General features: G+C 74.0%; 54 protein-coding genes (1 of these 54 cut by a window edge). 21 read left to right on the top strand and 33 right to left on the bottom strand.

The features are described from left to right. Nucleotides 1-1558, top strand: partial view of a hypothetical protein gene (locus GA0070213_RS32750; protein ID WP_425412816.1) — the 3' portion only. Its footprint begins 179 nt before the window's first position; 1558 of the gene's 1737 nt are visible here — the last part of the coding sequence; the start codon falls outside the window, past its left edge; its stop codon occupies nucleotides 1556-1558. Between the two features lie 67 nt (nucleotides 1559-1625). On the opposite strand, the gene GA0070213_RS12020 is transcribed toward GA0070213_RS32750, so the two are convergent. Both GA0070213_RS12020 and GA0070213_RS12015 read right to left on the bottom strand, forming a co-directional pair. Beyond that, a complete protein-coding gene (locus GA0070213_RS12020; protein WP_091062000.1) occupies nucleotides 1626-3104 on the bottom strand; it encodes a glutamate-cysteine ligase family protein in 1479 nt (492 codons plus the stop codon). A gap of 254 nt (nucleotides 3105-3358) precedes the next feature. After that, nucleotides 3359-3940 carry a YceI family protein gene (locus tag GA0070213_RS12015; RefSeq protein WP_091061999.1) on the bottom strand — a complete coding sequence of 194 codons (582 nt, stop codon included), beginning with the start codon at nucleotides 3938-3940 and terminating at the stop codon, nucleotides 3359-3361. A 101-nt stretch (nucleotides 3941-4041) separates the two neighbouring features. On the opposite strand from GA0070213_RS12015, the gene GA0070213_RS12010 reads away from it, so the two are divergent. Then, nucleotides 4042-4536, top strand: a complete 495-nt coding sequence (locus tag GA0070213_RS12010; protein ID WP_091061997.1) for a MarR family winged helix-turn-helix transcriptional regulator — start codon at nucleotides 4042-4044, stop codon at nucleotides 4534-4536. Between the two features lie 220 nt (nucleotides 4537-4756). Here the strand turns inward: GA0070213_RS12010 and GA0070213_RS12005 are convergent, their stop codons facing one another. From GA0070213_RS12005 to GA0070213_RS11990, 4 genes are all read right to left on the bottom strand, one after another. Then, nucleotides 4757-7306 carry an ATP-binding protein gene (locus GA0070213_RS12005; RefSeq protein ID WP_091062403.1) on the bottom strand — a complete coding sequence of 850 codons (2550 nt, stop codon included), beginning with the start codon at nucleotides 7304-7306 and terminating at the stop codon, nucleotides 4757-4759. Nucleotides 7307-7407: 101 nt separating this feature from the next. After that, nucleotides 7408-8562 carry an acyl-CoA dehydrogenase family protein gene (locus GA0070213_RS12000; protein ID WP_091061995.1) on the bottom strand — a complete coding sequence of 385 codons (1155 nt, stop codon included), beginning with the start codon at nucleotides 8560-8562 and terminating at the stop codon, nucleotides 7408-7410. A 115-nt stretch (nucleotides 8563-8677) separates the two neighbouring features. Continuing rightward, entirely contained in the window at nucleotides 8678-10210 is a 1533-nt protein-coding gene (locus tag GA0070213_RS11995; RefSeq protein WP_091061993.1) for an acyl-CoA carboxylase subunit beta, read from the bottom strand. A gap of 94 nt (nucleotides 10211-10304) precedes the next feature. Beyond that, nucleotides 10305-11216 (bottom strand): hydroxymethylglutaryl-CoA lyase, encoded by a 912-nt coding sequence (locus tag GA0070213_RS11990; protein ID WP_425412820.1) that lies wholly within the window; start codon nucleotides 11214-11216, stop codon nucleotides 10305-10307. Nucleotides 11217-11398: 182 nt separating this feature from the next. On the opposite strand from GA0070213_RS11990, the gene GA0070213_RS11985 reads away from it, so the two are divergent. Continuing rightward, nucleotides 11399-11770 carry a YciI family protein gene (locus GA0070213_RS11985; RefSeq protein ID WP_091062401.1) on the top strand — a complete coding sequence of 124 codons (372 nt, stop codon included), beginning with the start codon at nucleotides 11399-11401 and terminating at the stop codon, nucleotides 11768-11770. After that, the gene (locus tag GA0070213_RS11980; RefSeq protein ID WP_425412819.1) at nucleotides 11767-13032 is read left to right on the top strand and encodes an RNA polymerase sigma factor; all 1266 of its coding nucleotides are present in this window, start codon (nucleotides 11767-11769) and stop codon (nucleotides 13030-13032) included. Before GA0070213_RS11985 ends, GA0070213_RS11980 begins: the two co-directional genes overlap by 4 nt. Before the next feature lie 25 nt (nucleotides 13033-13057). On the opposite strand, the gene GA0070213_RS11975 is transcribed toward GA0070213_RS11980, so the two are convergent. The 3 genes from GA0070213_RS11975 to GA0070213_RS11965 form a co-directional block, all read right to left on the bottom strand. Next, complete coding sequence (locus tag GA0070213_RS11975; protein WP_091061987.1) at nucleotides 13058-14395, bottom strand: acetyl-CoA carboxylase biotin carboxylase subunit; 1338 nt, start codon at nucleotides 14393-14395, stop codon at nucleotides 13058-13060. A 64-nt stretch (nucleotides 14396-14459) separates the two neighbouring features. Next, nucleotides 14460-15092 (bottom strand): TetR/AcrR family transcriptional regulator, encoded by a 633-nt coding sequence (locus GA0070213_RS11970; protein WP_091061985.1) that lies wholly within the window; start codon nucleotides 15090-15092, stop codon nucleotides 14460-14462. A gap of 42 nt (nucleotides 15093-15134) precedes the next feature. After that, nucleotides 15135-16409, bottom strand: coding sequence for an FAD-dependent monooxygenase (locus GA0070213_RS11965; protein WP_091061983.1), 1275 nt, complete (start codon nucleotides 16407-16409; stop codon nucleotides 15135-15137). Nucleotides 16410-16503: 94 nt separating this feature from the next. Between GA0070213_RS11965 and GA0070213_RS11960 the strand changes: the two genes are divergently transcribed. The 3 genes from GA0070213_RS11960 to GA0070213_RS11950 are packed head-to-tail and all read left to right on the top strand — an operon-like array spanning nucleotide 16504 to nucleotide 18813. Then, nucleotides 16504-17097, top strand: a complete 594-nt coding sequence (locus GA0070213_RS11960) for a TetR/AcrR family transcriptional regulator (RefSeq protein ID WP_175441304.1) — start codon at nucleotides 16504-16506, stop codon at nucleotides 17095-17097. A gap of 16 nt (nucleotides 17098-17113) precedes the next feature. Next, nucleotides 17114-17644 carry a SigE family RNA polymerase sigma factor gene (locus GA0070213_RS11955; RefSeq protein WP_091061979.1) on the top strand — a complete coding sequence of 177 codons (531 nt, stop codon included), beginning with the start codon at nucleotides 17114-17116 and terminating at the stop codon, nucleotides 17642-17644. Further along, the gene (locus GA0070213_RS11950; RefSeq protein WP_091061977.1) at nucleotides 17641-18813 is read left to right on the top strand and encodes a hypothetical protein; all 1173 of its coding nucleotides are present in this window, start codon (nucleotides 17641-17643) and stop codon (nucleotides 18811-18813) included. The genes GA0070213_RS11955 and GA0070213_RS11950 overlap by 4 nt, the downstream gene beginning before the upstream one ends. 41 nt (nucleotides 18814-18854) lie before the next feature. Here GA0070213_RS11950 and GA0070213_RS11945 read toward each other — a convergent pair whose 3' ends face one another. Further along, nucleotides 18855-19757 (bottom strand): sulfurtransferase, encoded by a 903-nt coding sequence (locus GA0070213_RS11945; RefSeq protein ID WP_091061975.1) that lies wholly within the window; start codon nucleotides 19755-19757, stop codon nucleotides 18855-18857. A 94-nt stretch (nucleotides 19758-19851) separates the two neighbouring features. Continuing rightward, the gene (locus GA0070213_RS11940; RefSeq protein ID WP_091061974.1) at nucleotides 19852-22800 is read right to left on the bottom strand and encodes a hypothetical protein; all 2949 of its coding nucleotides are present in this window, start codon (nucleotides 22798-22800) and stop codon (nucleotides 19852-19854) included. Between the two features lie 231 nt (nucleotides 22801-23031). Here GA0070213_RS11940 and GA0070213_RS11935 point away from each other — a divergent pair, with 231 nt between their 5' ends. Both GA0070213_RS11935 and GA0070213_RS11930 read left to right on the top strand, forming a co-directional pair. Beyond that, the gene (locus tag GA0070213_RS11935) at nucleotides 23032-23562 is read left to right on the top strand and encodes an RNA polymerase sigma factor (RefSeq protein WP_091061972.1); all 531 of its coding nucleotides are present in this window, start codon (nucleotides 23032-23034) and stop codon (nucleotides 23560-23562) included. Beyond that, nucleotides 23555-24763: a cell wall synthesis protein CwsA gene (locus GA0070213_RS11930; RefSeq protein ID WP_091061970.1), complete on the top strand. Its 1209-nt coding sequence runs from the start codon at nucleotides 23555-23557 to the stop codon at nucleotides 24761-24763. The genes GA0070213_RS11935 and GA0070213_RS11930 overlap by 8 nt, the downstream gene beginning before the upstream one ends. A 10-nt stretch (nucleotides 24764-24773) precedes the next feature. On the opposite strand, the gene GA0070213_RS11925 is transcribed toward GA0070213_RS11930, so the two are convergent. Continuing rightward, nucleotides 24774-25220, bottom strand: coding sequence for an imidazolonepropionase-like domain-containing protein (locus GA0070213_RS11925; RefSeq protein WP_091061968.1), 447 nt, complete (start codon nucleotides 25218-25220; stop codon nucleotides 24774-24776). Nucleotides 25221-25223: 3 nt separating this feature from the next. After that, nucleotides 25224-25991, bottom strand: coding sequence for an SGNH/GDSL hydrolase family protein (locus GA0070213_RS11920; RefSeq protein WP_091061966.1), 768 nt, complete (start codon nucleotides 25989-25991; stop codon nucleotides 25224-25226). Nucleotides 25992-26245: 254 nt separating this feature from the next. Between GA0070213_RS11920 and GA0070213_RS11915 the strand changes: the two genes are divergently transcribed. Both GA0070213_RS11915 and GA0070213_RS11910 read left to right on the top strand, forming a co-directional pair. Then, nucleotides 26246-27730 carry a gluzincin family metallopeptidase gene (locus GA0070213_RS11915; protein WP_091061964.1) on the top strand — a complete coding sequence of 495 codons (1485 nt, stop codon included), beginning with the start codon at nucleotides 26246-26248 and terminating at the stop codon, nucleotides 27728-27730. 17 nt (nucleotides 27731-27747) lie between these two features. Beyond that, nucleotides 27748-29127: a PQQ-binding-like beta-propeller repeat protein gene (locus GA0070213_RS11910; protein ID WP_091061961.1), complete on the top strand. Its 1380-nt coding sequence runs from the start codon at nucleotides 27748-27750 to the stop codon at nucleotides 29125-29127. Nucleotides 29128-29172: 45 nt separating this feature from the next. Here GA0070213_RS11910 and GA0070213_RS11905 read toward each other — a convergent pair whose 3' ends face one another. The 5 genes from GA0070213_RS11905 to GA0070213_RS11885 form a co-directional block, all read right to left on the bottom strand. Further along, nucleotides 29173-30360: a hypothetical protein gene (locus tag GA0070213_RS11905; protein WP_091061959.1), complete on the bottom strand. Its 1188-nt coding sequence runs from the start codon at nucleotides 30358-30360 to the stop codon at nucleotides 29173-29175. Continuing rightward, complete coding sequence (locus GA0070213_RS11900; protein WP_091061957.1) at nucleotides 30357-30887, bottom strand: SigE family RNA polymerase sigma factor; 531 nt, start codon at nucleotides 30885-30887, stop codon at nucleotides 30357-30359. Before GA0070213_RS11900 ends, GA0070213_RS11905 begins: the two co-directional genes overlap by 4 nt. A 100-nt stretch (nucleotides 30888-30987) precedes the next feature. Further along, the gene (locus GA0070213_RS11895) at nucleotides 30988-31503 is read right to left on the bottom strand and encodes a putative immunity protein (RefSeq protein ID WP_091061955.1); all 516 of its coding nucleotides are present in this window, start codon (nucleotides 31501-31503) and stop codon (nucleotides 30988-30990) included. Next, nucleotides 31500-32081 (bottom strand): putative immunity protein, encoded by a 582-nt coding sequence (locus tag GA0070213_RS11890; RefSeq protein WP_217628611.1) that lies wholly within the window; start codon nucleotides 32079-32081, stop codon nucleotides 31500-31502. The genes GA0070213_RS11895 and GA0070213_RS11890 overlap by 4 nt, the downstream gene beginning before the upstream one ends. Before the next feature lie 32 nt (nucleotides 32082-32113). Next, nucleotides 32114-32440, bottom strand: coding sequence for a hypothetical protein (locus GA0070213_RS11885; protein ID WP_091061953.1), 327 nt, complete (start codon nucleotides 32438-32440; stop codon nucleotides 32114-32116). 95 nt (nucleotides 32441-32535) lie between these two features. Between GA0070213_RS11885 and GA0070213_RS11880 the strand changes: the two genes are divergently transcribed. After that, complete coding sequence (locus tag GA0070213_RS11880) at nucleotides 32536-33339, top strand: helix-turn-helix domain-containing protein (RefSeq protein ID WP_091061951.1); 804 nt, start codon at nucleotides 32536-32538, stop codon at nucleotides 33337-33339. After that, on the top strand, nucleotides 33330-33524 hold the full coding sequence (locus GA0070213_RS11875; RefSeq protein ID WP_091061949.1) for a DUF397 domain-containing protein: 195 nt from the start codon (nucleotides 33330-33332) through the stop codon (nucleotides 33522-33524). Before GA0070213_RS11880 ends, GA0070213_RS11875 begins: the two co-directional genes overlap by 10 nt. On the opposite strand, the gene GA0070213_RS11870 is transcribed toward GA0070213_RS11875, so the two are convergent. Continuing rightward, on the bottom strand, nucleotides 33499-34272 hold the full coding sequence (locus GA0070213_RS11870; protein ID WP_091061946.1) for a class I SAM-dependent methyltransferase: 774 nt from the start codon (nucleotides 34270-34272) through the stop codon (nucleotides 33499-33501). The two genes, GA0070213_RS11875 and GA0070213_RS11870, sit on opposite strands and share 26 nt — an antisense overlap. A gap of 55 nt (nucleotides 34273-34327) precedes the next feature. On the opposite strand from GA0070213_RS11870, the gene GA0070213_RS11865 reads away from it, so the two are divergent. After that, on the top strand, nucleotides 34328-34603 hold the full coding sequence (locus GA0070213_RS11865) for a FitA-like ribbon-helix-helix domain-containing protein (RefSeq protein WP_091061944.1): 276 nt from the start codon (nucleotides 34328-34330) through the stop codon (nucleotides 34601-34603). After that, entirely contained in the window at nucleotides 34600-35001 is a 402-nt protein-coding gene (locus tag GA0070213_RS11860) for a type II toxin-antitoxin system VapC family toxin (RefSeq protein WP_091061941.1), read from the top strand. Before GA0070213_RS11865 ends, GA0070213_RS11860 begins: the two co-directional genes overlap by 4 nt. Here GA0070213_RS11860 and GA0070213_RS11855 read toward each other — a convergent pair. Further along, nucleotides 34992-35366 (bottom strand): VOC family protein, encoded by a 375-nt coding sequence (locus GA0070213_RS11855; RefSeq protein ID WP_091061939.1) that lies wholly within the window; start codon nucleotides 35364-35366, stop codon nucleotides 34992-34994. The two genes, GA0070213_RS11860 and GA0070213_RS11855, sit on opposite strands and share 10 nt — an antisense overlap. A 69-nt stretch (nucleotides 35367-35435) precedes the next feature. Here GA0070213_RS11855 and GA0070213_RS11850 point away from each other — a divergent pair, with 69 nt between their 5' ends. The 4 genes from GA0070213_RS11850 to GA0070213_RS11835 all read left to right on the top strand — a co-directional run bounded on the left by GA0070213_RS11850 (nucleotide 35436) and on the right by GA0070213_RS11835 (nucleotide 38853). After that, nucleotides 35436-37205 carry a proline--tRNA ligase gene (locus GA0070213_RS11850; RefSeq protein ID WP_091061936.1) on the top strand — a complete coding sequence of 590 codons (1770 nt, stop codon included), beginning with the start codon at nucleotides 35436-35438 and terminating at the stop codon, nucleotides 37203-37205. Between the two features lie 55 nt (nucleotides 37206-37260). Then, on the top strand, nucleotides 37261-37680 hold the full coding sequence (locus tag GA0070213_RS11845) for a CBS domain-containing protein (protein ID WP_091061934.1): 420 nt from the start codon (nucleotides 37261-37263) through the stop codon (nucleotides 37678-37680). Between the two features lie 94 nt (nucleotides 37681-37774). Further along, nucleotides 37775-38200 (top strand): SufE family protein, encoded by a 426-nt coding sequence (locus GA0070213_RS11840; RefSeq protein WP_091061932.1) that lies wholly within the window; start codon nucleotides 37775-37777, stop codon nucleotides 38198-38200. Between the two features lie 20 nt (nucleotides 38201-38220). Continuing rightward, nucleotides 38221-38853: a DsbA family oxidoreductase gene (locus tag GA0070213_RS11835; protein WP_091061930.1), complete on the top strand. Its 633-nt coding sequence runs from the start codon at nucleotides 38221-38223 to the stop codon at nucleotides 38851-38853. A gap of 36 nt (nucleotides 38854-38889) precedes the next feature. Here GA0070213_RS11835 and GA0070213_RS11830 read toward each other — a convergent pair whose 3' ends face one another. The 5 genes from GA0070213_RS11830 to GA0070213_RS11815 all read right to left on the bottom strand — a co-directional run bounded on the left by GA0070213_RS11830 (nucleotide 38890) and on the right by GA0070213_RS11815 (nucleotide 42541). Continuing rightward, the gene (locus tag GA0070213_RS11830) at nucleotides 38890-39441 is read right to left on the bottom strand and encodes a YbaK/EbsC family protein (RefSeq protein ID WP_091061927.1); all 552 of its coding nucleotides are present in this window, start codon (nucleotides 39439-39441) and stop codon (nucleotides 38890-38892) included. A gap of 96 nt (nucleotides 39442-39537) precedes the next feature. Beyond that, complete coding sequence (locus GA0070213_RS31495; protein ID WP_175441303.1) at nucleotides 39538-39687, bottom strand: hypothetical protein; 150 nt, start codon at nucleotides 39685-39687, stop codon at nucleotides 39538-39540. Between the two features lie 37 nt (nucleotides 39688-39724). Next, nucleotides 39725-40516, bottom strand: a complete 792-nt coding sequence (locus tag GA0070213_RS11825; RefSeq protein ID WP_091062397.1) for an SDR family oxidoreductase — start codon at nucleotides 40514-40516, stop codon at nucleotides 39725-39727. A 332-nt stretch (nucleotides 40517-40848) separates the two neighbouring features. Continuing rightward, entirely contained in the window at nucleotides 40849-42225 is a 1377-nt protein-coding gene (locus GA0070213_RS11820) for an MFS transporter (protein WP_091061925.1), read from the bottom strand. Between the two features lie 55 nt (nucleotides 42226-42280). Next, nucleotides 42281-42541 carry a hypothetical protein gene (locus GA0070213_RS11815; RefSeq protein WP_091061923.1) on the bottom strand — a complete coding sequence of 87 codons (261 nt, stop codon included), beginning with the start codon at nucleotides 42539-42541 and terminating at the stop codon, nucleotides 42281-42283. A 211-nt stretch (nucleotides 42542-42752) separates the two neighbouring features. Here GA0070213_RS11815 and GA0070213_RS11810 point away from each other — a divergent pair, with 211 nt between their 5' ends. Further along, nucleotides 42753-47180 (top strand): cation-translocating P-type ATPase, encoded by a 4428-nt coding sequence (locus GA0070213_RS11810; RefSeq protein WP_175441324.1) that lies wholly within the window; start codon nucleotides 42753-42755, stop codon nucleotides 47178-47180. Nucleotides 47181-47189: 9 nt separating this feature from the next. On the opposite strand, the gene GA0070213_RS11805 is transcribed toward GA0070213_RS11810, so the two are convergent. Continuing rightward, entirely contained in the window at nucleotides 47190-48137 is a 948-nt protein-coding gene (locus GA0070213_RS11805) for an L-threonylcarbamoyladenylate synthase (RefSeq protein WP_091062395.1), read from the bottom strand. Nucleotides 48138-48170: 33 nt separating this feature from the next. After that, nucleotides 48171-48800, bottom strand: coding sequence for a winged helix-turn-helix domain-containing protein (locus tag GA0070213_RS11800; RefSeq protein ID WP_091061918.1), 630 nt, complete (start codon nucleotides 48798-48800; stop codon nucleotides 48171-48173). A gap of 64 nt (nucleotides 48801-48864) precedes the next feature. On the opposite strand from GA0070213_RS11800, the gene GA0070213_RS11795 reads away from it, so the two are divergent. Next, nucleotides 48865-49455 carry a dienelactone hydrolase family protein gene (locus GA0070213_RS11795; RefSeq protein ID WP_091061916.1) on the top strand — a complete coding sequence of 197 codons (591 nt, stop codon included), beginning with the start codon at nucleotides 48865-48867 and terminating at the stop codon, nucleotides 49453-49455. 5 nt (nucleotides 49456-49460) lie between these two features. Here GA0070213_RS11795 and GA0070213_RS11790 read toward each other — a convergent pair whose 3' ends face one another. Genes GA0070213_RS11790 through GA0070213_RS11765 form a run of 6 tightly spaced genes read right to left on the bottom strand, consistent with a single transcriptional unit; the run spans nucleotide 49461 to nucleotide 54691 of the window. After that, a complete protein-coding gene (locus GA0070213_RS11790; protein WP_091061914.1) occupies nucleotides 49461-49847 on the bottom strand; it encodes a VOC family protein in 387 nt (128 codons plus the stop codon). Beyond that, nucleotides 49844-50146, bottom strand: coding sequence for an ArsR/SmtB family transcription factor (locus tag GA0070213_RS11785; RefSeq protein WP_175441323.1), 303 nt, complete (start codon nucleotides 50144-50146; stop codon nucleotides 49844-49846). Before GA0070213_RS11785 ends, GA0070213_RS11790 begins: the two co-directional genes overlap by 4 nt. A gap of 44 nt (nucleotides 50147-50190) precedes the next feature. Further along, nucleotides 50191-51621 carry a class I adenylate-forming enzyme family protein gene (locus GA0070213_RS11780; RefSeq protein ID WP_091061912.1) on the bottom strand — a complete coding sequence of 477 codons (1431 nt, stop codon included), beginning with the start codon at nucleotides 51619-51621 and terminating at the stop codon, nucleotides 50191-50193. Then, nucleotides 51618-52418 (bottom strand): TauD/TfdA family dioxygenase, encoded by an 801-nt coding sequence (locus tag GA0070213_RS11775; protein WP_091061910.1) that lies wholly within the window; start codon nucleotides 52416-52418, stop codon nucleotides 51618-51620. Before GA0070213_RS11775 ends, GA0070213_RS11780 begins: the two co-directional genes overlap by 4 nt. Before the next feature lie 49 nt (nucleotides 52419-52467). Continuing rightward, complete coding sequence (locus GA0070213_RS11770) at nucleotides 52468-53892, bottom strand: asparagine synthase C-terminal domain-containing protein (RefSeq protein WP_091061908.1); 1425 nt, start codon at nucleotides 53890-53892, stop codon at nucleotides 52468-52470. A 22-nt stretch (nucleotides 53893-53914) separates the two neighbouring features. Next, nucleotides 53915-54691 (bottom strand): enoyl-CoA hydratase/isomerase family protein, encoded by a 777-nt coding sequence (locus GA0070213_RS11765; protein ID WP_091061906.1) that lies wholly within the window; start codon nucleotides 54689-54691, stop codon nucleotides 53915-53917. Nucleotides 54692-54966: the final 275 nt, after the last annotated feature.

Here is a 54966-nt window from a genome sequence, read left to right as displayed (position 1 = left end):
TACCTCGGTCGTCGTCGGCGCGGTCTGCGCCCAGCGCCTGCGCGGCGGTGACGAGCCGGCGGGCGCGCTGCCCCGGCTCGGGCTCGCGCTCGCCGCCGGTGTCGGCGCACTGGTCACCGTGCTGCTGGTGGCGGTGCCGGCCCGTGCGGCCCGGGTGCCGGACACCACAATGCCGCAGAGCGTCGCCGCCGTCTATGCGACCGCCGGGCTGGTGCTCGGCGTACTGCTGGCCGTCTGGGCGCTGCACACCCGTGCCGCCGCCACCAATCTGCTCGCCACCACCGGCTGGCTCTGGTTGCTCGCCGTGGTGTCGGTGGTGGACGGGGTGCTCTCCGGCCGCGGTCTGACCACCGCCCAGCTCGGCATCTGGCAGATCAGCGCGGACCGCGCCGGATTCTGGATCCGTGACTACTTCTACTGGCCGGGGGCGCTGCTCTCACTGGGCTCCGCCCTGCTGATCGGAGTGCTGGCCGCCCGACGCGCGGTCCGGTCGCCTCAGGCGCGCGTCGGCGCCACCGCCTCCGGTGCGGCCGGTCCGCTGCTTGTCGCGTCGGCCTACCTGCTGGCCGTGCCGCGACTGGCCGGAATCGCCGCCGAGCAGCTGTCGGCCCACCTGATCGCCCCGTACGCGGTGATCGCCGGCGTGGGCGGCTCGGTCCTGGTGGCCGCGCTGGCCCAGCGGTCCGACCGGCGCGCCGCGGACCGCACGTCGGCGGCGGTGCCGGAGCGACTCGGCGGTGAGGCGGACCTGGTCGGCGGTGAGCCGGAGCGACTCGGCGGTAAGCCTGAAGGACTCGGCGGTGAGGCGGACCTGGTCGGCGGTGAGCTGCTGCGGGAGGCCGACGGGCAGTCCCGAGCGGGGACCGGTGGACAGTCCCGGCCGACGGCCGACGGGCAGCCGGTCGAGGCCACCCCGAAGCCGGCGTGGCGGTTCTTCGGCCGCCGGACCGGTCGCACCGCGCCGGACGCTGGCGCCGAGGCCGCCGGGTCGCCGACGCAGGCATGGGCCGGCGGATCGGCGCGTGCGACCGACCGCGACCCGGCGGTGACGCCGGACGTCGACCCCGACGCGACGTCACGGTCCGGCCACCGCCCGACGCCCGGCTCCGATCGCGCCTCCACACCCGGCTCCGATCGCGGTGCCACGGCCGACTCAGGCCGCGACGCCACGTCCGGCTCGGGCCGGGAGTCGACCGCGGGCTCGGGCCGCGACGCCGTGGCCGGACCGGGCCGGGAGTCGACCTCGGGCTCGGGCCGCGACGCCGTGGCCGGACCGGGCCGGGACGCCCTCGCCGACCCAGGTCGTGACGCGGCGGCGACGGACGAGCAGGTGGAGCCGGCGGGCCGTACCGGTCGGGCGGCGGGTCGGCAGTCCGCGTCGGGTGGCGCCGCGCGGACGAGCGCCGGTCGTCGCAGTCGGGCGGTGCCACAGCAGCGGGAGCCCGAGGACACTTCTCCGGTCGACCCCGGCGACCGGCGGGGTGTCGAGGAGCCGGAGTCCGGCGACCCCGCGACCACGTCACCGGCCGAGCCGAAGGCCCGTCGCCGCAGCCGCTGATCCCGTAGGTGTTAAGAAGGGGCCCCGCCTCTACCGGAGGCGTTAACAGGGGGCCCCGCCTTACACCTCAGTCGACGGGCCAGGTGTGGACGGGCTCGTTGGTGCGCTGGAGTTCGGCGTAGCGCTGGACCATGTGGTGCAGGGCGGCCTTCCGGTCCATGCCACGGTGCCGCTCGGCCGCCCACACCGTCTCGGTCTGCCAGACCGCGCCGTTGCGGCCGGTACGACAGCGTCCCTCGATCACGCCGAGGAGGCGGTCGCGCTCGGCCGGGGCGACGCCGAATCCGTCCAGCCCCTGCGCGGCCACCGGCAGCAGCGTGTCGAGGACGAGCGTGGTGACCGGCACGTCACCGAGCCGGGGCCAGTGCAGCACCGCGTCGATGCCGCGCCGCGCGGCGGCGTGGAAGTTCTCCTCGGCCGAGCTGAACGTGAGCTGGCTCCAGATGGGACGTTCCGCCTCGGCGAGGCCACGGGCGAGGCCGAAGTAGAGCGCGGCGTTGGCGAGCATGTCCACCACGGTCGGACCGGCGGGCAGCACCCGGTTCTCCACCCGGAGGTGGGGGCGGTCGTTCATGATGTCGTAGACCGGGCGGTTCCAGCGGTAGACGGTGCCGTTGTGCAGCCGCAGCTCACCGAGCTGGGGCACCCCGCCGGCGTGCAGCACCTCGACCGGGTCCTCCTCCTCGCAGATCGGCAGCAGCGGCGGGAAGTAGCGGACGTTCTCCTCGAACAGGTCGAAGATCGAGGTGATCCAGCGCTCGCCGAACCAGACCCGCGGGCGTACGCCCTGGGCCTTCAACTCATCCGGCCGGGTGTCGGTGGCCTGTTCGAACAGGGCGATCCGGGTCTCCGCCCAGAGCTGCCGGCCGTAGAGGAATGGCGAGTTGGCACCGATGGCGACCTGGACGCCGGCGATCGCCTGGGAGGCGTTCCAGTGGTCGGCGAAGCTGTCCGGCGCGACCTGGAGGTGGAACTGGAGGCTGGTGCAGGCGGCCTCCGGCGCGATCGAGTCGGTGTGCGTACGGAGCCGCTCGACACCGTTGATGTCCAGCTCGATGTCCTCGCCCCGGGCGCCGACGATCTGGTCGTTGAGCACCCGGTAGCGCTCGTCCGTGGAGAGGTTGTCGGCGACCAGGTGACGCTCGGTGAGGGTGGGCAGGATCCCGACCATCACGATGGTGGCGTCGGACTTGGCGGCCCGCTCGTCGGCGCGGCTGAGGCTGCTGCGCAGATCCTGTTCGTAGTCGGTGAACCCGCTGCCCTCGATCAGCCGGGGCGAGGCGTTCAGTTCGAGGTTGAACTGGCCCAGCTCGGTCTGGAAGAGCGGGTCGGCGATGTCGGCCAGGATCTGGTCGTTGCGCATGGCGGGCTCGGCGGCCGCGTCGACCAGGTTCAGCTCGATCTCCAGCCCGGTCATCGGCCGGTCGGCGTCGAAGCCGAAGTCGTCGAGCATCAACGCGAAGACGTCCAGGCACCGTCGGACCTTCTGCCGGTAGCGGACCCGATCCTCGCGGGAGAAGGCGCCCTGCTCGACGTCCCTGCCCATGTGTCCTCCCGGCGCCGGCGCGGCGGAACCGTTGGCGTTCCGCAACGCATTGTGAACCATCCACGTGATCTGCGTAAGTGCCTCCGGCCCTGGTGAAAGCGCGGGTCGGGTGCAGGTCTGCACCTGTACCCCGCCACCGCCTCGCGCAGCGCGTGTAACCAGCGAACATCACGTGACAATCCGCACGGCCCCGGATACGGGACGGGCCCGCGCCGTCGGGTTCGACGGTGCGGGCCCGTGGGCCTGACGACGGCTCAGCCCTGGCGGATGGCCTCGCCCTCGATCTCGATCTTGACCTTGCGGCCGACCAGGACGCCACCGGTCTCCAGGGCGACGTTCCAGGTCAGGCCGAAGTCCTCCCGGTCGATCTCGGTGTGCGCCGAGAAGCCGAAGATGTCCTGCCCGAACGGGCTGCGGCCGACGCCCTCGAACTCGACCTCGAGGTCCACCGGGCGGGTCACGCCCTTGATGGTCAGCTCACCGGCGAGCACGAACTCGTTGCCCTCGCGGGACTTCACACCGGTGCTGCGGAACTCCAGCGTCGGGAACTGCTCGGCGTCGAGGAACTCCGGGCTGCGCAGGTGCCCGTCGCGGTCCGCCTGCGCGGTGTTGATGCTGGCGGCCTGGATGCTGGCCGTGACCGCGGACTGCAGCGGGTCGTCGGTGACGGTGATGGTGGCGGTGGCGTCGGCGAACTCACCGCGTACCTTGCTGACCATCATGTGCCGCGCGACGAAGCCGACCCGCTTGTGAGCGGCGTCGAGGAGGTAGGTGCCGGGGGCCGGGATGGTGAGGCCCTCCCAGTCGCGGGTAGTCGCCTCGGTGCTGCTGGTCATGATGCTCTCCTCCGGAGAAGATTGTTTAGTAGCCCAACGGCTGACTGAGCAACTATAACTACAGCAATATTCCCTGTGTCAAGTGTTGCTAGGATGGTGGCGTGGACCAGAACGTGTTCGACGACCCCCGGATCACCGCCGTCGGCCTCCTCTACGAGGCACACGCCGGGCTCTCCGCCCGGTTCGCCGCCCAGTTCGAGGAGCACGGGCTCTCCCCGGTCGAGTTCGAGGTGCTCACCCGCCTCGCCCGCTCGCCCAACAACCAGCTGCGGATGACCGACCTCGCGGCGCAGACCTCGCTCTCCACCAGCGGAGTCACCCGGGTCGTCGACCGGATGGAACGCGACGGCCTGATCCGCCGCCGGGCCTGCCCGTCGGACCGGCGCAGCTCCTTCGCCGTGGTCACGGCCTCCGGCCTGGGTCGACTGGACGAGATCCTCCCCGGCCACCTGAAGATCATCGAGCAGTGGTTCACCGGGCAGCTCGCGCCGGCCCAGCTCGACGGGCTCCTGGACGGGCTGCGTCGGGTGCGGGACGCGGTGCACCCGGGCGCCACCGCCGGCAGCACCGAACCGGCCGGGAGCACCGCCTGCTGAGCCGCCGCTACCCGCCGGTCACCGGCAGAAGGACCGGCAGAACCGCCCCCCTGCGGGGGCAAAGGCGACAAAGCCGAATGAACCACTCGGGGTGTCTGGATAGGCTGCCGAAAGCGGGGGGCACCGGGGGGTGCTGGCGCGAGCGTGGAGCGAGGGGCAGCACCAGGGGGCTACTTCGCTCGCGCCACCCCCGCGCCCTCCCTGGAACCCACCGGCTCCCTCAGGCGCGCCGTGCGCGCTCCCGCCGCACCGCCAGCGAGTAGAGCAGTTCCTCCTCCCGGGGCAGCAGGCTGACGCCGGTGACCTGCCGCGCCCGCTCCAGCCGATCCAGCACGGCCGCGTCCCCCGTGCTGGCCGCCAACCCCACCAGCGCCTCGACCAGGTCCCGCCGGTCCGCGCCACCGGCCGCCACCTCGGCCGCCGCGGCGAACCACTCCGCCGCCAGCTCCCGGTCACCCCGGTTCAACGCCACCTGGCCCTCGATCAACGCGCGGAGCGCGTCCTCGGTGCGGGCGTCCCGGTCCGACCCGGCGGGCTCCCACCGCTCGGCCGCCGGCGGGCGACGCGGACCGGGCACCACGTTCGCGGGCCACAGCTCGCCCACCACCGCCAGCGCCTCGTCGTCCCGCCCCTGGAGCGCGAGGGCCAGCCCGACGCCGCCGATGGTCCGGCGGCGTCGACCCGGATCACCCAGCTCGACGAGCGCGGCCGCCGCCCGCCGCCCCTGCTCGGCCGCCTCGGCGTAGCGACCCTCCAGCCGGGTCAGCTCGGCCAGGTCGGCCCGCGCCAGCAGCCGGAGCCGCTGATCGCCGCACTGCGCGGCCAACCGGTCGACGGTGGCCAGCCGCCGCCGGCCACCGGCCAGCTCCCCCACGCGTACGTCGTGCCAGGTCAGGTGATGCTGGGCGACCGCCATCTCGCGTACCCGGCGGTGCCGGGTGGCCAGCGCCAGCGCCGCGTCGGCCTGCTCCCGGGCCTCGTCGTGCGCGCCGAGACCGCGCAGCACCGCGCAGAGCACCGACCGGGCGGACAGCTCGCCGGTCACGTCGCCGACCTCGGCGAAGACGGCCAGCGCCGCTCGCGCCGCCGGCAACTCCTCCGGCCCCGCCCCGTGCTCGGCGGCGAGCCGGGCCGACCCCAGCAACGCCCAGGCCCGCAGCACCGGCGGCGCGCCGGCGGTACGCGGGTCGGCCAGCAACCGACGCAGCCACCGCCGCCCCGAGACGTCCCGCCCCCGCAGCCGCCACCACCGGGGCAGCGCGGCGGCCAGCAGCAACGCGATCGCCGGCGCGTCCTCGGCGGCGTACGCCAGCGCGGCGCTGATATCGCCGCTCGCCTCGTCCAGCAGGTGCACGGTGCCGGGAAGCTCGGCACCGACCAGGCCGGGCGCGGTGCGCCGAACCAGCCCGGCGATCACCGAGGCGTGTCGCAGCCGGATGGCCGCCGTCTCGAACTCCAGATCCGCCCGCTCGGCCGCGAAGTCGCGGACCGCGTCCAGCAGCCGGAACCGGAACGGGCCGGTGCCCCGGACGCTGAGCAGGCCCAGCTCGCGCAGCCGGTCCAGCAGCGGGACGGCGTCCCACCGGTGGCCGTCGTCGGCGAGCAGCTCCTCGGCCAGCTCGACCGACCAGCGGTTGCGGAACGCGGACAGCCGGCGCAGCGCGGCACGGTCGGCGGAGGCGAGCAGGTGATAGCTGGTCGCCACCGCCTCGCGCAACGTGACCGTGCCGGCTACCGGATCGGCCGGCTCCCAGCCGGGACGCACGCCGGCCAGGTCGAGGACGCGGTCGCCGTACCGGTCCAGCAGCTCGGTGACGTCGAGGATCCGGCCCCGCGCGGCCATCAGCTCGATGGCCAGGGGCAGCCCGCCGAGGCGGCGGACCAGCGCGGCGAGCGCCGGCAGCTCGGCCCGGGTGGGCGGCGCGTGCCGGGCCTGGGTGAACCGGGCGGCGAAGAGCGCCGCGGCGGGCCAGCGGTCCAGCTCGGCCCGGTCCGCCGGCTCCACGCCGACCGGCGGCACGTCGAGCGGCGCCACCGGCCGGATCAGCTCACCCGGAAGCCCGACCGGCCGGCGGCCGGTCACCAGCACCCGCAGGCCCGGCGCGGCGTCGGTGAGCGACCGCAGCGCGTCGGCCACCGGCCCGGGTGCCCGGTCGACGGCGTCGACCAGCAGCAGCGCCGGCCGGCCGGCGAACCGGCAGGAGAGGTCGGCGAGCCGGTTCACGCCGAACACCGACGTCGAGGCGGCGAGCACGTCGGCGTCGTCCGAACCCTCGCCGACGAGGATCCCGGACACGCCTGCCGGATGTCGGGCCGCGACCGCGTGGGCGACGGTGAGCGCGAGCGCGGTCTTGCCGACCCCGGCCAGCCCGACCAGGCTCACCACCGGATGCGCGTCGAGCAGGGCGGACACCTCGGCGACGTCGCGCTCCCGGCCGAGCAGCGGCACGGGCTGGGGCAGCGCGATCGGCGTACCCGGATCGGGTTCGACCTCGACCGGCGCGGCGGCCGGCACGGGCCGGGCGGTGGCGACGAACTCCCGCCGGGAGGCCCCGGTCAGGCCGAGCGCGTCGGCGAGCAGATCGACTGTGGTGCGTTGGGGCCGGGTCGCCCGGCCCCGCTCCAGGTCGCGGACGGTCCGCACCCCCACGCCCGCCCGGTCGGCCAGCTCGGCCTGGGTCAGGCCGGCGACGAGCCGGTGCCCGCGCAACAGATCGGACAGCGGCGTCCGGCTACCCGGGCCCCGCGTACGATCATGATCGGGAGTCATGGGCACGAAGAGTACGGACGGGATCCGACGCTCCACAGCCGATCGTCAACCACCCGACCGTACGACGCCGATATCCGACAGACGGCCGAGGCGGGTGGCGGTCACATGCCGAGGTCGCGCGCGATGATCATGCGCTGCACCTCGCTGGTGCCCTCGCCGATCTCCAGGATCTTGGAGTCACGCCAGAAGCGGGCGACCGGGTACTCGTTCATGAAGCCGTACCCACCGTGGATCTGGGTCGCCTCCCGGGCGTTGTCCACCGCCACGGTGCTGGCGTGCAACTTGGCGATCGCCGCCTGCCGCTTGAACGGCTCGCCGGCCAGCATCCGGGCCGCCGCGTCGTAGTAGGCCAGCCGGGCGGTGTGCGCCTTCATCTCCATGTCGGCGATCTTGAACTGGATCGCCTGGTAGTTGCCGATCGGCTGGCCGAACGCCTGGCGCTCCTTGGCGTACGTGATCGACTCGTCGACGCAGCCCTGGGCCAGGCCGACGGCGAGCGCCGCGATGGCGATCCGGCCCTCGTCCAGGATGCGCAGGAACTGGGCAAAGCCCCGACCGCGCTCACCGAGCAGGTTGGCCGCCGGCACCCGGCAGTCGTCGAAGGTCAGCTCGTGGGTGTCCGAGGCGGTCCAGCCGACCTTGGAGTAGCCGGGCGCGACCGTGAAACCGGGCGTACCGGACGGCACGATGATGGTGGACAGCTCCTTGCCGCCGTCCGGCCGGGTGCCGGTGACCGCGGTGACGGTGACCATCGCGGTGATGTCGGTGCCGGAGTTCGTGATGAACGCCTTCGAACCGTTGATCACCCACTCGCCGGTCGCCTCGTCGAGCACCGCCCGGGTCTGGGTGCCGCCGGCGTCGGAACCGGTGCCCGGCTCGGTCAACCCGAAGCCGGCGAGCGCCTCACCACTGAGCAGCTTCGGCAACCACTGCGCCTTCTGCGCGTCGGTGCCGAAGCGGTAGATCGGCATCGCGCCCAGCGACACCGCCGCCTCCAGGGTGATCGCCACGCTGGAGTCGACCCGGGCCAGCTCCTCCAGCGCCAGGCAGAGCGCGAAGTAGTCACCGCCCATGCCGCCGTGCTCCTCGGCGAAGGGCAGGCCGAACAGGCCCATCTTGCCCATCTGCCGGATGACCTCGTACGGGAAGGTGTGCTTCTCGTAGTGCTCGCCGATCACCGGGGCGACCACCTCGCGGGCGAAGTCCCGGACGCTCTCCCGCAGCGCCTGCTGCTCCTCGTCGAGCCGGAAGTCCATGTCGATCCTCCTGGAAGGGCGGGCCGCCGGCGCTCGTGACGCCGGGAGCGGCTGAAGCGTTAAGCGGGGCCCCTTCCTATGCACCAGGCGTTAAGCGGGGGCCCTTCCTTACCGGTCAGACGGGGGTTACGCCGTGGCGGCGGTGGGAGAAATCGCGGTTCTTGGTGCGGGCGGCGGTGAAGCGACGCACCAGCTCGGCGCGCAGCTCGTGCGGCTCGACGATCGCGTCCACCACCAGCTCGCTGGCGAGCCGGACGACGTCGATGTCGCGCTCGTACTCCTCGCGCTTCGCGGCGACGAACGCGGCGCGCTCGGTCTCGTCGGAGATCGCGGCGATCTTGTTGGCGTAGACGGCGTTGACCGCCGCCTCGGCGCCCATCACCGCGATCTTCGCGGTGGGCAGCGCGATGGTGGCGTCGGGCTCGAAGCCGGGACCGGCCATCGCGTAGAGGCCCGCGCCGTACGCCTTGCGGACCACCACGCAGATCTTCGGCACGGTCGCCTCGGAGATCGCCGTGATCATCTTCGCGCCGTGCCGGATGATGCCCTGCTTCTCCACCGCGCTGCCGACCATGAAGCCGGGCACGTCGCTGAGGAACAGCAGCGGCACGTTGAACGCGTCGCAGAGCTGCACGAACCGGGTCGCCTTGTCGGCCGAGTCGACGAAGAGGACGCCGCCCTTGAACATCGAGTTGTTGCCGACCACGCCGACGACCTCGCCGTTCAGCCGGCCGAAGCCGATGGTCAGCTCCTTGGCCCAGAGCGCCTGGATCTCGAAGAAGCTGCCCTCGTCGACCAGGCCCTTGACGTACCTCCGCATGTCGAACGCCTGCCGCTCGCTGGCCGGGACCAGCGCGGCCAGGTCGGCCTTCTCGGGCGCGGGCTTCGCCTCGGCGGCCGGCGGCGTCTCGGTCCAGTTGGCCGGCAGGTAGGACAGGTAGGTCCGCACCACGTCGAGCGCGTCGGTCTCGGTCTTGCAGAGGAAGTGGCCCACGCCGGACTCGGTGCAGTGCACCTTGGCCCCGCCCATCGCCTCCAGCGTGGTCTTCTCGCCGGTGACCATCTCGACCATCCGGTCGGAGCCGAGATACATGCTGGCGTTGCCGTCGACCATGGCCACCACGTCGCAGAACGCCGGAATGTACGCCCCGCCGGCCGCGCTGGGCCCGAAGAGCGCGCAGACCTGCGGGATCGCGCCGGAGGCCCGGACCTGGTTCCAGAAGATCTTGCCGGCGCCACGCCGGCCGGGGAACAGGTCGACCTGGTCGGTGATCCGGGCGCCGGCGGAGTCGACCAGGTAGACCATCGGGACCTTGGTCGTGTAGGCCCGCTCGATGATGCGGATGATCTTTTCGACGGTGCGGGCGCCCCAGCTGCCGGCCTTGACGGTGGAGTCGTTCGCCATCAGGCAGACCGGCCGGCCGTCGATGGTCGCGGTGCCCGTCACCACCCCGTCGGCGGGCAGCCCGTCGGCCATCGCGTTGGCGTAGAGCCCGTCCTCGACGAAGGAGCCCTCGTCGACCAGGTGCGCGACCCGCTCGCGGGCGAAGAGCTTGCCCTTGGCGGCATTGGCCGCGTGGTATTTGTCCGCACCGCCGGCACGCGCGCGCTTGCGCAACTGCTCCAGAGCCTCACCGTCGAGCGTCACGCCGACTCCCTCGCCACCCCACCGACCTGAACGATCGTTAGGCTACCGCACCGCCCACCCCTCCGGCGACCCCGCAGGGGTGGGCGGGACGAGGTCAGCTCGGCATCGGGGTGAGCCGGGTACGGGGGCCGGCGCGCAGCACGCCCGAGGGGAGCTTCTTGCCCACCAGCCGCTCGGCCAGCTCCGCCGCCCCGATCAGGGCGTCCAGGTCGATCCCGGTGTCGACGCCCATGTCGTGCAGCATGTGCACGGCCTCCTCGGTGGCCAGGTTGCCGCTGGCGCCCGGGGCGTACGGGCAGCCGCCGAGGCCACCGACGCTGGCGTCGAACTCGGTCACGCCCAACTCCATCGCGGTCAGCATGTTGGCCAGCGCGGTGCCCCGGGTGTTGTGGAAGTGCAGCAGCACCGGCAGCTGGGCGTTGCGGTCCCGGACCGCGGTGACCAGCTCACGGACCCGCCGGGGCGTACCCATGCCGGTGGTGTCGCCGAAGGCGACCCGGTCCGCGCCGTCGCGGGCGACCCGGTCGACGATCCCGGCGACCCGCCGCGGGTCCACGTCGCCCTCGTACGGGCAGCCGAAGCTGGTCGCCACGATCACCTCGGCGGTCGCGCCCGCGCCGTGCAGCAGGTCGATCAGCTCGGCGATGTCGTCCAGCGACTCGTCGGTCGAGCGGTTCACGTTGCGCCGGTTGTGCGTGTCGCTGGCCGACACCACCACCTCGATCTCGGTGAAGCCGGCGGCCAGCGCCCTCTGCGCGCCCCGGGTGTTCGGCACCAGCGCCGAGTAGCGCACCCCGTCGGCCTTCTCCGCCCGCTGCCACACCTCGTCGGCGTCGGCCATCTGCGGGATCGCCTTCGGGTGCACGAAGGAGACGGCCTCGATCCGCCGCACCCCGGTCCGGGACAGCGCGTCGAGCAGCCGCACCTTGGCGTCGGTCGGGATCGGCTCCTCGTTCTGGAGCCCGTCCCGGGGCCCGACCTCACGGATGCTGACGTGGTCCGGCAGTTCCGCCATAAGGGGTCACCTCGCTGTGACGTCGTTCGTGCCTTCTGAACGAAGTGTGTCACCACCACCGGGCGTCGCCTTGCCGGAGATCCTCCGATGGTGTCGGATCGGGGCGCGGCCGTTCGTGGAGTGGGTGTGCCGTGGCCGGTCGGGCCGCCACCCGTGACCTGGAGGAGACGACCATGACGGAGTACCTGATCGCGTTCAACGACGAATGGGTGCCCGAGCACACGGCGGAGCAGATGCGCGAGAAGGACGCCGCCGTCCGGACGGTGATCGAGGAGATGCTCGCCGAGGACGTGCTGCTCTTCGCCAACGGCGGCCTGGACGGGTCCACCGTGGTGTGCGCCGTCGAGCCGGTCGACGGCCGGCCCGCCTTCACCGACGGGCCGTACGCCGAGACCAAGGAGCACCTCGGCGGCTTCGTCGTGGTGGACGTGGCCGACGACGAGGCGGCGCGGCGCTGGGCCGGGCGGCTCACGACCGCGCTCGACTGGCCCCACGAGGTGCACCGGTTCCGCGGCCCCGGACAGACCCGGCGCAGCGGCCCCTGATGTCCGCCGACGAGGCGATCATCCGGGCCCACCGCGAGGAGTGGGCGCGGCTGGTCGCCGGCCTCACCCGCCGCTTCGGCGACCTGCACGTCGCCGAGGAGGCAACGGCCGAGGCGTTCGCCGCCGCCGCGGCTCGCTGGCCGGACGAGGGCGTGCCGCCCAGTCCCGGCGGCTGGCTCGCCACCACCGCGACCCGCAAGGCGATCGACTGGCTCCGTCGTGAGGCGCAGCGCGACGCCAAGCACCGGGCGGCCCGGATGGTCCACGACGACACCCCGCACCGCCCGACCGGCCCGGTCGGGGACGACCGGCTCAGGCTGGTCTTCACCTGCTGCCATCCGGCCCTGGCGATGGAGGCCCGGGTGGCGCTCACCCTGCGCCTGCTCGGTGGCCTCACCGTCGCCGAGATCGCCCGCGCCTTCCTGGTCAAGGAGACCACGATGGCGCGCCGGATCACCCGCGCCAAGGAGAAGATCAGCGCGGCGGGCATCCCCTACCGGGTGCCGTCGGAGGCCGACATCCGCGAGCGGCGCGCCGGCGTGCTGGCGGTCGTCTACCTCGTCTTCAACGAGGGCTACCTCACCGGCGGGGGTGCCGATCCGGTCCGCGTCGACCTCTGCGACCAGGCCGTCCACCTCGGCCGTCTGCTCCGGACCCTGCTCCCGGACGACGGCGAGGTGGCCGGGCTGCTCGCCCTGATGCTCCTCCTCGACGCCCGCCGGCCGGCGCGTGTCTCCGCCGCCGGGGAGCTGGTGACGCTCGCCGAGCAGGACCGCCGCGCCTGGGACCGGGCCCGCGTCGCCGAGGGCCGGGCGCTGGTCCGGGAGCGGATCGAGGCGCTGGCGGCCGGCGGTGACCCACCCGGGCGATACCAGGTCCAGGCCGCGATCAACGCGGTCCACGCGGAGGCTCCGTCCGTACGCGACACCAACTGGTCCACGATCCTCGCGCTCTACGACCGGTTGGCGCTGCTCGACCCGTCGCCGATCGTGCGGCTCAACCGCGCGGTCGCGGTGGCCGAGGTGGACGGCGCCGGGGCCGGGCTCGCCCAGATCGACCGGCTCGCGCCGGCCCTCGACGACTACCACGCCCTGCACGCCGCCCGCGCCGATCTCCTGCGGCGACTCGGGCGCGACGGCGACGCACGGGTGGCGTACGACCGGGCCATCGACCTCGCCGGCAACGCCGCCGAGCGGGCCTACCTGACCCGCCGCCGCGACCAGCTCGGGCCGGCGCGCGTCCCGGTGCCGGACGACCGGTGACACCCAGCCGTCCGGCGCCGGCGGTTCAGCGCATCCGGCCGACGATGCCGGTGTCGTAGTCGCCGGAGAGGAACTCCGGGTTCTCCAGCAGCTCGGCGAAGAACGGCAGGTTGTTCTTCGGCCCGGCGATCTCGAACCGGGCCACCGCCGCCCGGGCGCGCTGCACGGCCTCCTCCCGGGTGGCGCCGCTGACGATCAGCTTGGCCAGCAGGCTGTCGTAGAACGGGGTGACGGTGTTGCCCTCGACATAGCCGGAGTCCACCCGGACGCCCTCGCCGGTCGGCTCCACCCAGGTCCGGATCGCGCCCGGGCCGGGCAGGAACCGCTTCGGGTCCTCGGCGTTGACCCGCAGCTCGATCGCGTGCCCGCGCGGGGTGAGCGCGTCCGGGTCGAACGTCGGCGCCAGGCCGGCCGCCACCCGCAACTGCTCCTCGACCAGGTCGACGCCGTAGACGTACTCGGTGACCGGGTGCTCGACCTGCAACCGCGTGTTCATCTCCAGGAAGAAGAACTCCTGCGTCGAGGGATCGAGCAGGCACTCCACCGTGCCCGCGTTGCGGTAGTTCACCGCCTCGCCGGCCCGGACCGCCGCCGCCAGGAACCGCTCCCGCAGGTCGGCCGAGACCGCCGGGGAGGGCGACTCCTCGACCAGTTTCTGGTTGCGTCGCTGCACCGAGCACTCGCGCTCGCCGAGCGCCACCACCCGGCCGTCGGCCAGGCCGAGGATCTGCACCTCGACGTGGCGTACCCGGGGGAAGTAGCGCTCGATCAGCACCGAACCGTCCCCGAACATGCGCTCGGCGAACGCGCGGACCTTGTCGTACTCGGTGCGTAGCCCGGCCTCGTCGGCGGCCACCCCCATGCCCATGCCGCCGCCGCCCGCCGCGGCCTTCACCATCACCGGGTAGCCGATCCCGGCGGCGGCCGCGACCGCCGCGTCCAGGTCGGCCGCCGGCTCGGTGGTACCGGGCGCGACCGGCACGCCGGCCGCCGCCATCAGGTTGCGGGCGTTGATCTTGTCGCCCATCGCGGTGATCGCGTCCGCGCCGGGTCCGACCCAGATCAGGCCGGCTTCGGAGACGGTACGGGCGAACTCGGCGTTCTCCGACAGGAAGCCGTAGCCGGGGTGGATCGCCTGCGCGCCGGTGCTCCGGGCGGCGGCGAGGATCGCCTCGACGTTCCGGTAGCTCTGCGCCGGGTTGGCCGGGCCGACGCAGACCGCCTCGTCGGCCTCGGTCACGAACGGCAGGTCGGCGTCGGCCTCCGAGTGCACCGCGATCGCCCGCACGCCCAACCGACGGGCCGTGCGAATGACGCGGCGCGCGATCTCCCCACGATTGGCCACCAGCAGCGAATCAAACATGTTCGGCAAGGAAGGGCCCCTTCTTAACGCCTGGTGTATAGCCGGGGCCCCTTCTTAACATGCGTTAAGGCGCGTGCGGCGTGTCAGGTGGGTCGGTGGGTGCCAGCAGGGCCGCCAGGGTCGCGCCGCGCAACAGCTCCGCCCGGCGTCGACGGTCCACCTCGCCACCGAGGAACGGGGTGGAGTTCATCAGGCCGAACGCCGCGTGGGCGAGCACCCGGGCGGCACCGTCCGGCAGGCCGGGGTGCAGCGCGGTCAGCACGGCGACCCACTCCTCGACGTACATCCGCTGGAGCCGGCGGATGCGGCGGCGCGGCTCGTCCGGGAGGCGGTCCAGCTCGTGCAGGTGCAGCGCGATCACCGCCGGATTCGCCAACGCGAACTCGACGTGGAAGTCGATCAGCGACTCCAGCGAGCCGCGCGGGTCGTCCGGGTGGTCGGCGGCACGCTCCCGGCCGCCGGCGAGCAGCCCCTCGCTGACCGGGATCAGCGCGGCGGCCAGCATCGCCTCCTTGCCGGCGAAGTGGTGGTAGAGCGCCGGCCCGGTGACCCCTGCGGCGGCGCCGATGTCATCCATCGACACGCCGTGATAGCCCCGCGCCGCGAAGAGACCGACCGCGATCTCCAGGATCTCGTCCCGCCGGGACCGGCGTCGGGCCGTGCCCGCCGCGCCCCGCGCCTGCTGTTCCACCGCCACCGGGCCAGCCTAGACCGCGCCTTCCAGGCGAGGGAGCCGTGGTTACCCGCCAGTCGCAAGACCCTCGGGGGGACCGCTCCCGCTCCCACCTCGTCGATCGTGCACTTCCGGCCCGGGCAGAACGGCAGAAAGCGGACCCGACGGGGGCCGCAACCGCACGATCGACGAGGGAGGCGGCGAGGGCGGGGTGGGCTCGAAGCCGGCCAGGCGGACCGCCAGGGCCTGGCGGACGGGGGGCAGCGCGGAGGCGGTGCGGAGCAGAAGGTTCCGTAGGGGGCGCAGGGGCGGCGGGGCGGCGGCGAGCCGGGTGAGACCGGCGGCGAAGCCGAGCACCTCCTCGGCCAGTGGGCGGCGGTCCGCCGCGTACCGGTCGAGGGCCTCGGGGCCGGCGGCGAGCGCGTCGCCGAGCGCGACCGCGTCCCGCAGGCCGAGGTTCATCCCCTGCCCACCGGCCGGGCTGTGCACGTGCGCCGCGTCGCCGGCGAGCAGCACCGGGCCGGCCCGGTAGCTGTCGGCGATGCGGTGGTGGATCCGGAACCGGGACGCCCAGGCCATGCCGGTGACCCGGTCCGGCCGCCGGGCCGGGCCCCGCTCGTCGAGCAGCGCCTGGAAGTGCCGCGGATGCGGCTCGCGCGGGGCGTCGTCGACGGTGGCGACCAGCCGGACCGTGCCGTCGGGCAGCGGCGCCCAGACCAGTGGCCCACCGCGCGAGAGGAACAGGTTGACCTGGTCGCGTGGGAGCACGCTGTCCACCCGCACGTCGGCGAGGAGGAACGACTCGCCCGGGTCGGCCGGGCCGCCGAAGCCGATGCCGGCCAACTCGCGGACCCGGCTGTGCATGCCGTCCGCCCCCACCACCCAGCGGGCCCGGACCGTGTCGCCGCCGGCGAACCGGGCGGTGGCGCCGGCGCCGTCGAGGTCGAGGTCGGTCAGCTCGTACGGCCGCAGCACCCGCCCGCCGAGCGCGGTGAGGCGGGCGGCGAGGACCGCCTCGGTCTCCGCCTGCGAGATCAGCAGCGCGTACGGGTAGCGGGACGGCAGCCGGTCGAACGGGACGGTGGCGAGGACGCGGTCCCGGTCGCGGACGGTGAACCGCCCGGAGCGCAGGCCCCGCTCGGCGAGCGGTTCGGCGATCCCGATCCGGTCGAGCACCTCGAGCGTGCCGGCGTGCACGACCGCGGCCCGGGAGGTGACCGGCGGCTCGGGCAGCCGGTCGACGACCGTCGTGGCCACCCCGTGCCCGGCCAGGGTGACGGCCACGGCCAGGCCGGTCGGCCCGGCCCCGACCACCAGGACGTCCGTGTGTTCGGGCAGCATCGCTCCACCTCCACTGCGGTCAACAACTGTTTGCCAACGCTTGTTGACTAACGTTACCGTCGATGTCAACGCGCGTTGGCCTACAGTCGTGCACATGACCGGACCGCCCGCCCGCGCCCGCCGCTCCGACGCCACCCGGGCCGCCATCCTGCGCGCCGCGCGGGAACGATTCGCCGCCGACGGCTACGACCGGGCCACCATCCGGGCCGTCGCCGCCGACGCCCAGATCGACCCGTCCATGGTGATGCGCTACTACGGCAGCAAGGAAGGGCTCTTCGCCGCCGCGGCCGAGTTCGACCTGCACCTGCCCGACCTGGCCCAGGTGCCCGCCGAGCAGCTCGGCGAGACGCTGGCCCGGCACTTCCTGCGCCGCTGGGAGGCCGACGGCACACTGGTCGCCCTGCTCCGCGCCGCCAGCACCAACCCCGGCGCGGCCGAACGGATGCGCGGCATCTTCGCCGGGCAACTCGCCACGGCGGTGGCCCGCTCCGGTGCCGACCCGGCGACCGCCGCCCGCCGCGCCGGCCTGGTGGCCAGCCAGATCCTCGGACTCGCCCTCACCCGGTACGTCATCCGGCTGCCCCCCGTGGTCGAACTCGACCCCGACGAACTGGCCGAATGGGTCGGCCCGACGATCCAGCGCTACCTGACCCAACCTTTTCCACCCTCCCAGGCGTCTGCCGGGTGACGGAGGGAGCAGCCGGATGGGGCGGGCCGCGGAGCACGGGCGGGCGGAGTACCTCGCCTTCGTCGAGGCGCACCAGCACCGGCTGCTGCGCGCCGCGTACCTGGTCTGCGGCAACCGCCACCAGGCCGAGGACCTGCTCCAGGACGCGCTGCTGAAGCTGGCGCTGCGCTGGCCCACGGTGCGCGACGGCGATCCGGCCGCGTACGTGCGGGCCATCCTCTACCGCGACGCGGTCTCCTGGTGGCGACGCCGGCGGCGGGAACGGCTCAGCGCCCACCCGCCGGAGCGGGCCGGCGCGGACGCCGACGACGCGCTGCGCCTGACCGTGCGGGCCGCGCTCGACCGGCTGCCCCCGCGCCAGCGGGCGGTCCTGGTGCTGCGCTACTTCGAGGACCTGACCGAGGTGGCCACCGCCGAGGCGCTCGGCGTCACCGTGGGCACCGTGAAGAGCCAGTGCCACGCGGCGCTGCGCCGGCTCCGCGAGGTGGCGCCCGACCTCGACGACACCGACGGCGGCCTGGTCACCGGAGTGGAGGCGAACCCGTGAACGAACCGCACCTGACCCGGCTGCTGACCCGGGCGGCGGAGGACGTCCGGCCGAGCCGACCGGCCACCGCGGGCTGGGAGCGGGCCGGGCGGGTCCGCCGCGCCCGCCGGGCCGCCGGCGCCGCCGCCGTGGCGGTCGCCCTCATCGGCGGCGGCACGACGGCGCTGCTGCACCGCCCCGGCCCACCCGCCCCGGCCCACCCGGTGATCCGGCCGGACCCGAGCGCGTCACCGGTGCAGCAGCCCCCGTTCGAACTCGACCTGGTCGCCGATCCGCTCGGCCGACTCGGCGACCGGGTCACCGCACCGCTCTCCGCCCGGCCGGTCGACCGGGCCCTGGCGCTGCGCCAGCCGGTCGATCCGAAGACCGGCGAGGCCGGCCCGATCCGCGTGCTCGGCGACGACGGGCTGGTGCGGGAACTCGACGTGGTGACGCTCGCCCCCACCCGGGACGCCAGCGGCAACGAGGCCGTGCCGCTCAAACCGGGCAGCCTGTCCCCCGACGGCCGGACCGCCGCCTTCGCGCAGACCGGCGAGGTGGTCGTGGTCGACCTGACGGAGGCCGCCGTCCGCCGCTACCCGCTCGGCGGCTACCTGGAACACGTCGTGTGGGCCGGCGACCGGCTGCTCGTCGGCGACAACGACACCACGTACGAGCTGGACCGGCGCACCGGAAAGGCGCGGAAGCTGCCGGTCGACCCGTGGGGACTCGTCGTGCCCGAGCCGCTCCGCCCCGGCGACCTGCTCGCCCTCGGCGGCGCGGAGGACGGCCTGTCCGTACGCCGGTACCCCGCCACCGGCGGCGCGCCGCAGCAGCGGACGGTAAGCACCGGCGACCTGCCACCGGGCTACCGGCTGGACGAGGTCTACGGCCGGGGCTGGCAGCGCGGCGACCGGATCGCCCAGGCGGGCTGGACCACCACCGGCACCATGGGCGGGGCCGAGGGCGTGGCCGTGGTGGACGCCCGCACCGGGGCGGTGACCCGCCTGCTCGACCTGGGCCGCGAGGACCGCGCGAAGGCCTGCTGCGAGGTGCTCGGATGGTCGGCCGACGGTGCCGTGCTGTTCCGCTCCGACCCCACCGGCCTGGCCCGCTGGCGACCGGAGACCGGCGAGGTCGACCGGGTGGCCCGCGACGTGACCGGCCCGGTGTCGCTGCCCGCCCGCTGACCGGCCGGTCCGCGCCTCGCGGCGGGGACCGGCCGGGACGCTCAACGGGTCAGGCCGCCCGGCTGGTCGCCCTTGACGACGGGCGCCCGGACCAGGTTGCCCCACTCGGTCCACGAGCCGTCGTAGTTACGCACCTGCGGGAAGCCGAGCAGGTGGTGCAGCACGAACCAGGTGTGGCTGGACCGCTCGCCGATCCGGCAGTAGGCCACCACGTCGTCGGCCGGGCTCAGCCCGAGCTGGTCGGCGTAGATGGCGCGCAGCTCGTCGGCGGACTTGAACGTGCCGTCGTCGTTCGCGGCGGACTTCCACGGCTTGCTCACCGCGCCCGGGATGTGCCCGCCGCGCAGCGCGCCCTCCTGCGGATAGTCCGGCATGTGCAGCATCTCGCCGGTGTACTCGCCGGGCGAGCGCACGTCGACCAGCGGCCGCCCGGCCGCCACGTGCGCCATCACCTGCTCCCGGTAGGCCCGGATCGGCGCGTCGTTGCGCTCCGGCACCGGATAGTCGGCGCGCGGCCGGGTCACCTTGTCGCGGGTCAGCTCCCGACCCTCGGCGATCCACTTCTGCCGGCCGCCGTCGAGCAGCCGCACGTCGGCGTGGCCGAAGAGGGAGAAGACCCAGAGGGCGTACGCGGCCCACCAGTTGAAGTTGTCTCCGTAGAACACGACGGTGTCACCGCGGCCGATGCCCTTGGCCGCGCACAGCTCGGCGAAGCTCGCGGCGTCCAGGTAGTCGCGGGTGACCTGGTCGTTCAGTTCGGTGTGCCAGTCGACCTTGACGGCGCCGGGGAGGTGGCCGGTGTCGTAGAGGAGCACGTCCTCGTCGGACTCGACCACCACGAGCCCCTCGTCGCCCAGGTGCTCGGCCAGCCACTCGGTGGTGACCAGGCGCTGCGGGTCGGCGTACGACTGGAGTTGGGGATGCGGATCGCTCGGCACAGGCATGATCCCCAAGGTACGCCGGGACGCCCGCGGTGGATGTGACACCGGCCCCACCACCCGGAAAGGTGGTGGGGCCGGCCTGGTCGGGCGCGGGCCGTCAGCCCTGGACCACGAACCAGTGGTACGCGTAGTTCGAGCGGTTGCCCGCCTTGTCGATCGCGAACACCGAGATCGGGTACCAGCGCGCCTCGGTCGGCGTCAGCGTCACCGAGGCGGACCCGTCCGCGCCCGCCGGCACGGTGACCTCCGGGCCGTTGTCGAACTGGTAGACGTACGACTCGACGTCGGGCAGCCCGGGCGTGAACGTGAAGACACCTGGCACGCCCACGCCGCCGCCCGGCTCACCGTACGGATAGGTGGTGGAGTTGATCGCCGGCGCGGTGCTGACCACGAAGGAGTAGCTCGCCTCCGGGGACAGCTCGCCGGACGCCGAGCGGGCCCGGACGGTGAGCGTGTTCCGGAAACCCCGGTCCGGGGTGATGGTCAGCTCGGCCGCGGTGCCGTCGGTCACCGCCACGGTCTGCTCCGGCCCGCCGTTGAGCCGGTAGACGAACGCGGTGGTGTCCGGCAACTCCGAGTCGAACCGGAAGGCGCCGGCCACGCCGATGCCGCCCTGCGGGTCGTACTCGTTGTAGAGGTAGGAGACGATCGTCGGCTTCGGCTCGCGGACGGTGAACGTGTACTCCCGCGGCTGGGTGGTCGTGCCGTCCGCGGTCTCCCCGATCACCGTGAGCTGACGCCAGCCGGAGGTCTCCGGCGTCCAGGTGATCGCGGCGGCGCCGTCGGCCGCCGCGTCGACCGTCTTCGTCTCCTCGCCCCAGAATGTGTAGTGGTACTTCACCATGCCGGGGCGCTGCGGGGTGACGGTGAAGACGCCGGCCACGCCGGGGAGCCCGCTGTTGGTGTCCTTCGGGTACTGCTCGGACGACACCAGGGGCGCGTCGTCGACCAGGAACGTGTACGTCCGCTCGGCCGACACCGTCCCGTCGGTGGTGACCCCGCGCACGGTGAGGGTGTGCGTCCCGCCCTGCTCGGGCGTCCAGCCGACGGTGGCGTACCCGTTGGCGTCGGCGTCGACGCTCTGCTCGGCGCCGCCGTCGAAGCGGTAGCGGTAGGCCACCATCTCGGGCACCTCGGAGCTGAGCCGGAACTCACCGGCCTGCCCGGGGCCGCCGGCCCACGTGTCCGGCCGGTAGAGGTCGGAGGAGATCCCGGGCAGCAGGTCCCGCACCCCGAAGAACCAGGTCGCCGGCTCCGACTCGGTGCCGTCCCGGCTCACGCTCCACACCGCCAGGTTCACCCAGCCCGCCTCGGTCGGCGTCCAGGTGACCGACGCGGTGCCGGCGGCACCCGCCTGGACCGTGGCCTCCTGGTCGCCGAAGCGGTAGCGGTAGCTGACCGTGTCGGGCAGGCGCGGCGTGAAGGTGAAGACGCCGGGCACGCCCTGACCACCGCCGGTCGTGTACTCCTCGTAGACGGTCGCTGAGATCTTCGGCTCGGTGGGCAGCGAGAACTGTCGCGTGGAGGTGACCTCCACCCCGGCGGCGGTGACGCCGGTGACGGAGAGCGTGCGGTTGCCGCCCCGGGTCGCCGTGACGGTGAACGTGGCGGTGCCGTCGGCGGCGGCGTCGACGGTGCGCTCCGGGTCGCCGTCCAGGCGGTAGCGGTAGCGCACCACGCCGTCGAGCTGCGAGCGCACCTGGAACGTGGCCGGCACCCCGATCTCGTCCAGCCGGCCGTTGACGATCGGCGACACGTCCCGGGCGAGGAAGTCGTAGTCGGTGGTCGCCGAGCGGTTGCCGACCGCGTCGAGGCTCCACACCCGCAGCGTGTTGATGCCGGGTCGCGGCGTCAACGTGACCGTGGCCGATCCGCCCGCCCCGGCCGCGGCGACCGTCTTCTCCCCGCCGTAGTTCAGCGAGTAGCCGTACGTCGCGACGTCCGCCGCGCCGTTCGCGGCGAAGGTGAAGTCGCCGGGCACGCCGGGGTGGAACTCGCGGTCGTCCGGGAAGGCGGTGGAGGTGACCGTCGGTGGCTTGTCCGGGCCGCGGAAGTCGGTCCGGAAGTAGCAGGTCGGGCTCCAGTCGCCGGTGGCCCGGCTGTCCGCCGCCCGCATCTGCCAGGCGTACGTCCGGTCGTGCTCGAACGGCTGGGGATAGATCTGGTCGAACCGGCCGGCGGCACGGTCGCCGTCCCAGGCGGTGTCCGTCCGCTCGATCCGTGCGTCCGGCTGGTCGACCGGCCACGCGGCGAACGAGACGGTGAGCTGGTCGCGGCCGCCGGTGGCGTTCAGGTCCCGGTCGTGCACCACGCCGGACAAGGACGCGGAGCGCACCACCTGGTACGGCTGGGCGGTGGTGCACGCCGTGCCGTTCGTGGTCTGGAGGTCGGTCGGCACCCCGGGGCGGAAGTTGAAGTCGATGGAGATGCCGGCCCGGGTGGCGTACTTCCGGGCCAACGTGGGGTCCTGCTCCAGGTCGGCCGGCAGCCGCAGGGACAGGGTCAGCGTCGACCGGCCCTCGGCGAGTGCCTGGCGCAGCCCCTCGGCCGCGTCGAACTCGACCCGGGGCGCCGGGCAGACGTACTGGTCGGTGAGCTGCCGGGTGTCGACCAGGGCCAGGTCGGCCGGGGGCTTACGCCAGCTCGACTTGGCGGTGTAGGGCCCGGTGCGCCACAGCTCGACCTTCGGGCGTGTGGTGCAGTCCGCGCCCGCCGTCTCCTTGACGTCGAGGACCGCCGACGTGATGTCGGCTCCCCGGTAACGGGAGATGTCGAACGTGAGGTAGGCGCGTGAGGTGTGCGGGTGGCCCTTGGCGTCCTTCCAGGTGCCGACCGGCAGGTCTCCCGGGCGGTTCAGGTTGTTCTTGTCCGGCGTCTTGGAGTCGGTCCAACCCCAGGAGGTGTTGGTCTCGTACCGGACGTCGTACGCGGCGGCCGGCGCCGCGGTGGCGACGACCGTGCCGGCGGCGACCATCATGGACAGCGTGGCGGCGAGCAGGGTCCGCCCGCCGGTCCGAAGTGGATTCTTGTCAGGCATGAGGGTCATCCCTCATCCACCTTTCCCCGATCTACCCCGTACTCGATCGACGGGGGCAGCGGATGTTATCCAGCCGGGCGGACATCGGGCGATCCCGATTCGCGGGGAGGGGCCACACCGGACGGAACGGCCAGGCAGGCCGGACCATACGGTTGATCAGGCGGTCGGAAAGACCGGATGCAGCGGATCCGGCGGGTCACACGTGACAGTTGCGAACACCGCCGACCGCAGAGGACCGCGATGACCCCACGGCAACAGGCCCGGCCACCCCGGGGCGGGACCACACCTGTGGACTTCACCGAGTTCTACCGGGCGCACTTCCACCGGATCGCGGTGCAGCTCTACGCGTACCTGGGCGACCACGGCGAGGCGCAGGACCTGACCCAGGAGGCGTTCTGCCGGACGCTGGAGCGATGGCCCCGCATCGCCGGGTACGACGACCCGTCCGCGTTCGTCCGCCGGGTGGCCTGGAACCTGGCCACCAGCCGGCTGCGCCGGATGCGTACCGCCGTGCGGCACCTGGCCCGGCAGCGGGAGGAGCACGTGCCCGGTCCGGAGCCGGACCGGGTGGCATTGCTCGACGCGCTGGCCACCCTCCCCGCCGACCAGCGCCGCGCGATCGTGCTGCACCACCTGGATCACCTGAGCGTCGCCGAGATCGCCCAGCAGGTCGGCGCGCCGGAGGGCACCGTCCGATCCCGGCTGTCCCGGGGCCGGGCCGCGCTCGCCCGCCACCTCACCGAGACCGGATCGGAGCTGCGCCGTGCCTGACCTGGAGGAACTGTTCGTCGAGTTCGAGACCGCGGCGGCACCCACCTTCCGGCCGCCCGGGGTGGCCGACGCGCAACGCCGGATTCGGGGCCGCCGACGGCGGCGTGGACTGCTGGCCGGCCTGCTCACGGTGGCGCTGGCCGGGCCGGCGTCGGCGTTCGCGGTCGCCCACCGCGCCGACCGGCCGGAACCGCGGCCGTCGCCGTCGGTCTCGTCGAGTCCGGCCGGCCGTCTCACGGTCCGCACGGTCACCCTGCCCGGGGTGCCCGGCGAGCTGGCCGACCTGCGCTTCGTCTCGGCCCGCGCCGGCTGGGCGCTCTTCGACACCTGCGTCGACGCGGGCGAGTCCCGGAGCGGGTGCCGGCGGACCGTCGCGCGGACCATCGACGGTGGTGTGACCTGGCAGCGAGCCGGACTGCCGACGGTGCCGGACGGCGGAGGGGATTTCCTGCCCGTGGACGCGGATACGCTGGTCGTGACGACGCGCGCGGGCTACCTCGTCACGACGGACGGCGGGATCAGCTTCACCAGTCACCCGTACAAGGCGCCACCGGCGGCGGTCCGGCGCGTCTTCGCCACCCCGAGCGGGCTCTATCTCGGTTGCCCCCCGAACGGCGGACTGGCGACGTGCGACCGGCAACGCGTGCTGCGGGTGAGCGGCGGCCTGCACTTCCACCAGCCGCCGGTCACGCTGCGATCGGACACCGAGAACGTCCTGGTCGAGGGTGCCGACGGGCGGCTCTGGCTGACCGTCCTGGATGGTGATCGGCTGACCGTGCTGACCAGCGCCGACCAGGGCACAAGCTGGCGGAAGATGCCGTCGGTCGCCGCCGCCCCCCGGCAGCTCGCGCTGGCTCCGGACGGGCGCGACGTCTGGCTGGTCGAGATGACGCAACAGACGCGGGTGTGGCGGCTGGAAGGCGACCGCTGGCAGGCCGGCCCGGACCTGCCGTCCGACACCGAAGGGATCGCCGCGCCCGGCGCCGGCCTGTTGGTGGTCACCAGCGCGTACGGCGGGTTGGGATTCGTCTCCGGCGGTGGCTACGTCGAGGTGCCCGAGCTGCGCGGGCCGTTGCGGACCCCGGACATGGACACGTCGGTGGGCGTCCTGCCGGACGGCACGGTCGCTGTCCGGCATGGCCGGACGTGGTTCCTCGGCACCGGGCGGGGGACGGACCGGAGCTGGCTCCAGTTCTCGTGAACACGGTGGGTCAGGAGCGGCGGTGCACCAGCCGGCCGGCGACCACGGTCGCCCGGCAGGAGCCGTCCGGGTCGAACACCGCGAGGTCGGCACGGCCGCCGACCACCAGCGCCGCCGGCCGGGCGGCGCCCAGCACCGCCACCTCGTTGCGCGCGGCGGCCGCCCGCAGCGCCGGGTCGGTGAGGTGCGCGTCGAGCACCGCGGCGGCGCCGCGCCGGAACAGCGCGTGCACCCGCTCGCGCGGGCTGGGTGCCGGCGGCAGCGGGCCGTCGTGCACCGGCGCCGGCCCGAGCGTGCCGGCCCACCGCCGCACCCGCACGCCGGGGTACGCGGCGGTCAGCTCCGCCAGCGACGCGACCGCCTCGACCCGGTCGCCGCCGACCAGCACCGCCAACCCGGCGCGGGGCTCGTCGTCGAGGGTGAGCCGCAGCAGGTCGGCGGCGTGGACGGTACGCACCGCTCAGCCGTCGACCGGACCGAGGACGGGCCGCTTGGCGGTGACGAAGTCGCCGGAGGAGCGACCGGTCAGCCGCCGCTTGATCCACGGGGCCAGGTGTTGACCGGCCCAGCGCAGGTCCGCGGCGCGGGCGGCCAGCCACGGGGTGGGCGCCGGGTGCGGCGGCACCATCAGCCACTCCTCCTCGCAGCCGACGCCGAGCGCGTCGAGCACCTGGGCGGCGACCCGCCGGTGCCCGGCCGCCGACAGGTGCAGCCGGTCGGTGCTCCAGAGCATCGGGTTGAGGTAGGCCTCGTCGGAGTAGAGGTCGACCAGGATCGCCCCGTGCCGCTCGGCGACCTCGCCGACCGCCCGGTTGAGCAGCGTCACCCGGGGGGCCACCAGCCGCTGCCCGGGCAGCCGGGCCATCACGTCGGCGAACCGGAACAGCACCACGTCGCTGCCGCCGGCCCGCAGCCGCTCGACCACCTTGTCGAAGCGCGGGACGAAGACGTCCGGGTCGAAGCTGCGGCGCAGCACGTCGTTGCCGCCGGCCGCGAACGTGATCAGGTCGGGCTTCATGGCCAGCGCGGACGGCACCTGCTCGGCCACCACGTTCGGGAACAACCGACCCCGGATGGCGAGGTTGGCGTAGCCGAAGTCGGGACCCGCCTCGGCGGCGAGCCGGGTGGCGACCAGATCGGCCCAACCCCGGTAGCTGCCGTCCGGATACGCGTCATCCATGCCCTCGGTGAAGCTGTCGCCCACCGCCACGAAGCTGCGCCAGCGCACGGCGCCTCCCCTCAGACGTCCCCGCGGAAATGCGTCGCTCAGTCTTCCACCGTCCGGGCCGGTCCCGCCCGCCCGAGGGGCCGGACGTGGCGGACGTCTCGACGTCCGGTTCCCGACAGCCGCCCGGGCGGACAAACCCCCCGGCACGTGCGGGTGGGGCAGAATCCGCCGCCCGGACCGGGGATGATGTCAGCCGTCATCCGGTCGGGCGCGCGGCCCGGCCGGTCCCGCGGACGGCACGAGCGAGGATCCACATGACGCAGGCGCAGCCACCGGCGCCGGGCTGGCCACCGCCGGGCCCCGGTCCCACGCCCGCCCACCCCGGCCCCCCTCCCGCATCCGGGCAACCGTGGCCGGCGTTCCCGCCACCGCCACCGCCGCCGCGCTCCCGCCGCAAGCTCTGGATCGGGCTCGCGGCCGGCGCGCTGGCGCTGGCGGTCTGTGCCGGCACGCTCGTCGGCGTCGGGCTCGGGCTGCGCGACGACGAGGAGGGCCCGGCGCGGAAGGCGGCGGCCGCGGCCAACGGCGTCACGGTCACCGACGCCGAGCTGACCGCCCTGCTCGACCGGCACGGCAAGGCGCTGGCCGCCAAGGACCTCGACGGTTGGCTGGCCGCCTTCGACCCGGCCCGCAAGGACCTGGTCGCCGCGCAGACCCGGCTCTTCCGCAACCTCGCCAAGCTGCCGCTGTCGGTGGCCCGCTACGAGACCGTCGAGAAGCAGGGCCGGACCGGCGACGCGTTCGGCCAGGGCGTCACGTTCCAGCTCGACGTCTCCTTCGTGCACCAGTTCGACGGCTTCGACCTGGCCCCGGTCACCGAGTGGTACCGCTGGACGCTGGTCCGCCCGGCCAGGGACGCGCCGATCCGGGTCACCGCGGTCACCGGCGCGCCGGCCGCCGCGAACGGCAGCTCGAAGACGGTCCACTACCCCGGCCCGTGGGACAGGTGGCCGGAGATCCACGTCGAGCGCACGCCGCACACCCTGGTCATCGCCGACTCCGGCCGGGCCGCGCTGGCGAAGCGGTACGCCCCGACCGCCGAGGCCGCCGCCGTCCACGACCTGGCGGTGTGGCGGGCCGGTGGGCTGCCCGGCCCGGTGCCGAACGGCTTCGTCATCGCGCTCGCCAAGGGCCGCGCCGAGATGGGCTCGCTCTATCGGATCGGCACCGGGAAGGCCACCGAGGCGGGCTTCTCGATGCCCATGGTGGCGGCCGAACGACGGGACGGGACGTTCGTCGTCGGCGGCACCCGGGTGGTGGTGGACACCGACACGTCCTACTTCACCCGCACCGGCGGCGACGACGCCGGCATGGTGTTCCGGCACGAGGTGGCGCATTCGCTGGTGTCGCCCCGGACGAACCTGGCCGAGGTGGACGCGTTCGACACGCTCGACGAGTGGGTGGTCGAGGGCTTCGCCGAGTACGTGGCCTTCCACGGCCGGCCGCTGGGCGACAGCGAACGCACCGCACCGGCCCGCCGGATGCTGCGCGGGTGGAACGGGAAGCTGCCGGACAACGGCGACTGGGACAACCCGGACCTGGTGAGTTTCCACTACTGGCTCGGGCACACGGCGATGAACCACCTGGCGGCGAAGTACGGCGAGCCGAAGCTGTTCCGCTTCGTCGTCGCCGTCTACGCGGGCACCCCCACCGACCGGGCCGCCCGGGACGTGCTGGGCGTGTCGCTCGACGAGTTCCAGGCCGCCTGGGCCGACGACGTCCGCGCCCAGGCTCGCTGAGCGGGATCGGAGGACTGATGACGTACCAGCACCAGCACCAGTACCAGCAGCAGCACCGGCAGCCCGCGTACCCGCCGGCGGCGCCGAGGCGGCGCGGGCGTCTCGCGCTGCTCGTCGCCGGCGGCCTGGTGGCCGTGCTGGCGGTCGCCGCCGGCACCGCCTACGGCGTGTCCCGCCTGGTCGGCGGCGGTGACGAGGACGGGCGCACGCTGCGCGCCGCGTGGGTGCTCGACTTCCCCGAGCGGCAGCGCAACGGCCTGAAGACGTTCGACGGGCAGGACATGTTCGGTGCCTGGCTGGTCGGCGACGCGGTGGTCCGGGCCCAGCCCGACGGCGTCATCGCCTACCGGCTCGGCGACGGCGGGCAGGCGTGGGGCGTGCCCGCGCCCCAGGGCAGCTCGCTCTGCGGCGCCGCGCAGACCCTGGCCGGGGGGCGCGGCGTGGTGGCGCTCGGCTCCGCCGACTCCTGCGACACGCTCGTCGGTTTCGACGCCGCCACCGGCGCCCGGGCCTGGCAGGCGGCGTTCCCCGCCGCACGCCGGGAGGGCCGCGACACCCTCGCCGCGCCGGACCTGTCGGTGGCCGGCGGTCAGGTGGTCGTCCGCGCCGACCAGCGGGTCCTCGGCTACTCGCTGGCCGACGGCCGGCGGCTGTGGCGCAGCGACGCCGACCGGCTGCTGCCGGGGCGGGACTGCCGGCTCGCCGACACCCGGGCGGCGGGCGACCTGGCCGTGGTCACCGCGCGCTGCGACGGCGACCGGGGCGCGTTGCTCGGCCTGGACCCGGCCACCGGAAAGGTGCGCTGGCAGCAGCGGCTGCCCACCGCGAGCGCCGGTGTGCTCAGCGTCGACCCGCTGGTCAGCCTGCCCGGCCTGAACGACGCGACGTTCGCCGCGCGGGACGCCGCCGGCCGGCCTCGGGCCACGTTCGGCAACCCCGTCGACGGTACGCGGTTCAGCGACCTGCCGGTCAACCGTTCCAACTCGGTCGAGGGCCCGGCCGTGCGGCCCTACCTGGCCGACGCCGACACGCTCTACCTGCCCACCGAGGCGGCGAACGTGGCGGGGAAGGCGCGCCAGGCCAACCAGGTGGTGGCGATCGACCTGGCCACCGGAAAGCGGCGCTGGGTCTCGGCCGGGCACACCGACAGCGAGGTGGAGCTGATCCGCCTGGACGAGGCGGGCCTGCTGGCCTGGGAGGTGGGCGACCGGCGGGACCTCGCACCGCGTCTGGTGCGGGTCGACCGGGCCTCCGGGACGGTGTCGGTGCTGGCCGAGGGTCCCAGGTCGGCCGGCACCGAGGGCAGCGACGCGACGGTGCTGGAACGGGACGGGACCGTGGTGCTGGTGCCGTGGAAGCACGTCGGCGCGGACGCCGCGATCACGGTGCTGCGCTGACAGTCGGGGCGGGCCACCACCCGTGGCCCGCCCCGCCGTCGCTCGTCAGTCGGCCAGCTGGAGGATCTGCAGGTCCTTCAACGCCGCCGGTTCCCGGCTCTCACTGATCTTGCGGCCGTCCGCGCCGATCAGCACGAGCACGTTGTGGTCACCGGCGTTCACCCGGGCCACCAGCCTGCCGTCGGCCCCGAACCACGCCTGGCGCAGCGTCCGGCCGCCGAGCGGCAGGTCGACCTGCCGCCCGGTACGGGTGTCGATCACCGCGTTCGCGTCGAGTTCCCGTGCCACGTCTCCGGCCGGCTCGTCCGGCTTGCGCAGCAGGAGCGCCAGCCGGGACCCGTCCGGGGAGATGCTCGCGACGTCGAAGGACGAGCGGGCGCCCGACCCGCCGACGCCGGGGATCAGCTTCTCCGCCGAGCCGTCCGGGCGGTTCACCGCCACCCGGCCCTCCCCGTCCGCGTAGGCGAGCACCGTGCCGTCGGCCGACCACAGGGGGTGGCAGCCCTTGATCCCGGCGAGCCGGGTGTACGTGCCCGTGTTCAGCTCGACGACGCCCTTCTCCCACGCCGGAGCCGGCTCGGGCCGCAGGACCACCGAGATCGTGAGCCGGCGGGAGTCCGGGGACCACACCGGCGTCCAGCAGTCCCGTTCCACCTGGCGGTGGCCGCCCGGTGTGAGCTTCCGGGGGTTGTCGCCGTCGACGTCGGCCACCCGGAGGTTGTCGTCCGGGTCGACCCAGGCGACGCGCCTGCCGTCGGGCGAGACGGCCGCGTTGAGGATCGCGGCGAGACGGGGGAGCTTCGCCAGCCGGGTCGGCGGTGAGCCGGGCTCGTAGGACCAGAGGTACCCGGCGGCTGACGTGTCGTCGCCGGTCGGCGTCGGGCCGTAGAAGAGCCGCCCGATGGCGACCGAGGCCGGGCCGCCACCGGTGGTGGTGCTCGGGCTTGCGCTCGCCGTGCGGGACGGCTCCGCGCTCGGCGGGGGGCTGGCCTCGGACGGCGGTGGGGTGCTGGTCACCGACGGCACGGCCGGCGCGGGCGCCTGACCGTCCGGCCGGATCGCGAGCGCGGTCCCGGTCGCGGCGGCCAGCACCGCCAGCGCGGCGGCGGAGGTGACGACGGCCCGCTGGATGCCGAGCCGGCGGGAGGTACGCAGGGCCCGGTCCCGCAGGTCGACCGGGGTGACCTCGTCGGCCAGGTCGGCCAGGTCGAGGCGCAGGCGGTCCTGGTTCATCGGGCGGATCCTTCCGTGACGTACAGGTCGGCGAGTTCCGGGGCGACGGTGCGCAACTTGGTCAGCGCCTTCGAGGTCTGGCTCTTGACCGTGCCGACCGTGACGCCGAGCATCTCCGCCGCCTCGACCTCGCTGCGGTCCTCGAAGAACCGCAGCACCAGCACGGCCCGCTGTTTGGTGGAGAGCCGGGCCAGCGCGGCCCGGAGGGTGAGCCGCAGCGTGATCTGCTGGGCGTGGTCGGGGCCCGAGTCGCCTCCGCGTGACTCGGGCAGGTCGCCCGGCATCGCCTCGGCCACCCGACGGCGTCGCCACCAGGAGACCTGCAGGTGATACATGATCTTGCGGGTGTACGCCTCGGCGTTGCCGCTGTCGTGCAGCCGGCCCCACGAGCGGTGGGTCCGGGCCAGGGCGGACTGGACGAGGTCCTCGGCCAGGTGCTGGTCACCGGTGAGCAGGTAGGCCGAGCGCAGGAGCGCCGGTGTGCGGGTGCGCACGAACGAGTCGAACTCACTCAGGAGAGGGTCCACACGAGCCGATCCTTCGGGTCAGTGGTGCGTCAGTTGATGCCCTCCAGACGTCACCCCGCCGCCCGATGGTTGCCGTCGTCAAGGGTCGGCTTTCGTCGGTTCAGCAGTCGAACACCGACCAGCAGATGTCGTTGCGCAGGCGCTGGTCGTCGAGGACCAGCTCACGGATCGCCGCCGGGAGGCGGTCGCGCTGCCACCGGCACTCCGCCCGCCCCGCCGCGTCCGCCCGGCCCTCGGGCGCCGCCGCCCGCACCGCCTTGATCGCGTACGCGGCGGCGCCGAGTTCGTGCGCGGCCACGTGGGCGACGGCCCCGGCCTGGCCGGCGGCGTACGCGGCGTGGCGCGCCGCCCCCCGCAGGTCCCGGGCCGCGCCCATGGCGTGACCGCCCGCCGCCCGGGACACCATCATGGTGACCTCGCCCCGCACCCAGGCCCGGATGTGCGCGATCGCCGCACGCGGCCGCGGATCGTCGGGCCGGACCGCCTCGAACAGGCCGAGGACGTGCTCGGCGCAGTCGGCGGCCCAGAGCGCGAGCAGCCGGTGGTCGTCGTCGGTGAGCGTCCCGCCACGACGGATCGTGGTGAAGCGGGGATCCCGAACCTTCGGCAGGATCACGCGTCGTCCTCCTCGTCCTCGTCGCCGGGCGGCGTCCGTCGCAGGGCATCGTCCAGAGTGCTCATCAGCCGGGCGACCCGGCTGCCGCCACCGGTCACCGGTGGATAGTGGCGAAGCACGTCGAGGAGCACCGGGCCGGCCCGCCGTCGCGCACGGTCCAGCAGGGCATCCCCGACCGCCGGGTCGCCGCCGGCCGCCAGCTCACCGATCCGCGCCGCGCTCGCGGCGGCCCGCAGGATGTGCCCGACCTGGCTGGCCTGGGCGAGCGGATGCAGGTACGCCGCCGCGGCCGCGTCACCGGCGCATCGCGCGGCCAGGCGGGCCGCCTCGTCGGGCGCGGACCGGGCCGCCCGGTGCGCGTCGATCGACGCCACCCGCTGCAGTCTCGTCCGGTCCGCGCCGTCGACGAACACCCGCGCCGCCTCGATCGCCGCACGGGGACGCGGATCGCCCGGTACGGTCCGCTCGAAGACCGGCAACACGCCCTCGGCGTCCTCGACCACGAAACGCGCCACCACGCGCAGCTCGTCCATCGTCAGCTCGAAGTCCCCGGACACGACGTGTCTACGCGCTGCCATGGCGGTGCATCCTATCGACGGGGACCGGGTCCTCAGGCCGGCCCGACGACTCCGCGCCGGTACGGTCCCCAGCCGACGAACCTGTCGAACAGGTCGCGCGGGGTCGGGCCGCCGTGCGGGTCGAGGCGGAACAGGTCGTGGGTGGCCTCGTGGTAGAGCCCGGAGAGATAGACGGCCAGGTCGACCGGGTGGTCGGCGTACTCGACCTTGAGCAGCAGGCGGGCCTGGGCGCAGGGCCACGGTGCGCCGCAGGCGCGGCAGAGCCACAGCGGCCGGATCGGCAGGTGCGCCGGGTGGTCCGGCGGGTAGGGGCGCGGCCGGTCCGGGTACGGCCCGAGCCGGGGCACGGGAAGGTTCATACGTGACAGTCTGCTGAGAGCCCCACTACGCTCGGAAGTCGCCGGAGTCGACCCGGGAAGGGGCCGAGAAGCCGGCCTGCCATCGAGGAGACCGGGTGGAGAACGAGCCGACCGCCGAGCTGATCCGCGCGCAACTGCGGCGGTTGCGGCTCAAGGCCGAGTTGAGCCAGGAGGAGTTCGGGAAGCTGGTGCACTTCTCCAACTCCCAGGTGTCGGCGGTGGAGCTGGGCCAGCGGCCGTTGGACCGGTTCTTTCTGAAACGGGCCGACGAGGTGCTGGGCACCGGCGGGCTGTTGACCTCGCTGCTCAAGCTCGCCGAGCGGGACGGCCAACCGAGCTGGTTCCGCCCCTGGCTGGAAGCCGAACGCCAGGCCCAGCAGTTGCGCACCTACCAACCGACCCTGGTGCCCGGCCTGCTCCAGACCGAGAACTACGCACGAGCCATGATCCGCACGGATGATCTGATCAGCGACGACGAGGTCGAGCGGCGGCTCGGGGTGAGGCTGGACCGGCAGTCGATCCTCTCCAGTCCGCACCATCCGAAGTACATCGCAGTCATCGAGGAATCCGTCCTACGCCGTGCCGACGAAGCCTTCCGAGGGTTGATGGCCGAGCAGCTCGCACATCTCATCGAGCGCAGCGAGCACCCGCACATCGACATCCACGTCGTACCGACACGGGTCACCATGCATGTCGGACTGGTCGGTCCGTTCGCACTGGCCCGCAGCGCTGACGGCGGTTGGGTCGGTCATCTGGAGAACCAGCTCGGCGGCGTCGTGGTCGACCACGACGAGGGCGTGGCTATCCTGCTGTCCAGATGGGAGAGCGTCCGCAGTGAGGCACTTCCACGTCAGCAGTCGGCCGATCTGATGAAGGAAGTGATGTCGTCGTGGAGCTGATCGCCGCGATCTGGCGCAAGTCCACCCGCAGCGGCACCCAGGGCGACTGCGTCGAGGTGGCGGGCAATCTGGTCGGCGTGGTCGGCGTGCGCGACAGCAAGGACCCGAGCGGACCGGTCCTCACCTTCACCCCCGACGCCTGGCGCGCCTTCGTGCAGGTCAGCGGGAGTCGCGCACCGCGCTGATCAGCACCGTGTGCTTGCGTACCCGGAAGGCACCGTCCGTCTCGACGCGGGCCTGGACCACGTCGCGGGCAGCCGACTCCTGCGCGGTGGTGAGCGGCCCGATCACGCTCGCGACGTAGGCGAGGACCGGCTTTGGGGCAGGCACCGCGAGGTCGTCGGGGTAGCGCTCCACCGTCACGTCGGTGAAGTGAGCGGCGACCCGGGCGGGCGTCGTCTCTGCGGTGACGTCGTTCTCATGGAACCCGACAGCCAGGTCGGGTCGGCCGATGACCGGGCCCAGCGCGTCCAGCTCCGCGAGGTGGTCACGGCCGTTCACCGCGACGGCGATCCGCCCGCCGGGTCGCAGCACCCGGGCGAACTCGGCGAGCGCGGCGTCGGGGTCGTCCAGGTGGTAGAGCATGTGGTTGGCGATCACCGCGTCGAAGGTGGCGTCGGCATACGGCAGGTGGGTGGCGTCGCAGCGCTGCACCCGAGCGCCGGGCACCTCGCGCAGTCGGTCGCACATGGCGGGCGAGAAGTCGGTCAGGGTGAGCCGGAGCCCGGTTTCGGGTCTGCCCACGCGACGCCACAGCTCACCGGTGCCGGCGCCCACCTCCAGCACGTCCCCGGCCAGCGGCAGACGCTCGCCGAGCCAGGCGAACCAACCCTGCGGATTGGTGCCGTAGGCGTGCAGCGCCATCCGGGCGGCGAGGTTGCCGGTCGTCGTCGCGTACTGGTCCACCGCGCGAGCCGACGGTGTGGCGGTCACCCCGGCAGACTACTGCCGGGGCCCGGAGCATCGCACGTGCATGCATAATGAATGCATGGTTGCGCTACAGATCCGAGACGTGCCGGAAGACGTTCGGAACGCGCTCGCCGCCGAGGCCAGGGCGCGGGGTCAGTCGCTCCAGGCCTACCTGCTGGAGCTGGTGAAGACCCAGGCCCGACGGCTGCGCAACGGCGCGATCCTGGACGGCTTCGGCGGGCGGTCCGACGGCACCCGATCGTTGCCCGGGGAGAGCGCGGCCGACCTGGCCGACGAGCGCGGCCAGCGCGAAAGCGAGCGGAGCCGGCGCGAAAGCCGGGGCGACGCTGCATGATCGTGGTGGACGCGTCCGCCCTTGCCGACGCCCTGGTGGACGACGGCCCGATGGGCGACGCCGCACGATCCGAACTGATCGCCGATCCGCACTGGGCAGCACCCGGGCATCTGCTGATCGAGGTCATGTCGGTCATCCGGGGTAAGGCCCTCGGGCGGAAGCTGGGAGCCGCGCGTGCGCAGGAGGCGGTCGATGCCCTGCAATGGCTGGTCATCGACGAGATCCCGACCGCCATGCTGGTCGAGCGGATGTGGCAGCTCCGAGCAGACGTCTCCACCTACGACGCGGCGTACGTCGCGGCAGCGGAGTTGGCAGCCTGCCCCCTGGTGACCGGCGACTCCCGACTCGCCAAGGTGGGTGGTGTCCGTTGTGAGGTCCGGCTGATCGGTCAGAGGTAGAGGCAGAACGGGTGGCCGACCGGGTCGAGGTGCACCCGCACGTCGTCCTGGGGCTGGTAGTCGGCCACCGTGGCACCGAGCGACACCGCGTACGCCGAGGCGACGTCGAGGTCGTCGACCTTGATGTCGAGGTGGAGCATCATCGGCGGGTCGCCCGGGCCGGCCGGCCACACCGGACGCACGTACGCCGGCTCGTCCTGGAACGCCAGCGTGGCACCGCCGTCCGGCGGGGCCAGCACCACCCAGTCGTGCTCGTCCTCGCGTCGCGGCCAGTCGAGCAGCCGCTCGTAGAAGACGGCGAGTTCCTGCGCGGACGGCGCGTCGAGGACGGTGGACGTCAACGAGAACCGGGGACGATCTTCCATGCGACCTTCTTACCCCGCGACGGCCGAAACGGATCGCCCACGCGCCGGTCGTCGCCGTACGCTGCGGCCATGCTGCTACGCGTGTCCACCCTGCTGCTCCGGACGCTGCGCGAGGACCCGGCCGACGCGGAGGTCCCGAGCCACCGGCTGTTGCTCCGCGCCGGCTACGTGCGCCGCGCCGCACCGGGCGGCTACACCTGGCTGCCGCTGGGCAAGCTGGTGCTGGACCGGATCACCGCGATCGTCCGGGACGAGATGACCGCGATCGGCGACCAGGAGGTGCACTTCCCGGCGCTGCTGCCGGCGGAGCCCTACCGGACCAGCGGGCGGTGGACCGAGTACGGCGACGACATCTTCACGCTCGCCGACCGCAAGGGTGCCGAGCACCTGCTCGCGCCGACCCACGAAGAACTGGCCGCGCTGCTGGTGAAGGACCTGTTCACGTCGTACCGGGACTTCCCGGTGACGCTGTTCCAGATCCAGACGAAGTTCCGGGACGAGGCCCGCCCTCGGGCCGGGCTGCTGCGCGGGCGCGAGTTCCTGATGAAGGACGCCTACTCGTTCGACCTGGACGCCGCCGGGCTCCAGGCCGCCTACGACCGGCACCGGGAGGCGTACCAGCGGATCTTCACCCGGCTCGGGCTGGACTTCACCGTGGTGCACGCGATGTCCGGCGCGATGGGCGGCTCGGCGTCGGAGGAGTTCCTGGCCGCCACGCCGGTGGGTGAGGACACCTACGTCGGCTGCACCCGCTGTGACCACGCGGCCAACACCGAAGCGGTGGTGACCCGTGCACCGGCGGCCGGCGACCCGGACGCGCACCCGCCGATCGAGGTGCACGACACCCCGGAGACGCCGACCATCGCGTCCCTGGTCGACCTGGCGAACGACCGCGTGCTCGCCGGCCGCACCGGGTGGACCGCCGCCGACACCCTGAAGAACGTGGTGCTGACCGTCCGCCAGCCCGGCGCCGAGCGGGCCGAGCTGCTGGTGATCGGCCTGCCGGGTGACCGCGAGGTGGACCTGAAGCGGGTCGGGGCGGTGCTCGCCCCGGCCACCGTGGCCGTCTTCGACGACTGGCCCGCCCACCCGGAGCTGGTCCGCGGCTACCTCGGGCCGCAGATCCTCGCCAAGCACGGCGTCCGCTACCTGGTTGATCCCCGGGTGGTCACCGGCACCACCTGGCTGACCGGCGCCAACGAGCCGGGGCGGCACGCCACCGACGTGGTGTGCGGGCGCGACTTCCTGCCCGACGGCACCATCGAGGCGGCCGAGGTGCGCCCCGGCGACAGCTGCTCGGCCTGCGGCGACGGCGAGTTGACGCTGCGGCGCGGCATCGAGGTGGGGCACATCTTCCAACTCGGCCGGCGCTACACCGACGCGTTCGCGGTCGACGTGCTCGGTCCCGAGGGCAAGCCGGTCCGGCCCACCATGGGCTGCTACGGCATCGGCGTGTCCCGGGCGGTCGCCGCCGTGGCCGAGCAGCACCACGACGACCGGGGGCTGGTCTGGCCGGCCGCTGTCGCGCCGTGCGACGTACACCTGGTGTCGGCCGGAAAGGGGCCGCAGCTCGACGCGGCGCTGGAGCTCGGCGCGCGTCTCGCCGCCGCCGGCCTGCGGGTGCTCGTCGACGACCGCGCGCACGTCTCGGCGGGGGTGAAGTTCACCGACGTCGAGCTGATCGGCATCCCGCGCGCCGTCGTGGTCGGCCGCCGTCTGGCCGAGGGGTACGTGGAGCTGCGGGACCGGGCCGGCGGCGAGCGGACCGAGCTGTCGGTGGAGGACGTCGTGGCGCGCCTGCTCGACGAGGTGGGCGCGACGCGCCGCAACCGGGTGTAGCGATTGCGGCACCGGGTACCGCAGAAGGATCGACCGAGGCGTTCCGGAGGCTCTCATGTACCGCGTCAACGACGTGATGACCAAGCAGGTGGTCTATCTTCCCGCGGAAACCCCGCTGGACGAGGCGGCCCGGGTGATGAAGGAGTCCGACATCGGTGACGTGGTGGTGACCGACGGGGCCACGCTCGCCGGTGTGCTGACCGACCGCGACATCGTGGTCCGGGCGGTGGCCGAAGGCGTCGACCCGAGCACCACCACGATCGGCTCGATCATCACCCGCGAGGTCGTCATGATCGAGCAGCACTGCACGGCAGTCGAGGCGGCCTCGCTGATGCGCGAGCGCAGCATCCGGCGGGTGCTGGTCTGCGACAACGAGCGGAAGCTGGTCGGCATCGTCTCCCTGGGCGATCTGGCCATTCAGCTCGACCCCCAGTCGGCCCTCAGCGACATCAGCCAGGCCGCCCCCAACTCGTGAAAGGCGGGGCCCCTTCTTAACGCCTCTGGTAGAGGAGGGGCCCCCGCTTAACACCCCGCCCGCCCGCGCGGGACACGGCGGATAGCCTCGACGCATGCCCGAGATGCCGACCAAGCTGGCCGAGATCGTCGACGAGTTCGCCGCCGCCCCGCGCGACGTCGTGCTGGAGATGTTGTTGGAGTTCGCCGACGTGATCCCGCCCCTGCCCGAGGGAGTCGACCGGGAGGAGTTGGAGCAGGTCCCCGAGTGCCAGACCGCGTTCTTCCTGCGCGCCGAGGTGAACGCCGACAGGACGGTGAGCACGGTCTTCGACTGCCCGCCGGAGGCACCGACCACCCGGGCGTTCGCCGGCATCCTGGCCGAGGGTTTGGCCGGTGCGAGCGCCGAGGAGGTGCTGGCCGTGCCGGACGACCTCTACCAGCGGATGGGCCTGGCCCAGGCGATCAGCCCGCTCCGGGTCCGCGGCGGCACGGCCATCCTGGGCCGCCTCAAGCGGCAGGTCCGGGAACAGATCGCCTGACCTGCGGGTTGTCGCTGGTCATGGAGATCGAGATCTACGCCGACGTCGCCTGCCCCTGGTGCTGGATCGGCAAGCGCCGTTTGGAGCAGGCCATCGAGTCGTACGACGGCACGGTGACCGTCAGTTTCCGGCCGTTCCAGCTCGACCCGACGCCGGTGGCCGAGCCGAGGCCGCTGCTCGACGCGCTGGGCGACAAGTTCGGCGGCCGGGACAAGGCCGATCAGATGGCCGGCCACGTGTCCGGGGTCGCCGCGGGCGTCGGTCTCGACCTGCGGTTCGACCGGGCGGTGGCGGCGAACACGTTCGACGCGCACCGGCTGGTGCGGTTCGCCGCCGAGCGGGGTCGTGCCGCCGAGATGGTCGAGCGCCTCTATCGGGCGCACTTCTCCGACGGGCTCGACGTCGGCTCGATCGACGCGCTCGTCGCGCTCGCCGGCGAGGTCGGCCTGGACGAGAGCGAGGCGCGCGGCTATCTGGGGTCGAACCTGGGCCGTCGCGAGGTGGCGGCCGAGTTGAGCGCCGCGCACCAGCTCGGCGTCTCCAGCGTGCCGACCTTCGTGCTGGCCGGGAAGTACGCGGTCACCGGCGCCCAGGAGCCGGAGACGCTGCTCGCCGCGCTGCGCGAGGTGGCCCAGCGGGAGGCATCCGCGTGATGTTTCACGTGGAACAAGATCGATGCGAGTGAGGCCCTAGGCCGCCGGCTTGGCCAGGTCCTCCACCACCCTCGCCCCGGGCAGCGCGCCGAGCGCCGGCCCGGGCAGGGCGATCTTGCTGTGCCGTACGCCCGATCCGATGATCACGTGCGGCGTGGCGATGACCCGCGCGTCGACCAGGATCGGCCACTCCTCGGGCAACCCGATCGGGGTGATTCCGCCGTACTCCATGCCGGTCAGCTCCACCGCCTCGGCCATCGGCGCGAAGCTCGCCTTGCGGACGTCGAGCAGCTTGCGGACCACGCCGTTCACGTCGGCGCGGGTGGTGGCGAGCACGATGCAGGCGGCGTAGCGGGTCTCGCCGCCCCGCTTGCCGGCGACCACCACGCAGTTGGCCGATTCCTCCAGCCCCACCTCGTACGCCGCGCAGAAGGCCGCGGTGTCGGCCAGCTCGGCGTCGATCGGGGCGACCAGCACCTCGTCCACGTCGACAGGCGCCTCGTCCGGCCAGCGTTCCACCGCCGCGGCGACCGGCGGCGCCAACAGGTCCAGCCGTGCCCGGGCCGGCTCGGTCTTCAACGTTCCCATCACGGGGCGATCCTCGCACCCGCACGGCGGATCCGCTCGCCACGTTGTTAAGCGGGGCCCCTTCCTCTACCGAATGCGTTAAGCGGGGCCCCCGCCTTACACCCCGGTGAGCTGGCGCCGCTGCGGCGCCTCGGGGCGGTTCGCCTCGGCGTCCTGGATCCCGTGCCGGACGCCGACCCGGATCACGCCGTAGAGGAAGACGAAGCCGAAGACGTAGAGCACCACGGTGGCGACGAAGACCAGCATGGAGGTCACGCTAGGTCGACCGGGACGCGACCGGCGCTCATCTTCGACCCGTTCCCCCGTACGTGTGAGCGAGGTGATCCGCCCAGGTGCGGGTGCCGGTCGGCGTGGCGGTGGTGGTGAGGGCCCCGGCGCGCAGCTCCCGCCCGAGCCGCCCCGGGATCCGGACCGGCAGCAGCGGTCGGCGGGACCGGCGGGCCGCGAGCCAGCTCCGGGCGGCCTCGTCGAAGCGGAGCACCTCGGGGCCGCCGAAGTCCGCCACCCGGTGCGACGGCCCGGCACGCAGCAGCATCGCGAGCCGGTCCGCCACCTCGCCGGGGTCGACCGGCTGGGCGAGCACGGCCGGGTCCCCGAGCACCGGGCCCAACCGGCTCGCGCCGGCGAGCAGTTCGGCCAGGAAGCCGGGGAACTGGGTCGCCCGCAGCACACTCCAGGGCACCGGGCCGGCGGCCACCACCTGCTCGGCCGCGAGCTTGTGCCGGTAGTAGCCGAGCGGCACGCGGTCGACGCCGACGATCGACACGTACACCAGGTGCCGCACCCCGGCGTGGCCGGCGGCCACGGTCAGCCGGCGGGTGCCGAGCACGTCGATCTCGTGGGTGCGCCGGTTCGGGGACGAGGCCAGGTGCAGCACCGCGTCCGTCCCGGCGACGGCCTCGGCCAGCCCGGCGCCGGTGGCCAGGTCGGCGGCCATCCACTCGACGCCGTCCCCGTCACCACCGCCGGCGCCGGGCCGGCGGCTCACCGCCCGGAGGCTGAATCCCTCGTCCCGCAGCCGGGGCACCGCCACCCGCCCGAGCCGTCCGGTCGCCCCGGTCACCAACACCCGCATCGCCCCATCCTCCCGCTCGATCGCCGCGCGGCCGTCCACTTCACGCCGGTCCACGCCTGTCGACTCCGGCCGGACAGGGACGGAACACCGGGCAGGATCGTGACCGGCCGCGGGGAACGGGCTGCCGGCTCGGCCGGGCGCGGGCCGCCGTCGCGCACGCTGCGACGGCCGGGTCGCGCAGAAGAAGGGTTCACCGTTGCGCGTCATACCTCTCACTCATAAATATGACCGAGAGGTATGACGCCGAAAAGTGATGCCTTCTGTCGAGGGCGTCACGCTGCGTGAGAACGATGGCCGTCAAGGCACGCCACGCCGCCGTCGCGCGCCGCCCGTCAGCCGGCCGGCCGAGGCGCCACCCGACCGGCCAGCAGCAGGCCGAGCAGGCCGCAACCGGCCGCGACGGCCAGCGTGGCCGCGTAGCTCGCCGGGCCGGGTGACGAGCCGCTGGCCAGCACCGCCCCGGTCAGCGCCAGCACGGTGGCCGCCGCCAGCGAGTCGCCCAGTTGCAGCGCCGAGGAGTTGCGGCCCTGCTCGGCCGGGGCGGACAACTCCAGGGTGAGCACCGACAGCGAGGGATAGAGCAGCCCCATGCCCAGGCCGGCGACGGCCCAGGCGAGCACCGCCGGCGCGACCGGGACGCCCGGCAGCAGCGCCGATGCCACGCCCGCCGTACCGACGGCGATGCAGGCCAGCCCGGCCCGGGGCAGGGTGGCGGTGGAGCGGGGGGCGGCGATCCGGCCCTGGACCCACGAGCCCACCGACCAGGCGAGCGCCCCGACGGTCAGCACCAGCCCGGCGCCGGTCGGCGAGAAGCCACGCTCCCGGGAGAGCATCAGCGGGATCACCACCTCCGCGCCGACGAAGGCCGCGGAGGCCAGGCCGCGCAAGCCGATCACCGTCGGCAGCCCGCGCGCGGCCCGCAGGAACCCGGGCGGCAACAACCGGGGTACGCAGGTGAGCAGCCCGGCCGATGCCACCGTGATGAGCGTGGCGGCGAGCACGCCGCGCTGCTGCCCCCCGTGGTGCAGCAGTGCGGCGCTCGCCCCCGCCCCGCAGGCCCAGGCCACCCGGGCCAGCGCCCCGGCCGACGGGCGGGTCGGCACGGTGCCGGCCAGCGACCGCAGGCCCGGCTGGACCAGCAACACCGCCGGCACCGCCACCGCCGGCACCGCCAGGAACACCCACCGCCAGCCCAGGTGCTCCACGATCAGGCCGGCCAACGCCGGCCCGACCAGCGACGGCACCACCCAGGCGGCGGCGAACGCGGCGAACATCCGCCGCCGCAACCGCTCCGGATACGCGTGCCCGACGATCACGTAGAGCGCCACCGAGAGCAGACCGGAGCCGAAGCCCTGCACCACCCGCCCGGCGACCAGCACTCCCATGCTGGTGGCGGCACCCGCCAGCGCCAGGCCGGCGACGAACCAGGCCACGCCGTGCCACATGGCCGGGCGGGGACCGCGCGCGTCGCACCAGATGCCGGAGGCCACCATCGCCACCACCCCGGAGGCGAACGGTCCACCGAAGGCCAGCGCGTACAGGCCGAGCCCGCCCAGGCTGCGCGCGACCGTCGGCATGGCGGTGCCGACCGCGAGGGCCTCGAACGCGAGCAGCGACACCAGGGCGACGCTGCCCACTGTCATCGCCCGCAGTCCCGGCGACCAGAGGTCGACCGGGGATGCGTCGGGCACGGCGGCGGTGGTCGTCATGGGCCCCAGCCTGTGACCTCAACCGCGGTTGAGGTCAACTGTGGGCCCGGTCTCGTCAGGCGGTCTCCAACGCCTCGCCGATGCCCTTCGCCAGGCCGGAGGCGTGCTGGTCGGCGAGGACGTGCCCGGCGGTGATGACCAGCGCGAGCGGCCACTCGATGACCTGCAACGCGGCGAGCACGCCGACGCCCGCGTAGTAGGCCAGCTTGTCCGGCGGAGGCACGGCCACCTCACCCAGCAGCGGGACGTCCACCCGTCGGCTGTACGCCCGGACCGTCTCCCGCGCTCCGCTCAGGTGTCGCGTCAACGTGCTCATCCCGGCCTCCCCGGTAACGACGACGGCATCGACCCCACCGGCATTCCACCGCCCCCGGCGTCCATGCCCCGGTCAGTGGGGAAACTTCCCCCACCCCGGGGGCATAACGGACGCCGCGCCGGGAAGTCGGGCCGCCGGGACGACTCCGGGAGGCGAGATGGCGTACGGCTTCGCCGGTCTCCTGCTGTCGCCGGCCGCCGTGCCGGACGCCATGGCGCGGGTCGCGCGTACCGTCGGGTCGGCCCTGCCCGGCGCCGCCGTGCCGCCCGGTGTCACCGAGGCGGCGGGGAGCGTGGGCGCCGCCGCGGCCCGGCTGGCCCGGCTGACCGGGCTGAGCCGACGCCGGGTGTGGTCGCGGGACGGCCGGCACCACATCGAGGTGCACGGCGTCTGCCAGGACGGCGGGGACCGGCTGGCCCGGCAGGTCGAGGCGGCGCTGGAGGCCGTGCCGGGCGTGGCCTGGGCCCGGGTGAACGCGCCGTCCGGCCGGGTGGTGGTGGCGACCCGGGAGCCGGCACCGAAGCTGCGCGACCTGATCGACACGGTGACCCGCGCCGAGCACACCTGCCCGTACGAGCCGGACCCGGAGATCCCGCCGCCGCATCCGCCCGAGGAGGGGCCGCGCACCCCCCGTACGCTCGGCGCGCTCGCCTCCGACGCGCTCGGCCTGACCATCTCCGCGGCCACCCGGATCCTGCCGTTCACCCCCGTCCCCGGTGAGGTGGCGGGCCTGCTGAACGCGGTCGACCTGCACCCGAAGCTGCACGCGTTGGCCGATCGGGGCCTGCGTGCCGACCCCCGCGCCGAGGTGCTCTTCCCGCTCGCCGAGGCGGTGGTGCAGGGCCTCACCGGCGGTTGGGCCGGCATCGTGCTCGACGGAGCGCAGCGGGTGGTGCAGTGGGGTGAGGCGCGTGCCCAGCTCGCCGCCTGGAGCCGGGCCGAGCCGAGGTTGACCGGCGACCCGGACCGGGCGGTCGCCCGGGTGCCGGACGGCGAGCGGCCCTGCCCGGTCCCGCACGGGCCGGCCGAGCGCTACGTCCAGCGGATGCTCGCCGCCGGCGCGGTGGCCGGGGCCGCGGCGGTTCCGGTGGCCGGCGGCAAGCGGGCCGCCGCGCTGGCGCTCTCCTCGCTGCCCAAGGCGCCGGGCAGCGGTCGCGAGGGGTACGCGGCACAGCTGGGCCGGATGCTGGCCCGGCGCGGCGTGATCGCCATGGACCGGAGCGTGCTGCGCGAGCTGGACCGGATCGACACCGTGCTGCTGGACGCCGCGGTGCTCGGCTCCGACCGGGGTGTGCTGGCCGACCTGGCGCCGCTGCCCGACGCCGACACCGGGCAGGTGGCCGCCCGCGCGTTCGCACTGTTCGACCCGGCCGACCCGGACGCCGTACGGGCCGACGACGGGTGGCGGCTCGGGCCGCTGGACCGTCTCGACGCGGAGGACCCCGGTGACACTCCGGACAGCGAGCGGTTGCGCGCCGGCGGGGGACGGCTGCTCGGCCTGGCCCGGGACAGCCGGCTCGCCGCCGTGCTGCGGGTCGAGCCGGAACCCGCCCACGGGGTGGACGCGCTGGTGTCCGCCACCCGCCAGGCCGGATTCCGGCTGGTGATCGGCGGTGCCGAGGACGGCCGGTACGACTTCGCCGACCGGCGGGTGCCGGGCGGGACCGGGCTCGGCGACGCGGTCCGTGACCTGCAACGCGAGGGCGCGGTGGTGCTGGTGGTCTCCGGGGAGCGTCGGGCGCTCGCCGCCGCCGACTGCGGTGTCGGCGTGTCCGCGCCGGACGACCTGCCCCCGTGGGGCGCGCACCTGCTGGTCGGCGACGACCTGCGAATCCCGGCGCTGCTCGTCGACGCCGCCGGGGTGGCGCGCCGGATGACCGGGCAGAACATCCGGATCGCCATGGCCGGCAGCGGGCTCGGTGCGCTCGGCGCGTTCACCGGCGACCGCCGGCAGCTGCCCGGCCGGACCATGGCAGCCGTGAACGGCGCCGCCGCGGTGGCGTTCGCGCACGGCGTCTTCCGGGCCCACCGGCTGCCGGACCGGACCGGAACCCCGACGCCCGCGCTCACCGCCTGGCACCTGATGCCGGTGGAGACCGTCCTGGCACAGCTCGACTCCCGTCCGACCGGGCTGACCGGCGAGGAGGCCGGCCGCCGGCGGGGCGCGGAGACCGGCGACGGGCAGGGACCGGCCGGGCTGCTCCGCGCGTTCGTCGACGAGCTGTCCAACCCGCTCACCCCGGTGCTGGCCGCCGGGGCGGTGCTGTCCGCCGCGTTCGGGTCGCTCGTCGACGCGGCGCTGGTCGGCGGCCTGGTCGGCGGTTCCGCGCTGATCGGCGCGGTGCACCAGCGCAACACCGAACGTTCCCTGGCCGAGCTGCTGTCCCGCTCGGCGGTCACCGCCCGGGTGCGGCGCGACGGCGCGGAGCGGGTGGTGCCCGCCGAGGACCTGGTCCCCGGCGACGTGATCAGCGTCGGCTCCGGCGACGCCGTGCCGGCGGACTGCCGCGTGCTCACCAGTGACGGGCTGGAGGCGGACGAGTCGTCGCTGACCGGCGAGTCGCTGCCGGTGGCGAAGAGCCCCGAACCGGTGGTCGCGGCGGCGATCGCCGAGCGCCACTCGATGCTCTTCGAGGGCACCACGGTGGCCGCCGGGCACGGGACCGCCGTGGTGGTGGCCACCGGCGCGGAGACGGAGGCGGGTCGGAGCCTGGCCATGGCCCGGCAGGCCCCGCCGGCGAGCGGGGTGGAGGCTCGGCTCGGCAAGCTGACCAGCACCGCCGTACCGCTGGCGGCCGGCTCGGCGATCGCCGTCGCCGGGGCGGGGCTGCTGCGCGGCGTACCCCTGGCCGAGACGGCGGCGACCGCCGCGAACCTGGCCGTGGCGTCGGTGCCGGAGGGGTTGCCCTTCCTGGTCAGCGCCGCGCAGCTGGCGGCGGCGCGGCGGCTGGCCGAGCACGGCGCGCTGGTGCGCAACCCGCGCACGATCGAGGCGCTGGGTCGGGTGGACGTGCTCTGCTTCGACAAGACCGGCACGCTGACCGAGGGGAAGCTGCTGCTGGCCGGCGTGGGCACCGGCGACGACAGGTACGCCCCGGCGGACCGCCTCGACGACGTGCTGCGGTCGACGCTGGCCACGGCGCTGCGGGCCACCCCGGCCGCGGCCGACCCGGACGAGCTGCCGCAGCAGACCGACCGGGCGGTACGCCGCGGCGCGAACGCGGCCGGGGTGACCGAGTGCACCGGGGCGGCGGAGTGGACCGCGACCGGTGGGCTGCCGTTCGAGCCGTCCCGGGGCTACAGCGCCACGGTCGGGCGCACCGAGGACGGGTCGCTGCTCAGCGTGAAGGGCGCGCCCGAGTCGGTGCTGCCGCGCTGCGCGTCCCGGCGTACCGCCGCCGGCGACCGGCCGTTGGACGCCGCCGGCCGGGACGAGGTGCAGGCGATGCTGGCCGCCCGGGCCGGCGCCGGGCACCGCATCCTGGCCCTGGCCGAGTGCCGCGTCTCCACCGACGCGGTCACCGACGAGCAGGTGGACGGCCTGGTCTTCGTGGGTTTCCTGACGCTCGCGGACGGGGTGCGGGAGAGCGCCCGGCCGGCGGTGGAGCGGATCCGGAAGGCGGGCGTGCACACCGTCATGATCACCGGCGATCATCCGGCCACCGCCGAGGCGATCGCCGCGACGATCAGCCCGGATCACGGGGAGCAGCGGGTGGTGACCGCCACCGACCTGGACCGGCTCGACGACGCCGCGCTCGCCGAGCGGTTGATGGCCACCGACGTGGTGGCCCGCTGCACGCCCGCGCACAAGGTGCGGATCATCCAGGCGTTGCAGCGCCGGGGCCGGACCGTGGCGATGACCGGTGACGGCGCCAACGACGCCCCGGCGATCCGCCTGGCCGACGTCGGCATCGCGCTCGGCCAGCGCGGCACCCCGGCCGCCCGCGCCGCCGCCGACCTGGTGGTCACCGACGACCGGCTGGAGACGATCATCGCGACGCTGGTGGAGGGACGGGCCATGTGGTCGTCGGTCCGGCACGCGTTGAGCATCCTGGTCGGCGGCAACCTCGGCGAGATCGCGTTCAGCGTGCTGACCGCCGCCTCGACCGGCCGCTCCGCGCTGACCGGCCGGCAACTGCTGCTGGTCAACCTGCTCACCGACCTGGCCCCGGCGCTGGCCATCGCGGTCCGCCCGCCCGCCGAGGACCGCGCCGACCACCTGCTGCGGGAGGGGCCGGACTCGTCGCTCGGTGCCACCATGACCCGGGAGATCGGGCTGCGCGCGGCGGCGACCACGCTCGGCGCGACCGCCGGCTGGACGCTGGCCCGGTGGACCGGCACGCAGCGCCGGGCCGGCACGGTGGCGCTCGCCTCGCTGATCGGCACCCAGCTCGGCCAGACCGTGCTGGCCGGCGGCACCAGCCCCACCGTGCTGGCGGCGACCGCCGCGTCGGTCGGCGTACTGGTCCTGGTGGTGCAGACACCCGGGGTCAGCCAGTTCTTCGGCTGCACCCCGCTGGGCCCGGTGGGTTGGACCATCGCCACCGGTTCGGCGCTCGGCGCGACGTTCGCCAACGGCGCGTTGACCCGGCTGGTGGACCGCCTGCCGCAGCCCGGCAGCCGTCCGGCCGCGGCCTGAACGTCGCGCTCAGTGCCAGGTCGCGGCGGCCCGGCGCAGCCGGTCGTTGATCGCCCGCCCGACCCCTTCGTCGGGCACCGGCTCGGCCACGATCCCGGTGACGCCGGCGGCGTCGAGCCGGTGCAGCGCGTCGAAGAGGCGCGCGGCGGCGGCGGTCAGGTCGCCGTCGGGCGACAGCACCTCCACCGCCGCCCAGTCGCCCTCCGCCGGTGCTTCCCGGAAGGCCAGGAATCCCTGCCGGCCGCCGTCGTGCTCGGCCGCCGTGCCCAACCGCAACGGGGTACGCGGGGCGTAGTGCGCGGCCAGTGTCCCGGGCGCGACCGGCTGGCCGGAGCTGCCCTGGCGTACCTCGACCGGGCCGACCGCCTCGATCAGCGCCTCGACCGGCAGCGCGCCGAGCCGGAGCACCACCGGCCGCTCGCCCCGGGCGTCCACGATCGTCGACTCGATGCCGCACCGGGTGGGTCCGCCGTCGAGCACCACGTCCACCGCGCTGCCCAGCCCGGTCACCACGTGCTCGGCCCGGGTGGGGCTGAGCTGGCCGAACCGGTTGGCGCTCGGTGCGGCGACCGGCACCCCGGCGGCGGCGATCAGCGCCCGGGCGGCCGGTTCGTCGGGCACCCGCACCGCCATGGTCTCCAGGCCGGAGGTGACGATCGGCGGGATCGCCGCGGGCCGGTCCACGATCAGCGTGAGCGGGCCGGGCCAGAACCGCTCGACCAGCGCGGCCACGGCCGGCGGTACCGCGCCGACCAGCCCGGGCAGGTCGGCGGCGTCGGCCAGGTGGCTGATCAGCGGGTCGAAGCTGGGCCGGGCCTTCGCCTCGAAGATCCGCGCGGCGGCGCGGGCGTCCAACGCGTTCGCGCCCAGCCCGTAGACCGTCTCGGTGGGGAACGCGACCAGCCCACCGGCGCGCAGGACGGCGGCGGCCTCGTCGATGCCGCTGCCGGCCGGCAGGACGCGGGGGGATCCGGTGCTCACGCTCCGACGCTAGCCTGCGCCGGGTTCCCGCTCCGGCGCGCCCCCGCCGGCTGCCGGCGTCTCGGGAGCGGCGTCCGGGTCGGGGAGCGTGGGCGCGTCGGTGGGGTAGAGCCCGGCGGCGAAGCCGTACACCTGGTCGCCGGCGCGGGGGATCTGCGCGAACCGCCGGGCCAGTGCCTGCACCTCGGCCCAGAACGCCCGCACGTCCTCGATCGGGATCCGCGCGTGCACGAGCGTGCACCGCAGCTCGTCGGCGGCGTGCGCGGCGGCCGCCTCGGCCGCGGCCTCGGCGAGCCCGTTGATGCCCGCCACGACCTGCTTGTCCTCCGGTCGGCGGAGCGCGCCGACGTAGAAGGTGCGGGCGACCCGGCCGTAGAACCGTTCCTCGATGGCCCGGACCCGGCGGGTGCGCACCACCCGCAGCAGGCCGGCGTCGACCATCTGGTTCACGTGGTACGCCACGCTGCTCTTGGGGCGGTCGACGGCGGAAGCGAGTTCGTTCACCGTGGCGGCGCGCTCCAGCAGCAGCTCCAGGAGGGTGCCGCGTAGGGGGTCGGCGAGGGCGCGCAGCTGTGCCGGTGCGGTGACCACGAGCAGGTCGTCGAGGTCGTAGTCCGGGATCCGCTGATTGACCGACATTTCTCGACCGTTCTAAGATTCTGGTTCGTTCGATGATTCTGGTCCGACAGTCAGGAGTCTAGAGATGGCCGAGATCCTCCTCCTTCACCACCTGCAGGGGCGCACCGAAGGCATCCGCGCCCTCGCCGACGCGCTCGGCGCCGGCGGGCACACCGTGCACGTGCCCGACCTCTTCGACGGCGAGTTGCCGGCCAGCCTCGAGGAGGGTTCGGCGCTCACCAAGCGAATCGGCGGCGACGTCCTCGACGAACGCGCCGACCGGATCGCCGCCGACCTGCGCCCCGATCTCGTCTACGCCGGCGTCTCCTGGGGCGCGGCCATCGCCCAGCGCCTCGCCCAGACCCGGCCCGGTGCCCGCGCCGCCCTGCTCTACGAGGCCTGCCTGCCGGTCACCGGGGAGTGGGCGATCGGCCCCTGGCCCGACGGCGTGGCGGTGCAGGTCCACGGCATGGAGCGCGACGCGTTCTTCGGGCTGGAGGGTGACGTCGACGCCGCTCGCGAGCTGGTGTCCATCGTCGGACCCGAGCGCGGCGACCTGTTCGTCTATCCCGGCGACCGGCACCTGTTCACCGACAGTTCGCTCCCGTCGTACGACGCGGAGGCGACCGCGCTGGTGGTGAGCCGCAGCCGCGATCTGCTCGACCGGCTGGGCTGACGCCGCTACTTGTACTGCGCGATCTGGATCAGGTTGCCGCAGGTGTCGTCGAACACCGCGGTCGCCACCGGGCCCATGTCGACGGGCTCCTGGGTGAACAGCACCCCGAGGCCGCGCAGCCGTTCGTGCTCGGCCGCGACGTCGTCCACCGCGAACTGCGTGAGCGGAATGCCGTCGCCGGCCAGCGCCTCCTTGAACGCCTTGGCGGCCGGGTGCGCGTCGGGCTCCAGCAGCAGCTCGACGCCGTCCGGCGCGTCCGGCGAGACGACGGTCAGCCAGCGGTGCTCGCCGGTCGGCACGTCCGTCTTCTTCCGGAAGCCCAGCACCTCGGTGTAGAAGCGCAGCGCCTTCGCCTGATCGTCGACGTACACGCTCGTCAGGTTGATCCTCATGGCGTCTCCTCGGTGGGTTCGGACCTGAGCCATCGCTCGGTGATGGACCGCAGCGGGCGGGTGTCGAGGTGGTGGAACTTGTAGCGACCCTGCCGCCGCGTGACGATCAGGCCGGCGGCCTCCAGGACATCGAGGTGCTGGGAGATCGCCTGCCGGGACGAGCCGACCCGGTGCCTGGTCGCCAACCGGCCGCAGATCTCGAAGAGCGTCTGACCGTCGCGTTCGGTCAGCTCGTCGAGGATCAGGCGGCGGGTGTGGTCGGCCAGTGCCTGGTAGACATCGCCCACGCCCACCACAATAGGCAAGCACGGGCTTGCATACAACACCCGGTCGAGCCGTACCCCTAACCGAGACGCCGCCGGATGAGGGGCTTGTCGAGCTTGCCGACCGGGGTGTGCGGAATCCGCTCGACCACCCGGACCGGCATCGCCAGCCCCTGCTCTCCCAGCACGCCCTCCGCGGCCGACCGCACGGCCGCGACGTCGACCCCCACCACGCCGGTGACCACGACGAACGGTTCCGATCCGGGCAGCGGCGGCAGCACGGCGGCCTCACCCACCGGCCCGCACGCCTGCAGCGCGGCCTCGACCTGCGGTGCGAACCGCACGCCGCCGCCGTCGGCGGCAAGCGCGTCGGCGGCACGGCCGAGCACCCGGAACTCCCCCGAAGGAGTGCGCTCGGCCACGTCCCCCGTGCGGTACCAGCCGTCCTGGAAGGCGTGCGCGGTCGCCGCCGCGTCCCCGTGGTAGCCGATGCTCGTGTGCGGTGACCGGGCGAGGATCTCCCCCACCTCGGGCGCGCCGGCGACCAGCGGCTCCAGGCTCACCTCCACCCCGGGCAGCGGGCGCATCCCGCGGTCCTCCTGCGGCACGTCGTCGAGGTTGCCCAGGACGATGCCGAACTCCGTCGAACCATAGATCCGCCGGATCCGGATGCCGAGGCGGTCCCGGGCCCGCGTGATCACCTCCGGGCTCAGGTACGCCCCGCCGCAGAGCGGCAGGCGCAGCCGGGACAGGTCCCGGGGGCCGTGCCCGGCGAGCAGTTCGTAGTGGCGGGGCAGCGCGCTGAACACCGTGGCGCCCGACCGGTCGAGGTCGTCGAGGAGGTGGTGCGGCGGGGCCCCCGGGTCGGAGAGCACCAGCCGCGCACCGGCCAGGAGCGCCGGGAACAGGTGTACGTCGGCGCCGTGCGCCACGTCCAACGGATGCATGGTCAGGAACACGTCGTCCGCGGTGATCCCGAGGTACGACAGCCAGGCCACCCGGTCCGCCAGCAGGTCGACCTGCCGCCAGCCGACCAGCTTCGGAAACCCGGTGGAGCCGGTGGTCTCCAGCAGCCGGAACAGCCCGGCGCGCCCGCCCGGCACGCTCGGCGCGCCCGGCGCCGCCCCGCCGGCGAGCAGGTCGTCCAGCACCACCGTCTCCACCCGACGGGTCGGCGGTGCGTGGCCGGGCTCGGCGACCAGCAGCCGCGGCGTGCTGCGACCGACCGACCAGTCCACCGAGTCCGGCCCGGCGGACACGCTGATCGGCACGTGCACCGCGCCCGACCGGGCCAGGGCGAGGATCAGACCCACGTACCCGGGGCTGTTCGTCAACCGGGTGGCCACCACGTCGCCCGGTGCCACCCCGACCGTCGACAGACCGTGGGTCAGCCGGTCGACCAGCCGGATCAGCGCGGCGTACGAGGTCTCCCGGCCGTCGGCGGCACGCACCGCGACACGGTCGCCGCGTTCCTCCGCGACCTGCCGGACGGCGTCGTACAGCACGCTCATCGGCCGACCCGGGTCGCGGCGAGGGTGACCTGACCCCGCAGCAGCAGACGTACGCCCTCGTCGCTGATCGCGGTGCGCCCGTGCAGGGTCCGCTGGTTGTCGATGACGAGCAGGTCACCGACCCGCCACGAGTGCTGGTAGAGGTAGCGGGGGCGGTGCAGGAACTCGCCGAGCCGGGCGAAGAAACGCTCCGAGGTGGCCTCGTCGGCGCCCCTGACCCGCACCTGCCAGCCCCGGGGGACACCCGGCGGGAACCGCAGGGTCAGGTTGAGGGAGCGCACTCGACCGTAGTCGCGCACCGTGGGGATCTCGTACCAGTCCGCCGGGACGGTGGGAAAGTAGCCCCGCTCCTCGACCAGATACTCCAACCCGGTCCGCTCCACGACCTCCCGCAGGTCGTCCGGCATCTCCCGCCAGGCGGAGAGCTGGTCGCACACGGTGGTCTCGCCGGATCCGGGCCGGTCGGCGAACCGCGACGCGTACAGGACGATCAGGTCGGTCCGCTCCCCGACGAGCAGACCGTCGGTGTGCAACGGCAGCGGTCCCCGCCCGGTCACCACCTTGCCGTCCTCCGCGGAGGCGTTCAGCTGGAGCAGGTCCGCGCGCCCCTCGCCGAACTTGTGGTCGACGGTGTCGCCGAGGTCGTGGACGAACCGTTGGAAGCGCCGCTCGTCGAGGTCGAGGCCGCGGACCAGCGCGACGCCGGTGCCGGTCGCCGCGCGTCGGCAGGCGTCGGCGAGTTCCCCGGTGGGACCGAGGTCGAGTACGGTGCCCAGCCCGGACGGGGTGAGGCTCATGATCGTCTCCTCTGCGGGTGGAAGGTCTGCGGACGGCGCTCCGGCCGGGTCAGCGACGGGCCGCGGCCACGGCGCGCTCGTACAGGCGCAGCGGGTCCCAGCCGTCCGGCCTGCCGTCCGCCGCCGCCGCGACCAGCTCCCGGAAACAGGCCCGGTAGACGGCCTCCCGGTCGACTCCGGGAGCGTCGGCCGTCAGCAGCTTGGCCACTCCGGCCTGCAGGCCGCCGCCGTGGTGCACGGCGGTCTTGCGTCGCCACGCGATCTGGTGCGGCACGTGCTCGCTCATCGCCAGGCGGAGGTGGTGCTTCTCCCGCCCGCCGTGCACCTTGGCGGAGGGCGCGGTGTCCAGCGCCACCCGCATGACCGGCCACCTCCAGAAGGGATGGTGGACCTCCCGCCCGTACGCCAGCGGCAGGCGGCTGGACAGCTCGTTGGTGAACCGGGTCTGGTGCACCGAGTCCAACGTCTGGTCGATCAGCTCGTCGGGGCCGCGGAACGGTCGGTAGAGGCCCGCGTTGATCAGATCGCTGCCGTACCCGGTCAGCACGACCTCGCCCGCGGCGATCTCGGTGCCGCCGTACAGGGCGGTGGCGGTCAGCGCCACCTCCACCACCTCCGGCGTGGTGACGCACAGCCCGCGGACGGCTTGCGGGATGGCGGCGAGGATCCGTTCCTCGGACAGGTCGATCCGGGTCAGCGGCAGACCGAGGTGGTCGCAGAGCTCCGCGGCGTCATCGAACTCGTCACCCCAGGGCGTGCCCGCGCTGTACGGCGTGACCGGCAGCCCTTCGGCCGCGGCCAGCATGGTCACGCTGCCGGAGTCGATGCCGCCGGAGAGCAGCGTGGCGAACCCGGCGGCCGGCCGGCCCGCCGCGATCCGCCGGATCTCGCCCCGCAGCGCCTCCAGCTGCGCCCGGCCGGCGGCCTGCCCGTCGGCCCGGGTCGGGCGGCGCAGATGCCGGAGTGGATCGTCGGGCATGGTGGTTCGGGTCGTCCAGCCGTCGCGGTGACGCCGCGTCTCCTGCACCGCCCCGAACGGGACCCGGTGGACGTGCCGCAGCAGCGTCTCGTCGCCGGCCACCGCCGGTGGGTCGTCGCGCACCTCGACGGGCAGGCCGAGGGCCGGCAGGATCAGCGGCGCGAGGAGCGGGTCGGTGAAGTAGGCGAAGCCGCCGCGGGCCCGGTTGACCGCCACGTGCACCGGGTCCTCGTTGAGCACCGAGGCGCTGACCGTCACGCCGTCCTCGTCGATGCGGATGCGGGGCGGCTCCCCGGCCGCCGGGGCCGGGGCCGGCGGCGGCGCGGCGACGAGCGACATCGTCCGGACGTCGCACGCCACGGGTGGGTGGCTCGGCCAACTGCCGGAGACGCCGGCGCGGTAGACGGTCAGATCGCCGACCTCATGCCTCTCGGCCAGATGCGCCAGCCCGGGAAGATCGACGTTGCCGACCACGATCCATCTGCTTGTCGCCATCCGACCTGCTCCCGTCCGTCGTTCAGCGGTCCGCGCCGATGACCTGGCGCATGGTGCGTTGTGCCTCCCCGGCGGCGAACGCCGCGCGGTGCGCCTCCTTGCCGATGACCCGCAGCCGTTCGAGGCCCGCGACGTACTCGGCGTTGACGAAGGGCTTGGTACTGCGGAAGCCGGCGGTCGGGTAGTCGGCGAACCTGCGGGCCCGGTCCACCGCGACCTCGCGAAGCTGCCTGACCGGGGCCACCTCGTGCAGAAGGTGGTCGCGCAGGCTCCGCTCCGCCGGCCACTCCTCACAGGACATGAGCATCTGTTGCATCACCGCCCGCCCGACGGACCGTTCCAGCATGAAACCGCCGAAGGTGCAGGCGATGCCGAGCTGGTACTCCGGCATCTTGAGCAGGCTCCGGTCGCTGCCCAGCCGGTAGTCGGCGGTCAACGCGAGCTGCAGGCCGATGCCGATGGCGTAGCCGTCGACAGCGGCCACCACCGGCCGGTTCACCCGTAGGCAGGCGACGTAGAGGTCGGTGATGTGGTCGATCCAGTCGTCGACCTCCGCGCCGCCGCGGAAGGTGGACGTCTCGTGGAAGTCGCCGCCCACCCCGAACGACCGGCCGGCACCGCTGAACAGCACGACCGCTCGGACGTCGGAGTCGCCCAGCTCGCGCATCGTGGCGGTGAGCGCCCGCATTCGCGGCATCGACCACATGTTGTGGCGGTGCCCCTCGGAGAACTCCACCACCGCCACCCCGGCGGACACGTCGATGGTGAAGTGGGTGCGAGTGTCCTCTGTCAGCGTCATCCGGCTCCGGCCCCTTCGTGAGCGTCGACGGCACCATTACCCGGTCCGATGGGGACGGGCCGCTCACATGCTCGACACGTGGTCGGAAATTGTCAATGGGAATGCCGGACGAAGCGGCGATCCACGAGCCACACAATTCCGGATATTCACGCTTTCAGCTGCGTGACGGGAAACTCCGAGTAAAGATGCCGACGTCTCACACTCCGAGAGGCCGGTTGCCGAAGGCCACCGCGGCATTACGATCAGCGATGAGGTGATCAAGCCCGCCCGCCCCC

The sequence above is a fragment of the Micromonospora humi genome (assembly GCF_900090105.1).
Taxonomy (GTDB): Bacteria; Actinomycetota; Actinomycetes; order Mycobacteriales; family Micromonosporaceae; genus Micromonospora; species Micromonospora humi.
This window is presented reverse-complemented; position numbering and strand designations above follow the sequence as displayed.

Excerpts from the sequence above, each read along its gene's own strand:
- GA0070213_RS11845 (WP_091061934.1), top strand. The coding sequence starts at position 37,261 with ATGTACCGCGTCAACGACGTGATGACCAAGCAGGTGGTCTATCTTCCC.
- GA0070213_RS11830 (WP_091061927.1), bottom strand. The coding sequence starts at position 39,441 with ATGGGAACGTTGAAGACCGAGCCGGCCCGGGCACGGCTGGACCTGTTG.
- GA0070213_RS11865 (WP_091061944.1), top strand. The coding sequence starts at position 34,328 with ATGGTTGCGCTACAGATCCGAGACGTGCCGGAAGACGTTCGGAACGCG.
- GA0070213_RS11790 (WP_091061914.1), bottom strand. The coding sequence starts at position 49,847 with ATGAGGATCAACCTGACGAGCGTGTACGTCGACGATCAGGCGAAGGCG.
- GA0070213_RS11820 (WP_091061925.1), bottom strand. The coding sequence starts at position 42,225 with ATGACGACCACCGCCGCCGTGCCCGACGCATCCCCGGTCGACCTCTGG.
- GA0070213_RS11825 (WP_091062397.1), bottom strand. The coding sequence starts at position 40,516 with ATGCGGGTGTTGGTGACCGGGGCGACCGGACGGCTCGGGCGGGTGGCG.
- GA0070213_RS11840 (WP_091061932.1), top strand. The coding sequence starts at position 37,775 with ATGCCCGAGATGCCGACCAAGCTGGCCGAGATCGTCGACGAGTTCGCC.
- GA0070213_RS11780 (WP_091061912.1), bottom strand. The coding sequence starts at position 51,621 with ATGAGCGTGCTGTACGACGCCGTCCGGCAGGTCGCGGAGGAACGCGGC.
- GA0070213_RS11850 (WP_091061936.1), top strand. The coding sequence starts at position 35,436 with ATGCTGCTACGCGTGTCCACCCTGCTGCTCCGGACGCTGCGCGAGGAC.
- GA0070213_RS11795 (WP_091061916.1), top strand. The coding sequence starts at position 48,865 with ATGGCCGAGATCCTCCTCCTTCACCACCTGCAGGGGCGCACCGAAGGC.
- GA0070213_RS11955 (WP_091061979.1), top strand. The coding sequence starts at position 17,114 with ATGGGGCGGGCCGCGGAGCACGGGCGGGCGGAGTACCTCGCCTTCGTC.
- GA0070213_RS11860 (WP_091061941.1), top strand. The coding sequence starts at position 34,600 with ATGATCGTGGTGGACGCGTCCGCCCTTGCCGACGCCCTGGTGGACGAC.
- GA0070213_RS11885 (WP_091061953.1), bottom strand. The coding sequence starts at position 32,440 with ATGAACCTTCCCGTGCCCCGGCTCGGGCCGTACCCGGACCGGCCGCGC.
- GA0070213_RS12000 (WP_091061995.1), bottom strand. The coding sequence starts at position 8,562 with ATGGACTTCCGGCTCGACGAGGAGCAGCAGGCGCTGCGGGAGAGCGTC.
- GA0070213_RS11985 (WP_091062401.1), top strand. The coding sequence starts at position 11,399 with ATGACGGAGTACCTGATCGCGTTCAACGACGAATGGGTGCCCGAGCAC.
- GA0070213_RS12015 (WP_091061999.1), bottom strand. The coding sequence starts at position 3,940 with ATGACCAGCAGCACCGAGGCGACTACCCGCGACTGGGAGGGCCTCACC.
- GA0070213_RS11935 (WP_091061972.1), top strand. The coding sequence starts at position 23,032 with ATGACCCCACGGCAACAGGCCCGGCCACCCCGGGGCGGGACCACACCT.
- GA0070213_RS11800 (WP_091061918.1), bottom strand. The coding sequence starts at position 48,800 with ATGTCGGTCAATCAGCGGATCCCGGACTACGACCTCGACGACCTGCTC.
- GA0070213_RS11960 (WP_175441304.1), top strand. The coding sequence starts at position 16,504 with ATGACCGGACCGCCCGCCCGCGCCCGCCGCTCCGACGCCACCCGGGCC.
- GA0070213_RS11815 (WP_091061923.1), bottom strand. The coding sequence starts at position 42,541 with ATGAGCACGTTGACGCGACACCTGAGCGGAGCGCGGGAGACGGTCCGG.
- GA0070213_RS11835 (WP_091061930.1), top strand. The coding sequence starts at position 38,221 with ATGGAGATCGAGATCTACGCCGACGTCGCCTGCCCCTGGTGCTGGATC.
- GA0070213_RS11940 (WP_091061974.1), bottom strand. The coding sequence starts at position 22,800 with ATGACCCTCATGCCTGACAAGAATCCACTTCGGACCGGCGGGCGGACC.
- GA0070213_RS11855 (WP_091061939.1), bottom strand. The coding sequence starts at position 35,366 with ATGGAAGATCGTCCCCGGTTCTCGTTGACGTCCACCGTCCTCGACGCG.
- GA0070213_RS12005 (WP_091062403.1), bottom strand. The coding sequence starts at position 7,306 with ATGACTCCCGATCATGATCGTACGCGGGGCCCGGGTAGCCGGACGCCG.
- GA0070213_RS11810 (WP_175441324.1), top strand. The coding sequence starts at position 42,753 with ATGGCGCGGGTCGCGCGTACCGTCGGGTCGGCCCTGCCCGGCGCCGCC.
- GA0070213_RS31495 (WP_175441303.1), bottom strand. The coding sequence starts at position 39,687 with ATGCTGGTCTTCGTCGCCACCGTGGTGCTCTACGTCTTCGGCTTCGTC.
- GA0070213_RS11915 (WP_091061964.1), top strand. The coding sequence starts at position 26,246 with ATGACGCAGGCGCAGCCACCGGCGCCGGGCTGGCCACCGCCGGGCCCC.
- GA0070213_RS11890 (WP_217628611.1), bottom strand. The coding sequence starts at position 32,081 with ATGGCAGCGCGTAGACACGTCGTGTCCGGGGACTTCGAGCTGACGATG.
- GA0070213_RS11945 (WP_091061975.1), bottom strand. The coding sequence starts at position 19,757 with ATGCCTGTGCCGAGCGATCCGCATCCCCAACTCCAGTCGTACGCCGAC.
- GA0070213_RS11910 (WP_091061961.1), top strand. The coding sequence starts at position 27,748 with ATGACGTACCAGCACCAGCACCAGTACCAGCAGCAGCACCGGCAGCCC.
- GA0070213_RS11975 (WP_091061987.1), bottom strand. The coding sequence starts at position 14,395 with ATGTTTGATTCGCTGCTGGTGGCCAATCGTGGGGAGATCGCGCGCCGC.
- GA0070213_RS11770 (WP_091061908.1), bottom strand. The coding sequence starts at position 53,892 with ATGGCGACAAGCAGATGGATCGTGGTCGGCAACGTCGATCTTCCCGGG.
- GA0070213_RS11765 (WP_091061906.1), bottom strand. The coding sequence starts at position 54,691 with ATGACGCTGACAGAGGACACTCGCACCCACTTCACCATCGACGTGTCC.
- GA0070213_RS11965 (WP_091061983.1), bottom strand. The coding sequence starts at position 16,409 with ATGCTGCCCGAACACACGGACGTCCTGGTGGTCGGGGCCGGGCCGACC.
- GA0070213_RS11775 (WP_091061910.1), bottom strand. The coding sequence starts at position 52,418 with ATGAGCCTCACCCCGTCCGGGCTGGGCACCGTACTCGACCTCGGTCCC.
- GA0070213_RS11905 (WP_091061959.1), bottom strand. The coding sequence starts at position 30,360 with ATGAACCAGGACCGCCTGCGCCTCGACCTGGCCGACCTGGCCGACGAG.
- GA0070213_RS12020 (WP_091062000.1), bottom strand. The coding sequence starts at position 3,104 with ATGGGCAGGGACGTCGAGCAGGGCGCCTTCTCCCGCGAGGATCGGGTC.